This is a genomic window from Pseudoruegeria sp. HB172150 (genome assembly GCF_013184805.1).
Taxonomy (GTDB): Bacteria; Pseudomonadota; Alphaproteobacteria; order Rhodobacterales; family Rhodobacteraceae; genus Psychromarinibacter.
Window position 1 is genome coordinate 495,850 of sequence record NZ_JAATNG010000002.1, and the last position, 57,671, is coordinate 553,520.

Sequence of the window (57,671 nt, forward strand, 5' to 3'; positions counted from 1 at the left end):
CCGCCGTCTGGTCGGGCGGCTTGGGAAGATCCGTGCCAACACGAACAGGGCCCGGTTCAGGATTGCCGGTGAATCTCTGTCGGGAATCAAGGATATCAAGCTCGCCGGCCGCGAGACAGCATTCGTGAAACGCTACTCTCGGCCTTCGCGCCGCATGGCGATCACCCAGGTGCGGGCCAACGTCATCGGACAGACACCGCATTACATCATGCAGGTCGTTGCCTTTAGCGGTGTGATCGCAATCTGCCTAGTGTTGCTGGAGCCAGATGCGCTTGCGAGCGGCTCGTCGCTAAGCGCGATCCTGCCCACCCTCGGCGTATTCGCGTTCTCGGCACAGCGGTTGATCCCGGAATTGTCGAAGTTCTACCGCTCGCTGACCCGGCTGACATATGGAAATGCGGCTGTTGACGCCGTGCATCGTGACTTGAACATTGGGGCGGCCACGCCTCTTGATTACAAGCAGAAGGAATTGGTTCGGCTTGGTTTATCTCGCGCTCTGACGCTCGACAATGTCGGCTATAGCTATCCGAATGCGGAACGGCCGGGGCTTTCAGGCGTGTCGCTGGAAATTCGCGCCGGAGAGAAAATCGGCATCGTCGGAGGCACCGGCGCAGGCAAGACGACACTCGCCGACCTTATCCTGGGACTACTGCCACCGTCGAAGGGGCAAATCCGGTCCGACGGCACCGAGATCGTACCCGAGAATTTGCGGGCCTGGCAGCGCACGGTCGGCTATGTGCCGCAAGAAATATTCCTGACGGATTCGAGCATTGCCGAAAACATCGCTTTCGGTCTGCCGAAAGAGGAGGTCGAACAGGACCGGGTTCTGAAGGCAGCGCGGATCGCGCAGATCCATGAGTTCATCTTGAACGACCTACCCGACGGGTATGATAGTGCGGTTGGCGAGCGCGGTGTAAGGCTTTCGGGCGGACAGCGGCAGCGCATCGGCATAGCGCGCGCGCTGTACCACGACGCCGATCTGATCGTTTTCGATGAAGCGACCAGCGCGCTCGACAACCTGACCGAACGAGAGGTGATGAGCGCAATCCGGGCGCTACCCGGCGACAAGACGATCCTGATGATCGCGCACCGCCTGAGCACGGTGAAGGAATGCGATCGGATTGTCCTGATGAACCGTGGGCAGATCGAAGGGCTTGGCAGCTGGTCAGAACTTGCCAGTTCCAGCGATGAGTTTCGCCGTCTGATTGCCTCGACCGAGTTCGCCTGATGCTGGCATCGGCTTTCGGATTGGCGGTGCGTTGATGGCCGGCCACCAGTTGTTTCGTACAAAGGAGAGCGTCATTGCCTTCGGTTAGCGTCGTGATTCCGGCCTACCGCCCCGACGGTTTTGACGCGCTGAGGGCGTCGATGGCCGTGAATACCGATACGGACGCGGAATGGATCGTTGTCGATGACGGGTCCGGACCCGCATATGACCCGGTTTTCGAAGGACTTGCGGATACGGATGTGCGGGTGCTGCGCCTGCCGGAGAACCGGCGTCAGGGGGCTGCGCGCAATGCGGGGCTGGCGGAGGCTGGCGGGGCGTGGGTCAAGTTCCTCGACGCAGATGACCGCTTGGACCCCGAGCATCTCAGCGCGCTGTTGCGGGCTGCCCGGGGGGCCGCGTCCGGAGGCATTCCGTTCGCGCCGACGAAGCATGTCTTTGTCGACGGTCGTGCGAGTCCGAACGATACTTGGCGGGATATTGCAGCAGAGCCCGAAGCGCAGCTTGCGCGCCTGCTTGCACGGCCATTCCTGCACCATTGCGGGGTGCTGTTTCCGAAGGAGTTGCTGACCAAACTTGGCGGGTATGACGAAACACTTACAACGGACGAGGACGGCGATCTGCTGATCCGCATGCTACAGACCGGCACGCATTTCATAGCGGTGCCGGAGGTCAATTACCTCTACGTCCATGCAGAGCGGGGCGGTCGTGTGTCGTCCGACAACGATGTCAGGAAACTGGAGGCGCGGTTGCGGGTCTGCGACAAGGTCGAGGAAAGCTACGCGGCACAGGGGACGGAGATGCCGCCGGGTATTCGGCGCGCTCTGGCGCAGCGGTTGGACAAGATCGCGATGTCCTATTGGGCGGTGGACCGCGCGCAATCGAAGGCGGCGCTGAATCGCGCGTCGCGGTTGGATCCCGGGTATGTGCCTGATGCGCGGTGGCCTTTGCGAACTCTACGCCGCGTGGGCGGGCCTTCGGCGGCACTTGCGGCATCTGGGGTCTACCGACGTCTGCGCAACCGGCCCGCAGGAGGGACACAGGGATGAAGCTGCTGGCGATCAGCGAGCATTATTTCCCTCGGGTCGGCGGTACGGTGAATTACCTGCACGAGACGTTGTCTGCCCTGGTTCGGCAGGGCGTGGATGCGGAATTGTGGGTGCCAGGACCGGCCCCGGAAAACTGGTTGCCGGAAAATGTGGACGCGCCGGCGTATAGGGTCCGCTGGGTCGACGCCGGCTATCCGTCCGAAGGCGACCCCGGGCGGGAGCAGCGTTACCTGTTCTGCAAACGGGTGAATGACGAAGCTCACGCAGCGGCGCGTTCGCCGGATGCACCGAACCTGGTACATGTGATGTTCGGGCTGTTCGTCATGGAGGTGCTAGACACAGCCGGGCTGAGCGTCCCGACGGTCGCGACTGTCCATAACGTTCCCCCCATGGAATGCGCACTTCTGCCACCGGAAGCGCCGGCGCTGGCGCGGCTCAAAGAACTGGCACGCTTGCAGGCAGTGTCCTGGAAAAACAACGGCAGATTACGCCGACATCACTACGATCAGTACATTGTGCCTTCCCGGCAGGTTGCGTCATTGCTGTCAGGCGTGCTCCCGCGCGCACCGGTTCAGGTTGTGCCACATGGCCCCACCGGTGAATTGCTGAATTTGATGTCGCCGCCCGCGAAACGTCAGCCAGAACCCGGTGCGCCACTGCGTCTGCTGACAGTCGGTGGTTTCGCGCCCCATAAGCGCCAACACCTGATCCCCGAGGTAGCCGATCGGCTGAAAGCGGGCGGCCATCGCGTGGAATGGGATGTTGTCGGCCCGGCAGGGCGGATCGCCGGGTATTTCAGTTCCATCGAGACGGACATTCAAAGACGCGGGCTGGGCAGCAATGTTCGGTTGCACCGGGCACTGCCGTTCGGAGAGCTCGCAAAATTCTACGACCGGGCCAACCTCTACGTCCAGCCGTCGACTGAAGAAGGCTTTTGCATCACCGCGCTTGATGCGGCTGCCGCAGGCTTGCCGGTTGTTGCGTCTCCTGCCGGGGCACTTCCGGAGATCGCCGCGGCGGGCGGCGGCTTGCTTGTCGAGAGCGCGATCGCACCGCTAACAGATGCCATCGGTCGATTTGTTGCTGAGGAAAGGTGGCACAAGGCAGCGGGGCGTTCGGAACAGATACGCGATACATATTCCTGGAAATCGGCTGCCGCGACGCTTCTGGAACGGTATCATGCCCTAACGAAAGTAACGCGGCGCGTCGATGCCTGATCCTCTGCAGGTCCTGCTGCTGACATCGAAACTGTCGCCCGCCGCGGGCGGTCTGGCTGTCTCGGTGCCCGGCATGGCGCGCAGCGTCGACCGGTTCGACGACATCTCCGTCGATGTAATGGGTACGGTCGATCCGGATCGGCCCGAAGCTGCGATGGACTGGGGGCCACGGGTTCATCCTTTCCGTGTTTCCGGGCCGGCGGCGCTGCAATACGCACCGGGGATGGCTGGCGGGATCACTGCGCTGTCGCCGGACCTGATCGATGTACAGGGATTGTGGACCTATCCATCGCTGGCGAATTTGCGACACTACCGGCGGCAAGGGAAACCGTATCTGGTCACGCCACGGGGAATGCTGGACCCTTGGGCTCGGCGGAACTCACGGTGGAAAAAGGACCTTGCCGGCTGGTGCTTCGAAAATGCGCATCTGGAGGGGGCGCATTGCCTGCGGGCGACAGCCGATATGGAAGCGGAGCACTTCCGCGAACTCGGCCTGACGAACCCGGTCGCGATCATCCCCAACGGCCTCGACGTGCCGGCGCTGCTGCTGCGGCCGGAAAAGCCGCTTCGGCGGGTTCTTTTTCTGAGCCGGATACACCCGAAAAAAGGCATTGATTATCTGCTCACTGCTTGGGCCTCGCTTGAGGCCATGTTCCCCGGGTGGGAACTAGTGATTGCCGGGCTGGATGAAAATGGCCACGAGGCCGCGATGAAGCGGCACTCTGAAAAGCTGGGACTGGCGCGCGTGAAGTTTCCCGGCGCAGTCTATGGCGATGAGAAACAGGCACTCTACCGATCTGCGGACCTGTTCGTTCTGCCGACACATGCCGAGAATTTCGGCCTGGTGATCGCTGAGGCACTGCTGCAGGAAGTTCCGGTGATTACGACGAAAAATGCCCCATGGTCCGGGTTAGAAGAGCACGCCTGTGGCTGGTGGCTCCGGATGGATCAGTCGGATTTGACCGGCGCAATGGCGGCAGCCATGGCGCGCGAGTCAAAGGAGTTGCAGGACATGGGAGCAAGAGGCCGTAACTGGATTGCACGCGACTTCGGCTGGGACGTCATCTCCTCGCAACTGCGTGAATTGTATCATTGGGCTGCCGGTCAGGGTGCGCAGCCAGGCTGCGTCCATAGTCTGTAATTTCCAGCGTGTCAGGCCGGCTCGCCCTTGTCAGTCCCGTTGCGGCTCGCCCGGTGGTCCGCCGATCATATCGGTCAGTGAGACAGATTGTTTGCCCGATGTTGCATACGCGAGCACACGTTTCATCGTGTTTCAACTCGAACGCCTTGAAGTGATGGAAAAAATGCAACTGCCACACGCCCGGCAATTCGTAGCTGGTATGGCTTACCGTGAAGGGCGGTTCAGTTTATGATGAAAAGCAGTTAATGGGGCTGCGGCCCAGCAAGCGATCCGGGAGGCATCCGTTTTATGACGGTTACGGCAGGATCCGGATGAGACGAGAACGACGGTCCGAAGTCCCAGAATGGAAATCTCGCGCGTGAACTACAATCCCGACCAGTCCTCCCGTTACGAAGACCGAGGCGCCGGCGAAAACAAGGCGCAACAATTCAGGTCGGAACGTGTAGAGGAGAACGAACTCGATATTGGCCAGCTTCTTGGCGTGATCTGGCGCGGGAAGTGGTTCATTGCATTCTGTGCTGTCATCGCGCTTGGTATCGGTTGGTATTATGCTACGCGTGTGGTCGTACCGAAATATGCCGCTGAGAGCAGGTTGCTGCTGCAGGTGCGGGACCAGAATGTCGTTGATCTGGAGAGTGTTATCTCTGGTGTCGGCAAGGATCAGGCTTCTCTGAATACCGAAGTCGAGATTATGCAGTCACGCGGCCTGATCGAGCAGCTGGTTAGAGATCTGGAGCTAACGGAAGACCCTGAATTCAACAGGCTTCTTCGGGAACCATCACCCTATTCGTCAGAAGTGTTGTTGAACCGGTTACGGCAGCTTTTGGGTCGTCAGGTCGTGGTGCGCGGGGAGCCCGATGAACAGGTTGTCATGAACCTCACCCTACGGGCCGCACAGAACGCGATAGCGGTTACAGCCGAGCGCGGAACGTATCTATTTCGGATCCGGGTCACCACGGAAAACCGTGCCAAATCCAAATTGATGGCGAACCGGCTGGCCGAAATCTACCTGGATGATCAAATCAGGACTAAGTTCTCAGCCACTGAATATGCGGTGAACTGGCTTTCGCAGCGTGTGACCGAGCTTGAGGCGGAGCTCGAGGAAAAAGAGAACGCGATCCAGGACATCAATACCCAATCCAACATGATCAGCACGGCAGCGTTGGAGGCTCTAAATCTGCGGGTAAGGGAGTCGCGGGCCCGTCTGCAGGTTGTAGAGGCTCGCCAGGCAAGGACTCGCGAGCGGCTTGCCGCGCTGACATCGATGCAGGGAACGGAACTCTACGCCACAATGGCCGCCGAGTCCGATGATCCGCAGCTTGAGGAGCTTGCCAGCAGCGCAGAGAGCGGTGACAGCGGAGCACAGGCAGCTTTCGCCTCGCGCGTTGCCACCCTGATTTCGCGCGACCAGTCGGCGCTTGCTCAGCAGCAGCCGGAGCTTGACCGCCTTCAGTCGGCACATGACGAACTGGTGAACGAGATGGAGGCTCGGACGGCGGATCGTGCCAAGGCAGACAATCTGTTGCGAGAGGCGGAGACGACGCGCGTGCTCTACGAGACTTTCTTGGCGCGGCTCAAGGAAACGTCGATCCAGATCGGGTTGCAACAGGCGGACAGCCGGATCTTGTCCGACGCTTCTTCGGGTTTCCGGGTGGAGCCAAAGACGAACCGCATACTGACGATGGCCTTCCTGCTGGGAGCGACGTTCGCGGTGGCAATCCTGATGCTTCGCCATTTCATGCGCGACGGGTTCCGTACGGCTGACGAACTCGAGGCGGCCACTGGACTTACGGTTGTCGGCCAGGTCCCGAAGATGCCCATTCGACGGCGCAAAGGTTTGTTGGACTATCTTGTAAGGAACCCGACATCTGCGGCGTCTGAAGCAGTTCGCAATATCCGTACGTCAGTCCTGCTGTCTAACGTGGACAACCCACCGCGCGTGATCATGTCCACGTCTTCGGTTCCGGGCGAAGGCAAGACGACCCTTGCGATCGCCTTCTCGCATAACCTGTCCGGGCTTGGGAAGCGCGTGCTGCTGATCGAAGGCGACGTACGGCGCCGGACCTTCAAGAACTATTTCCGGCAACCCGGCGGTGGTGGCCTGTATCAGGTGATCGCCGGAACGTTGTCGCTGGACGAAGCGCTAATCCAGGATCCGGAACTCGGTTTCGATGTACTCATGGGGGATAATGCCTCAATCAACGCGGCGGATTTGTTCGCTTCCGAGCGGTTTCGTGAATTCATGAAATTCGTGCGCGAGCAGTACGATTTTGTGGTTATCGACACCCCGCCCGTTCTGGTCGTCCCCGATGCCCGCGTTCTCGGCCACTATGTCGATGCGATCATGTATGCTGTCCACTGGGACAGAACCCCGAAGTCGCAGGTTCAGGACGGTGTGCGCCAGCTTTCCTCGGTCGGTCTGACTGTTAACGGCCTGGTGTTGTCCCAACTCGATCCCAAACGGATGCGGAGATACGGCTACGGAGGTAAATATGGCGCGTATGCGGGTTACGGACGTCGGTACTACAACACGTGACATACGTGGGCGCATTATGGTCAAGTAGACAGCGAAGGGAGGCGAGCAGGGTCCTCGCTTTGTTGGCACAAAAGTCTGTTCGCGGGGCCTGAACAATGGCTACCGGCTACAGCATTTTCGACCCGCTGGTTGTTCTGATTAGCTTTGTGCTGACGCTTTACCTTCTGATCAAGGATCCGCAGCGTCTGCTTCTCTACATCCCACTGATGCTGTCGTTGTTCTTTTTCGTTCCCTTTGTCACGCTTCTTACCAACTGGCACACGGTTCCGATGCTGATCGCCGGTTGGTGGGTGTTCCAGAAAAAGACCAGGTTCCCTGCTTCGATATCGTTACCGATCGCGGTCATCTTCGTGTCTTTTGCGGCCCAGTTCCTGGTGTCGGTTGTCTACGGCGATGTCGGTACTCGGCTTATCTTGCGGGCGTCTCACTATGTCGGCGTATTCGCGCTTTTCCTGTTTGCGTATTACATGTCGCGCCGTCCCGGCGGATATCTGCTTCTTCTTCAGGGATTTGCACTCGCGGCAGCAGTACATTCCATCTACAGTTTCTACCAGATTATCGCATTTGACCTCGGGCTGCCGTTTCGCGGTTTGGTCCGTGATCAGTCCGGAACGGCCAGCGCAGCTGTCGAAAGCGGGTTGTTTTTAAGGGTCAACGGACTTTCCAGTGAACCGAAAAGGCTGGCGTACGTGTTGTTCGTTGGTGCGCTGGCATGTTTCGAACTGGTTCGGATTGACGTAGAGAAGCGACGAACCCTCTATCGCGCCTTCGGTTATCTATCTTTGATTGCTTCGATACTAACGTTCTCTGGGTCATACTACCTTGCCTTAGTCCTGTTTGGGATCACAATGGCACTGGTCAATATGTCGGTATTGAAGTCTTTCGCCGTTCTTTCATTCGCGTGTCTGCTTGTTGCAACGTTTTTAGGATCTGCAACCGAACGTTACCTAGATGCAATGCAGCAAGGCATCGACCGACGGTTTCAGGAGGTCGAGATCGGGCTGGACGGAGAGGTCGTCTATCGGCAGGAGTTCTTTGCGCAGGACTATGTTGCGAACCACCCGAGCGTCGTTGCCACAGGGTTGGGAATTGGCCGCTACAATGTGGCGCTTTTCAGGGAATATGGGCTCGGTGTCGGATATGGGCAGAACGGGCGAATTCTGCCACTGAACTCGAACTTTTTTGAACTGATATTCGATCTTGGCGGGCTGGCGACCATCAGCTTTTACGCTTGTATTCTGGTTCTCACCATACGTGCGAAAAAGGCAGGAGAGAGATTTCTGTTCATGGCCCTCGTTATGCTTGCTTATCAAAGTCTGACTATTCAAGTCCTCCATTTTCTAGTTCTAGTTATGGGAGCGGCGATGGCCAGGTTGAAGACTCCTGCTATTGTGGATAAAGTGAAACGGCCGGCTCAAGGTATGCCGACGGTGCTCAAGCATGAAGTCTGACCCTAGCTTTCTTGGTGTCAGAAGCGCCACTGTTGTCATCAGTGTCCCAGCGAAGCACGTGCTGGAAGGCAACGTGTCGGCTTGCGCCGACAGTCAATTGGAGCGGGTGCCGGCTTGAAGTACCGTCCGGAGATCGACGGCCTTCGCTCCGTTGCGGTGGTTCCCGTCATCTTGTTCCACGCCGGTTCGTCAGTCTTCTCCGGCGGCTTCATCGGTGTGGATGTGTTTTTCGTGATCAGTGGTTATCTGATCACCGAAATCATACTGCGTGAACTGGATCAGAAACGCTTCTCAATCCTGAAATTCTACGAGCGACGAGCGCGAAGGATCCTTCCAGCGCTGTTTGTAGTGATCTCAGCGTGCTTTCCTTTCGGCTGGTTTCTGATGTTGCCGGACCCATTCGAAAACTTTGCGCAGAGCGTCGTTGCGACGCTGATCTTTGCAAACAATGTTCTCTTAAATATGACCAGTGGTTATTGGGATACGGCGGCAGAATTCAAGCCGTTGCTGCACACCTGGAGTCTAGGTGTGGAAGAACAGTACTACATTGTAGTGCCGCTGCTCTTTTGGATCACCACAAAATACGCCAAGCGATTTGTTCCTCACGTTGCAATTTTTTTGGCATTTCTGAGTTTCGCCGTTTGCCAGTTCTGGATGCTTGTCCGGCCTGACCACGCCTTCTACATGATCGATGCACGTGCATGGGAATTACTGGTCGGCTCGCTGGTCGCCATTGCGTTTCGCAAAGGGATGACCCGGCCGAATGAGGCAGCAGCGCTACTAGGTCTCGCGGCCGTCCTCGGGTCGATTTTCTTGTTCGGACCGGAGACACCTTTTCCGGGGTATGCGGCTTTGCTACCGGTTGTAGGAAGCGCAGCAGTCATCGGCTTTGGTCAGCAGGGAACCTTGACTGCCAGGCTGCTGTCAAATCGGCTTCTGGTCTGGACTGGGTTGATTAGCTACAGCCTCTACCTGTGGCATCAACCAATGTTCGCCTTCATGCGGATAGCCAGTGTCGAAGAGCCGTCATTGGTAACGATGTACTCTCTGATACCCCTGTTGTTCCTGCTGTCATATCTGACTTGGCGATTTGTCGAGCGACCGGCGCGCAATCCGGCTCTGTTGCCCAGCAAACCGGCCTCGGTAGTTGGGGCTGCAGGAATTGCTGTCTTCATGATTGCAATCGGTGTGACCATTCACGTCAACCATGGCTTTCCCGGCAGGATTTTCGATATGAAAGAGAACCGGGCCAGCGACTACTACATTGCCTATAACAGCCGAGTGCACAGGTTTGAGGCCAACACGTTCGAGTCGAACGGGGCCTTGAACCTGGTCGTCGTCGGAAACAGCCAAGCGCGTGACTTCGTGAATATGATGACGGAAGCAGGTGAGCTTGAACGGTTCAACCTTGTGTACCGGCCGTACTTCGACGTTTGCGAACTCGGGCGCGAAGACAGTGAAACCTACGAACTTATCCGGTCGGCCGATGCAGCCATCTTTGTGACCTATCACCTAACCGACGTGTGCTGGGAGGAGATCGAGGGCTCCGGATTGCTTGATACAACAGCAGTCTTGTTCGTGGGCCTGAAGGATTTCGGCTACAATTTGAACGCGTTCGGAAGGGTTCCGGCATCGGAACGAGCGGACATTAGAGTTCGAGTCGACGAAGACGTCGTGCGAAGGAACAGAAGGATAAAGAGTATTTTGCCGGCTGGGTACTTTCTAGATATCCTCGGGAATGCGTCTGAGACAGGAGATGAACTGCCTGTGTTCGACTCTTCAGGGGCAATTCTGTCCGGGGACCGTGTCCACGTGACGAAGCCTGGGGCGGAATATTTCGGCTCCCTTCTTTTCGAGACAGAGGTCTGGAAGGAATTTCTGGGAGAATTGGAGATTGCCGCCAAAACACCTGACCGGTGAAAGGCTTGCAATAGTGCGCATGATCAATTGGACCAGCCGGCGCAGACGCAAGAGGAGTGCGGTGGCCGAAATTCCGGAATTGGACCCGAAAACGTCAACAATTCTTATGAGGGCTAAGTCCATTCTTCGACTTCGACTTCACATCTTGTCACCTTGCCCAGACTGCCTTCGCGGCCGTCCATCTCGATGTCGAAGGTCCAATAATACTGATCATTGACCACGGAGTCTGTCCAGACACCACCAGCCTCTGAAATTTGGCCAATTCCGTGAATCTGAAAATTTGAGATTGAGAGCGCCATCGCTCCCTCTCGATCGGCCGCGACCGTGTTGACGAGTGTAGCCTTGATGAATTCGTCGCTATAACTGAAGTACAAACGGTACTCCGTATCAAGAACACCGTCCGGCGTCGCATAGCGTACGCGGAGCTTGCCGTCTCGCGAACGCTGATCGACCGCGCCCGTGCCCATGTCTTCGATCCGTACCTTGATCCGATGCGGACGGTTGGCGTAGACATCATCTTCGTCGTAAACGCCGCATTTCATCCAGAGCTTGTCCTTCAGGCCTATACAAGGCGTCTGATAGGCGCTGAACGTGGGTACCTGCATCTGCCGGGTCGCAGTGCCTTCGCCAGCATAGATGGACCAGCCGGACGTATCGACCGGGTCGCCGGTCGCGACATCGGCGAGTTGGAACGTATCCGTTGTGATCCCTGCGACCTTCCAGACGGTGCCGTTGACTTCGGCCATACCGTCGACGCCGTTGATGTATACAAAGTCGCCGTCCTGAAAATTGTGCCCGGTGGACGTCACAACGCCCGGGTTGGATTGGGTTATGCCGGTGATCCCGGCCCGTAGTGCCCAGGCGCTGATGTGACCGCCGCCGGTGAAAGAGCCGAAGCCGGTGGTATCGATCGGCGCGCCAGTGTTTCTGTGGCGCAGCTCGAAAGTGTCCGTCGTAGGATTGCCAACCTGGTATCTTATTCCATCCAACTCGGTCATTCCGCCGATCCCGACGAGGTACAGGAACTGGCCATGGGCCAAGCCGTGGCTCGGTGCGGTGACAATTCCTTGCGCTGCCTGCGTGATGCCGATGACCGGCTGACCCATTGGAAATGAGCACCAACCGGTGTCCAAGGGCACGTGGATCGGCTTGCCAAGGCCCATGATGCTCTGGAAAGCGCGCGTTTTCGTGCGATCGACCGGCGCGGTGAGTCGCGTCAGTTCGTCAACGTGGATCCTGCAATCTGGATTGCTGAGCCCCTGCGCTTCAGCAATGTAGGGGACGGCGCAGTCCTCGATCCTGATGCGGCCTTCTTTGCCGGGCTTGATTGCAGCCTTGGTCGAACGGAACCGGCGGAGGGTTCGTGTGTAGTCGGTTGCCATCTGCTCGTACTCGTCGAGCAAGATGGGCAGGTTTGTTTGGCTGCCTTCTGTTTCCGCATCGGATGTCGATGAGCAGTTTTCTACGGTTTCCCCCAGCCCGCGCAGGTCAAGTCCCAGCAGTCCGCCGGTGACGCTATCGTGGACGTTTCGGAAGACGGGCCGGATCGTCGGGTGACACTGAATGATCCCATCCGTATCGATGCCGACACCGTTCTCGAACAACAAGTCCTGCGCCCAGTTGCTGGCGTCGAGGTGGCGCACTTGCTCTGCGACGAAGTTCCTGACTGTCACAAAGCGCGAGCCACTGGTTATCGAATTGTAGCGAACCTTGCTTATCCTGCAGTGGTCGTAGGTGAGATTGTCGCACTTCGACGTCACGAAGCCATCCGAAAAATCTGGCTGCCATCCGGCGACTGGTCCCTCTATGGTGCAGTGTTCGACCAGGCCGGAAAGGCCGCGGAATCTGACTGTCGTGGCCGGGTCGCATAGAAAATCCAAGTTTTGAAGGTGGACGTAGGCGGGCTTGTAACTCGATACCTCGGTTGGCGTCGTGCCAGGGTTCCCACCGAGATTGCCTTCGATCGAATCGAACCAGAAATCCAGCGGTTGATCGAGTTGCACCCTATTGCCATCGAAGGCGGCAATCCTGCGAATGCACTGCTTGCGATAGCTCCAGCCGGTCTCCACCCGAGTGTCGGGCGCATTCAGGTAGAGCATGTCGCCGACATTCATTCCCGTTACGTCCGCCAGTTCGATGAAAGTCGACCCACGTGGAGCATCTGTGGCAAGCACCGTCTCTGGTCCTTGAGGTCCTTCGAACTTGATGCCCTGGCCGGTGACATGCAGCGTTGTTCGACCGTCCGAGTACATCCTGAAGCGGCCATTAGCCGGCGCATAGATGTAGACGTTCTGGTTGCAGCGGATCCTCCCTTGCGGCAACCGAAGAGAGCAGCCGCGCGCAATGGCCGCCGCGCAGGCTGATTCAAATAGGGTGTGCATATCCGTTGTCCCGGTGACGTCGGGTTGCCATGCGCCGAAATCCATAACTCCTTCTCGCGGAAGGACGTAAAGCTTGGTGCCATTCACTGTTACATCGTGATCGGAGGCACCGAGGGCTGCGACCTTGTAGGCGAAGCCTTCTTCCCGGGTGCGTATTACGGTGTTCTCGGCAAAGGTGGTGGCGGACGTGAAGAGATCGGAGGCGGTGTTGAACAGCACATCGCTGTGCCAGCCAAGAAGACTTTCACTGCCCGCGTCGTTGCGGAAGACTTGGAGGCCCGGCAGGGTGGCGACAAAGAATACTTCCGTGTCGTTGGTCGCGGCCAGGCCGCTGGCGACGCTGTCATATGTATCGCTGCCCGCGACCTGCGCAGCCACCGCATCAATGTTGACGCTTTGACTGACGGTTATCAGGTCCGTCTTTGCCTTGGCGCTTGCGACGGAAGCGTCGTTGTCTTCGGAAAGGGTTTTTATCCAGCCTGTGAGGCCTGCAAGTGCCGTGTTTCCATCATCCGCGAAGGTGAATGCCGCGCCGCCGGCGGCCACGGTCGCGCCGGCCCGGAACACCTCGCCGCGTGCTACAGCTGCCTTGAACCGATCGGAATTCGTGTACTGGATACCGGTTTCGTAGAGCTTGACGCCACCGGCCGTCTCTGCGTGAGCGTCAACGGCCCCCTGATCGGCAATGCGGAAGTATGTCGCCGCCGTGCTTGCAAGGATGATGTCGCCCGGAACGACTTTTGCGCGGCCGGTTCCCGCAGCGTAGGAAAGGATTTTGTTCTCTTCAATTTCCTCGACCGTCCGAAATCCGTGCTTGATCCCCAGGGACACTGACGAGCCGATGGTGATGTTGTCCTGAGCGAACAGAGTCTCTTTGATGGGGGAAAGGATCACGACTTTGTAGTTGCCGTCGACCAGGTAACAAAGGTCGAACGCACCGTCGGAACTAGCCTTGAGGGGGTTTGACTGGGTGATGGTCAGCCCGCTGTCGCGATAAATCGGTGCCAACGTATCGCTGCCAGCAACATAGATAAACTTCCGCGCCCCCGGGACTGGATTGCCCGATCCATCCAATGCATGGTTGGCGCTTTCAAGATTGAAGAGACCCATTTCTCGAACTCCAATTCCAGTTACCGGCACGATGTGCAGTGGCAAACCATGTCCGAATGCAGCGTGGGTGTGGGCGCTGGCCGAACGTGCGGACTGCCTCTTCGACCCTTGGCTGGACGAGGCCGGGACAATGGTCGCCAATTTCTAACCCGTTGATAATACGACGCGCGTTGCCTTCCGCGGGCGGCAACGCGCCAATGGTTGTTAAAGCCCGTCGGCATTTCGATCTTGCCTGCCTGACGGGTCCGGGTCCATGAATTGAGAGGCAGGTCGAAAGCACTGTTGCGGCAAAGCCAGAATTGCAGGGTTATCAGGCTGGAAGGCTGCGGGAAGCTCTGCTAGAGGAGGATCCGAATGAAACTTCCGTCGCGGCATCGGACCTGTGGCAGAACATTGAGGCCCTGTGAAAATATCAGTCGTAACAGCGGTTTATAACAGGGTGGACACGATCGCGCAGGCGATCCAGAGCGTTCAGTCACAGACCTATTCCGACATCGAGCACATCATCCAGGACGGGGGCTCGAATGATGGCACTTTGGAGGTCGTCGAGCGCCTCATACCCGATCGCGACCTGATCCAGACCGGGCGGGACGGCGGTATATACGACGCAATCAACCGCGGCATTCAGCGGACGACGGGTGATGTCGTCGGGTTAATGCATTCCGACGATTTCTTTGCCTCGCACGCGATCCTCGAGCGCGTAGCAACTGCCTTTGCAAATCCATTGGTGCAGGGTGTTTACGGCGATCTAGACTATGTTTCGGCAGCAGATCCAAACCGGATCGTGCGGCACTGGCAGTCCGGGGACTACTCTCAGAAGCGTTTGCGGCGCGGCTGGATGCCGCCGCACCCGGCCTTGTACCTGCGAGCTGACGTCTACCGCCGATGGGGTCTTTACGATACCGCCTTCAAGATTTCGGCGGATTACGATGCTGTCTTGCGGTATCTGACGAAAGACGGGATGAGATTGGCATATGTGCCGGAGGTTTTCGTGAAGATGCGTGTTGGCGGCGAAAGCAATCGATCACTCGAAAGGATCATGCTGAAAAGCCGCGAGGACCTACGGGCGATTCGCAAAAACAGGGTAGGGGGCGTCGGAACACTGGCCATGAAGAACCTGAGCAAAATCCCCCAGTTCGTGACTGCAGGTTTCCGCTCGGTATGACGAAGACGGCGCTCATAACTGGCATCACCGGGCAGGACGGGTCGTATCTTGCAGAATTCCTGCTGAAGAAGGGCTATGAAGTTCACGGCATCAAGCGCCGGGCGTCGTCGTTCAACACCGAGCGGATCGACCACATTTACCAAGACCCGAACCAACCCGACCCTCGGCTGATCCTCCATTATGGCGACCTGTCCGATACGTCCAACCTGACGCGGATCGTCGCCGAAGTACGCCCTGACGAGGTGTACAATCTTGGCGCTCAAAGCCACGTCGCAGTAAGTTTCGAAGCACCGGAATACACGGCGGACGTGGACGGCATCGGCACATTGCGCCTACTTGAAGCGATACGTTTTCTGGGGCTCGAGAAGTCAGCACGTTTTTATCAGGCTTCGACGTCCGAGTTGTACGGGTTGGTCCAGGAGACGCCGCAGACGGAATCCACACCGTTCCACCCGCGTTCTCCGTACGCAGTGGCAAAGCTATACGCCTATTGGATAACCGTGAATTACCGCGAAGCCTACGGGATGTATGCCTGCAACGGGATCCTCTTCAACCATGAGAGTCCGCGGCGGGGCGAAACATTCGTCACGCGAAAGATCACCCGTGGCCTGGCGAACGTGGCGCAAGGGCTGGAGCCTTGCCTTTACATGGGCAACCTCGATGCTCTGCGGGACTGGGGCCACGCGAAGGACTATGTACGGATGCAATGGCTGATGCTGCAGCAGGACAGTCCGGAAGATTACGTGATCGCGACCGGTCAGCAGTACTCGGTGCGTGAATTCGTGCGCTGGTCAGCGTTGGAATTGGGACTGGATCTGGATTTCGAAGGCACCGGCGCTGAGGAAATTGGGCGGGTAGTCGGCAAGAAGGACAATCTGGCCCCGGCCGTTGAGGTGGGTGATGTGGTTCTAAGGATCAACCCGCGTTACTTCCGCCCGGCTGAGGTGGAGACGCTTCTGGGAGACGCGTCGAAAGCCCGGGATAAGCTGGGATGGACGCCAGAAATCACAACACGGGAAATGTGTGCCGAGATGATCGCGGCCGATCTGGAAACCGCACGGCGTCACGCATTCCTCAAGGAACACGGTATGGCGGTTCCGGTGTCCCTCGAGACCTGATGGTCGATCCGGAATAGGAGCGGTGTGCATGAAGGTCTTCGTCGCAGGGCATCGCGGCATGGTCGGCGGCGCGATCCTGCGCCGTCTGCAGGCGCGCCGGGAGGGTGGCGAAGCCGTCCAACTCGTCACGCGAACGCATTCCGAGCTGGATCTGAGCTGCCAGGCGGGGGTGCGAGAGTTCTTTCGGGCCGAAAGACCCGATGCGGTAATCCTGGCGGCGGCCAAAGTCGGCGGAATACTCGCCAACAACACCTATCCCGCGGATTTCATCTACGAGAACCTGATGATCGAGTGCAATGTGATCCATCAGGCGTTCGAGGCGGGTGTAACTCGTCTGCTCCAGCTCGGATCCAGTTGCATCTATCCGCGCGAGGCGCCGCAGCCTATGCGCGAGGACGCGCTTTTGACCGGTCCGCTAGAACCCACCAACGAGCCATATGCAATCGCCAAGATCGCCGGGATCAAGCTGTGTGAAAGCTACAACCGACAGTACGGCGTCGACTACCGTAGTGTCATGCCCACCAACCTTTACGGCCCAGGAGACAATTTTCATCCGGAGAACAGCCACGTGCTGCCAGCTCTGATCCGGCGGTTTCACGAGGCGAAGGAGAGCGGGCTGGAATCGGTGTTCATCTGGGGCAGCGGCACTCCGCGGCGTGAGTTCCTGCATGTTGATGACATGGCTGGGGCGGCACTGTTCGTTCACGATCTGCCACCCGATGTCTACCGCGCTAATACCGAACCGATGCTTAGCCACATCAACATTGGCTGCGGCAAGGATGTTTCGATCTGGAACCTGGCGGAACTGGTTGCAGAAATCGTCGGTTACGGCGGCCGGATCGAGCGTGACGACACGAAACCGGATGGTACGCCGCGCAAGCTGATGGACGTGTCGCGTCTGGTGTCATTGGGTTGGAAGCCAAGGATCGGTTTGCGAGATGGCATTGCGGCTACGTACGATTGGTACCTTGCCAATAACGGGCAGACGCGTGACTAAGATCGCTGGAAATGCCGATGCTCAGCGAATGGTCCGTACTTCCGACCGATCGAAGGTAACGAATGTGCAGCGAAGAGCGGAGATTTGTCGGTCCGATGTTCGAGTACGATGGCTCCGAAGCTCTCTCGCTCTGTCCGTATGTGAACATCTGGTTGTCGGCAGCCAATCTTGAGATGCGATTGAGTTTTTGATGAAACCGACCTTCATTTTAGGATTGGGCGCACCGAAGTCGGGTACAACTTGGCTTTATCGCTACATCAATGCGCTGCCCGTTTCCAATCTCGGTATCCGGAAGGAGTACCGCGTTCTGAACGCGAGAGTGTCCGTTGACCCCGCCAAGCGCCGCGTCGGACTTGGAAAGATTTTCGCGAACAGGCTGGGTCCAATCCCGATGCCCTGCTACGCGGAAATCATTCGTTTGCCGATGCTGCGGATCGATGGCTTCTATGAATGGTACTTTCGCCGACTGATCTCCGGGGCCATGTGGATGACCGCGGATATCTCGCCGGGATACATGACGATGACCGAGGACCAACTTGAAGCTGCTGCCGAACGCCTAAAGCGGGCCGGCTTTGACGTGAAGGTTGTCTTCCTTATGCGCGATCCTTTCGAGCGGTGCTGGAGCGGGGCGCGCATGCGTAAGCGAAACGGACTGGAACCATTTTCGTCTCAAACTGACGAGCAGAACCTCAAAGCAATCTTGGAAGACGAGAACGTGGTAGCGAGAACCCGGTATGAGTTGACGGTTGCCGCGGTGGATGCAGTTTTCTCTGAAGATGCTGTGTTCTACGGTTTTTACGAAACGCTGTTTTCTAAGCAGGAGATTCAGCGTTTGAGCGACTTTCTGGGCGTCAAGCCGGATTTCTCGATGCTGGACGCTCATTACAACAAATCGCCGAAAACTGAGAAGATCGGCGAGGATCTTGTCAGCCACGCTACCGACATATTCAGAGAGACATATGCTTTTTGTAACACCCGTTTTCCGGTAACGACAGAAATCTGGCACTAATCGAGTTTGAAGGCTGCGCCGATTACGCAGCAATTCTTGCGAATTGCCAACTCGATCTGTAACTAAATGACCATGCCGGCGAATTGTTCCGGCATCGAGAAGGCGGCGTCTCTGACGCATCCGGCGAAGCCGTAAGGGGCATATTTAGACTACTCATTGGTACCGCTCCTCAGAAACTCAGGACGCCGTCAACTCACTGTTCTCGAATACGGCCACGTAGTACCTCGTACCGAAATGTACCATCCGAAATCCGTGGGCGTAGAGAAAGTCCGTAACGGGAGCGAGGGTTGTTTCTTTGGACGCGCCGCGTTCAGGTCCCAGCGCTGCGGCTATATAATGGATCCGTTTTAGGGCATTTTCCGACCCAGCCAGAACTTCCGGTTCGGCACCTTCCGCTTCCAGCTTTAACAGTTTGATCGGCGCTTCGTTGGGAATGCCTTCGACAAACTCATTCAGAGTCGTGGCCTCGACTTCAAGAACCTGGTTGGCATTGCCCGGGTCGATGAGTGAGGAGTCTCCTGATTCGTTTCTGTCGAAGAAGCGCAGGACGCCTGGTTTGTCGGAGAGCGCCTTGTTCACTGGCGTCATCGCAGCAGTGCAGTTCGCGACGAGTGCCTTGAACTCGCGCGGGTCAGGCTCGAAGGAATACGTTCTGGCACCTTTAGAGGCACAGTAGATACTGAATTCTCCAATATTGGCGCCGCAATCGAGCACGATATCACCAGGTTCGATCGTCACTGCGCCTCCGATGTAGGTTTGTGCCAGACCGTTTTGGCGTTTGTCGATGCCTTCCGCCTGCATCTCGAGGCGCTCACGCCGAGCTACGTAGATTTGCTTTTCTCCGTCTTTGACGAGAAAAAGCGAATTGTCCTCATTGAATTCGATCGAGACCGGGTTCGATTGCCCCCTGCGCAGGAACAGGTTCGCTATCCTGGAATAATTCCTGGCGAAGATTTTGTTGTCGTCCGACTTTAGGAACAGTCCCGATGTTCTGCGGGCCAGAGATCCTATATACATCCGAAAAGTGTATTTCGCGGATATCATCACGCCCTCGATCCGTTTTTTGCGAAGCCTGCGTCAGCAGTTGCTCTTCAGGGCATCTGACCATAACCTCTTCGGCCGTTCCACACGAAAACTCGAATGTCCAAGCCATTCGTCCCAAGTGGCGAAATGGCGCCGCGTTGAGGTTGCCTGTGGAAAAGCCTACAGTTCTCGGCGCAGTCCTAGGACCGCTGTACGGTAAGCTGCGGAGATTTCGTCCCGCCTAAGATGACGCCCTTCGGAGACCAGTTTTCGACCGCCGGACCAGACCGCGTCGACAAATTCACGCCCGCCAGCAAAAATGAAGGTGTCGAGGGCCGTGTCTCCATCCAGCCCTTCCAAATCCGGATGGGTTTGGTCCAGCGATAGTAAGTCGGCCCAGCCGTCCAACTCGATCCGCCCGTTGCCGCGGTTCGCGGCCCGAGCTCCACCGGCGCTCGCGTCTTCCAATAGGCGTCGTCCGGTTGACCGACTTTTCGTGGCAAGCGCGGCGCGGGTGTGATCTCGGAGCCGCTGGCTTGTGTCGAGTTGGCGCAGTTCTTCAGCCAATGAGATCCTGATGTTGCTATCAGATCCGATTGCGAATGCGCCGCCTGCTTCAGTCCAGCGTACTCCGTCGAAGATTCCGTCGCCGAGGCTCGCCTCTGTTAACGGGCAGAGCCCCGCGACAGCTCTTGTCGCCGCTAGGCGCGTCGTTTCCTGTGGTGTCATCTGGGTGCAGTGAATCAGACACCAGCGCCGGTCCAGTGGGATGTTATCAAGCGCCCATTCCACCGGGCGAACGCCATAAGCGGTCTCGATCTCTTCGACTTCGGCAACTTGCTCTGCCAAGTGCATGTGCACTGGTCCGTCTGGCGCCATTGAGGCGATTAGTGCGATATCGGCGGGCTTGACGGCCCGCAGGGAATGCAGCGCCGCACCAAGTGTTGAATCGTGGGGCAGGGCGGCAATCGAAGCCGCTGCGTCCTCCATGAGCCGCGAAAACCTTTCCGGGTCATTCCCGAACCGGTTCTGGCCCGGATCAAGCGGGCGACCGTCGCAACCGCCGTACTGGTAGTGGACGGGCAATAGTGTGAGCCCGATTCCACTTTGGTCCGCGGCAGCCGCGATCCTTTCACTCATTTCTCCGAGATGAATGTAGGGCGTGCCGTCGTGGCCATGATGCAGGTAGTGGAACTCGACGCTGGCACCGAAGCCGGCCTCTAGCATCTCCATCTGGACATATGCCGTGATCGCCTGCACCTGCTCAGGTGTTAGCTGTTCCAGAAACCGGTACATAAGGACCCGCCACGTCCAGAAGCTGTCCTTCCCAGAGGGGCCGCGGCGCTCTGTCAGACCTGCCATTGCGCGCTGAAAGGCATGGCTGTGGCAGTTCGCGGGAGCAGGCAACAGCAGCTCAACGTGGTCCCCGTCTGCAGGAACTCCAGCTTGGATATCGGCGATCCGCCCCTCCCGAACTTCTAGCCGCACATCCCGCATCCAGTCAGATCCAACCAGCGCCTGCTTTGCCCAGATCACCTGCATCGCCAATAACTCCGATTGACAGATAATATGTGCATACATAATCATATTTCGTATGAACCATTCAAGGCCGGTAATTTCATGCTTTTGACCAATGCACGCATTGCGACTTTTGCAACTTCAGATCGTTATGGCCTTATCGAGGAAGGGGCGGTCGCGCTCGAGGAAGGTAGCATCGCTTGGGTCGGCCCACTGGAAGAGCTGCCGAAGAGGTACCGTTCCAACAATGCAGAAGACCTGGGCGGACGGCTTGTCACGCCAGGGCTCATTGATTGTCACTCGCATATCGTTTTTGGCGGTCACCGGGCGGCTGAGTTCGAATTGCGGCTGGAAGGCGCGAGTTACGAAGAGATCGCTCGGGCGGGTGGCGGCATCGGCTCCACAGTAGGGGCGACACGCGTAGCGACGGACGCGGATCTGCTGGCGGGTGCGCTGACCCGTGCCGATGCGCTGATCGCGGAAGGTGTCACGACTTTGGAGATCAAATCTGGCTATGGGCTAGATACCGAAACAGAGCTGCGCATGTTGCGTGTGGCCCGTGAGGTCGGACGGATTCGGAATCTGACTGTCAAAACCAGTTTCCTTGGCGCGCACGCTGTACCGCTGGAGTATTCGGGGCGCGCAGATGCCTATATCGACGAGGCGGTGATTCCTACGCTCAGAGCCGGGCACGAGGAGGGGCTGCTCGACGCTGTTGATGGTTTCTGTGAAGGCATCGCATTTGACCCGGCTCAGATGGCACGGGTGTTCGATGCGGCGACGTCCCTCGGCCTGCCGGTCAAACTGCATGCCGAGCAACTGTCGCATCTCGGAGGCACGAAACTGGCCGCCGAATATGGTGCCCTTTCCGCGGACCATGTGGAGTATGCCACCGAAAATGACGTCATCGCACTGGCCCGCGCCGGAAGCGCCGCTGTTCTGCTGCCTGGCGCGTACTACACCCTGCGCGAAACGCAGATGCCGCCAATTGCCGCGTTCAGGTCCCACAATGTGCCAATGGCTGTCGCCACGGACTGCAACCCAGGGTCCTCGCCACTAGCTTCGCTACTATTGGCTATGAACATGGCGTGCACGCTGTTTCGATTGACACCTGAGGAAGCATTGGCCGGCGCGACCGTCAACGCCGCGCGGGCATTGGGCCTGACAAATCGAGGCATGTTGCGGTCAGGTGCATGTGCGGACCTTGCTGTATGGGACGTAGAGACCCCTGCAGAGCTTGCCTATCGCATCGGCTTCAATCCGCTTCACCGGCGCATCTGTGGGGGAGAAGGCTGATGGCAGACCTCATTCCTGGTGATACGTCGCTGGCGCAACTCGAAAGCATCTGGCGGGATAGTGATACGGTGCGGCTCGATCCTGCGGCGCGGGACGGGGTCGAAACGGCGGCTGCCATGGTGCGCGATGCGGCGGCGGGGGAAGCGGCGGTCTACGGCGTCAATACCGGCTTTGGGAAACTCGCCAGCGTCAAGATCGCGCCCGGAGATACAGCGCGGCTGCAGAGAAACCTGGTTCTCAGCCATTGCTGCGGCGTTGGCGATCCGCTCGACCCGGCGACCACACGGCTAATGATGGCACTGAAGCTCCTTTCGCTTGGGCGTGGTGCAAGCGGTGTTGCCTGGGAAACCGTGGCGATGATTGAGGCGATGTTGGAACGGGACGTTTTGCCGGTAGTACCCGAGCAAGGGTCAGTCGGGGCATCGGGCGACCTGGCACCACTGGCGCATCTTGCGGCCGCGATGATCGGCGAAGGCGAAGCTTACCTCGATGGTGAAAGGTTGCCTGCGCGTGACGCGATGAAGCGTGCCGGGCTGACGCCGATCGAACTTGGGCCGAAGGAAGGGTTAGCACTCATCAACGGCACGCAGTTTTCGACCTCGTCGGCGCTGGTAGGCCTGTGGCGGGCGTGGGACAACCTCCGCGCAGCCGTGGTGACGGGCGCGTTATCGACCGACGCGATCATGGGTTCCACTGCGCCGTTGCTGCCGGGGATCCACGCGCTGAGGGGGCATGCCGGGCAGATCGAGTTCGCCCGGGCACAGCGCGCGTTGATGGCAGGGTCAGAGATCCGCGAAAGCCACCGCGAAGACGATTCAAGAGTGCAAGACCCGTATTGCATTCGCTGCCAGCCGCAGGTCGTAGGCGCCGCGATGGACCTGTTGCGTTTTGCTGGACGAACACTGGAGATCGAAGCGAATGCAGTGACCGACAATCCGCTGGTCATTGTTGAGCAAGGGCGCATTGTCTCGGGCGGGAATTTTCATGCAGAGCCTGTTGCATTTGCAGCCGATCAAATCGCTCTGGCTGTGGCAGAAATCGGGTCCATCGCACAGCGCCGTGTCGCGATGATGGTGGATCCGACGCTCAGTTTCGACTTGCCGCCATTCCTTACACCGGACCCGGGTCTGAATTCCGGCCTAATGATCGCGGAAGTGACGAGTGCCGCGTTAATGAGCGAAAACAAGCATCTCGCCAACCCGTGCTCCACGGATTCCACGCCCACTTCCGCCAATCAGGAAGACCATGTCAGCATGGCGGCTCACGCAGCGCGGCGGCTGGGCCGGATGAATAGAAATCTGTCCGGCATCTTGGGGATCGAGGCTATTTGCGCCTCACAAGGCATAGCATTCCGTAGGCCGCTAAAGACCAGTATGCCGTTGCAGAGTGTACTCGAACGACTGCAGGAAGCCGTACCGCAGGTTGCCGAGGACCGGTTCTTGGCACCTGACCTCGAGCGGGCGGCGGAACTCATCCGGAACGGAGGCCTTGTTCAAGGACTGGAGTTGCCCACACTGGAGAAGCGCGCATGAATCCGGTTGAGGTTGTGCAAGGCGACGGCCCGGTTGTTCTCGGCCTACCCCATACGGGCACTTGGCTGCCAGACGAAGTATTGGCCAAACTGAACGAGCGTGGCAAAGCGCTTTCGGACACCGATTGGCACATTCATCGCCTCTATGACGGGCTATTGCCTGGGGCCACGACCGTGCGCGCGACATTCCACCGGTATGTGATTGATGTAAATCGCGACCCGTCCGGTGTCAGCCTGTACCCCGATCAGAACACGACTGATCTTGTTCCGCTAACCGATTTCGACGGTGAAGGGATCTGGATCGTCCCGCCCGATGCTGACGAGATCGAAGCACGCCGGTCTGCATTCCATGCTGTCTATCATGATGCTCTCGCAGCGGAACTGGAGCGCGTGAAGGCGCGCCACGGGGTGGCGATCCTATACGATTGCCACTCGATCCGTTCGCATATTCCATTCCTGTTCGACGGTAAGCTGCCGGATTTCAACATTGGAACCGACTATGGAAAAACTTGCGATCCCGCGATTGAGAGTGCAGTGGTTAAAATCTGTTCGCAAGCAACGCCTTATACAACGACCCTCAACGGCCGGTTCAAGGGCGGCTGGACCACACGTCACTATGGAAAAACTTCGAACGGATGTCATGCGATCCAGATGGAACTAGCTCAGTCGACTCACCTGACCGAAGAAGCTCAGCCCTGGACCTATGATGTGTCCAAAGCAACGATCTTGCGCAATCACCTGAAAGAAATACTCGACGCTTTGGTTGCTTTAGCTGGAAGCCTGGGAGGAAAACCATGACTAATCCCCGCCACAACCTTCGGGACGTCTATCCGCCGACTGGTACCGAGATTACCGCTAAAAGCTGGCTGACCGAAGCGCCTATGCGGATGCTGATGAATAACCTGCACCCGGACGTTGCCGAGAACCCACATGAACTAGTGGTCTATGGCGGGATCGGGCGGGCGGCGCGGACTTGGGAGGATTTCGACCGAATCGTTGCGACGCTGAAGTCGCTAGGAGAAGACGAGACGCTACTCGTTCAGTCTGGCAAGCCGGTGGGGGTTTTCCGTACACATGCGGATGCGCCGCGTGTTCTGATCGCGAATTCCAACATCGTGCCGCATTGGGCAAACTGGGATCACTTCAACGAACTCGACCGGAAGGGGCTGGCCATGTATGGCCAAATGACCGCCGGATCTTGGATTTACATTGGATCTCAAGGTATTGTCCAGGGAACTTATGAAACCTTTGTAGAGGCAGGGCGGCAGCATTACGAAGGCGACCTTACAGGCAAATGGATCCTGACTGGCGGTCTCGGCGGCATGGGCGGCGCACAACCCTTGGCAGCAGTTATGGCGGGAGCCTGCTGCCTGGCGGTCGAATGTGACGAGACGCGGATAGATTTCCGTATGCGTACCAAGTACGTGGATACCAAAGCTCATACATTGGACGAGGCGCTGGATCTGATCCGGCAATGGACTAAAGCCGGTGAGGCGAAATCGGTTGGGTTGCTGGGGAATGCGGCGGAAATCTTTCGGGTACTGGCCGAACGTATGAAGGTTGGCGGAGAACGCCCTGATATCGTGACGGATCAGACCTCTGCGCATGATCCGGTGCATGGCTACCTGCCGCTTGGCTGGACGGTCGCCGAATGGCGGGCAAGGCAGGAAACTGCGCCGAAGGAGGTCGAGGCGGCGGCGCGGGCCTCGATGAAGCAACACGTTGCGGCGATGGTGGACTTCTGGAATTCGGGTGTGCCGACGCTTGATTATGGCAACAACATCCGGCAGGTCGCGCTTGAGGAAGGGCTGGAGAATGCGTTCGTCTTTCCGGGCTTCGTGCCGGCCTACGTACGGCCGCTGTTCTGCCGAGGCGTCGGACCGTTCCGCTGGTGCGCTTTGTCGGGCGATCCTGAAGACATCTATAAGACCGACGCCAAGGTGAAGGAGTTGATCGACGATCCGCACCTTCACGCCTGGCTCGACATGGCGCGAAAGCGGATCAGTTTCCAGGGGCTGCCGGCGCGGATCTGTTGGGTCGGGCTTGGACAGAGGCACAGGCTGGGGCTGGCGTTCAACGAAATGGTCCGGACAGGTGAGCTGAAGGCGCCGGTGGTGATCGGGCGGGATCACTTGGACTCGGGGTCGGTGGCGAGTCCGAACCGTGAAACGGAGGCGATGAAAGACGGGTCCGACGCGGTATCGGATTGGCCGCTGCTGAATGCCCTGCTGAACTGCGCCAGCGGGGCGACCTGGGTCAGCCTGCACCATGGCGGTGGAGTGGGTATGGGCTTTAGCCAGCATGCCGGGATGGTGATCGTTTGCGACGGCACAGAGGAGGCAGGTCGGCGGCTGGAGCGGGTACTTTGGAACGACCCGGCGAGCGGTGTTATGCGGCACGCAGATGCGGGCTACGAAGAGGCTCTGGATTGTGCCAGGGAGCACGGGTTGAGATTGCCGGGGATCCTTGGATCGTAGGAGCCCCCGATGAATCAGGACGTCAATTCGTGGCGCGGCGTACAAGCGGAGTTGCTCCGTCGCATCAACGAGCGTGAATGGGTGCCGGGCAGCCTGCTGCCCACGGAGGCCGAACTGGCCGGCGAGTTTGGATGTGCTCGGACGACCGTTAACCGGGCGATGCGCGAACTTGCCGAAGCTGGATTGCTTGACCGCAAACGACGGGCTGGAACGCGGGTCGCTCTGCATCCGACCAGCAGGGTTGTTCTGGATATCCCGATCATTCGGCAGGAGGTCGAGCAGCGCGGAGCCCGGTGGCACCATGCGCTCCTGGAACAAAGAACGGAACCGGCGCCGACGTCGGTGACGAGCCGTATGGACCTATCGGCGGGCACGAAGATGCTACATGTCCGGTCGTTGCACTTTGCGGACAACCATCCATTCCTGCTGGAGGACCGATGGTTGAACCTGGCGGCGCTGGCAGATGCGGAAACTGTGGATTTCGGAAAAGTGACCTCGAATGAGTGGCTGATTCAGAACGTACCCTACACGACGGGCGACATTTCTTTTTCCGCGATAAGTACCGACGCCGACACCGCGTCTCTTTTGGAGGCGCAGGAAGGCGAGGCCGTATTCGTTGTAGACCGTCTAACTTGGAACGAAAGAGAGCCGATCACGTCGGTCCGCCTGACCTATGCGCCTGGGTACCGATTGAACACGCGAGTCTGATCGACGCAAATCTCCCTGTAATCTCCCTGTTTCCTGCAAGATTCGGCTGTGATCCTGTGGCACTTTTTCCTGAATAGAGCCAGTCGGACATGGTGACCGCATTGGGGCTGTCTTGGTAGCACGAATTGTGCAGCCTTGCGTGGGATTTCCACAAGAACACTGTCCTCGCCGTCCGGTCGAGTTTCGTGCTCTTGAGGTTTATCCGCTGCTCAGGCGCTCGTGAAAGCAAGTCACCGAGGGTAGAGCCGTGTCTGTGCGTCTACGCGCGGCCTAGCCCAAGTGGCGGCGTGTACGGAGGGTGCGGGCCGGAAGACCGCCGGTATCAGATACCGGCGCATTCCGGTCCGGCCCGACATCAAGGACAGCAGCCCTCTGAAGCTCAACGTCCGGTCCGTTGGTTCGTTAAGTAAAGGGGCTGACCGCTCAATCGCTACCGGAACTCAGCGCGAGCAACTTCCTTTCTATCCGCCAGGCAAACTGCGGCCGAAGAGGTAACCGGGCGTTTAAGCATGTTTTCGGACGAAGCGTGCTCAGAAGCGAGCTGGAGTTCGGGAAGGGTCTCGTAGGTAACGAGCGTGTCGGCAACAAAGCGGAAGCCGCGACCGTGGTAGGTGCGGATCACCGTCTGCTCTTTTCCGTTATCCGCAAGCGCTTTTCGAGCCGATTTTATTCGGCTGCTTAGGGTGGCGTCCGAAACTAGCCGGCCGTCCCAGATGGTTTCAAAAAGCTCGTCGCGAGTTACAACGCGGTCTCGATTCTGCATAAGAAAAAGGATGAGGTCAAAAACCTGTGGCTCGACCGGCTGCTTGACGCCGTCGCGATACAGGTCACGGCATGCGACATCCACATAGCTTTGCTGGAACCAGATTATTTGACGGCGTCTTGGCATGTGAAACTCCTCGGATGTCCTGGGCCCCAGGACCACCTATTGCGTTATGTCGAACGGATGCGGGCAAGTCCGCGATGGCAGGGAACTAGCCAATTGACGCGACGGAAGCTTCTCTGAGTTGTCCCGACACTGTAAGAAACTGTGTCAGGTTTTCGGTGCTCGACGTTGCGGACTTGCTCACTTTCCGCTTCGCTGGTGTGGACCGGTTTTCCTCGAATCGAGCGTCTCCAGTGCTCACGCCTGCACAACTTCTCCTAGTAGTTTCCAGATTGCCTCCAAGCTTTGGCAGCGGTGGATCTCTAAAATTGTGCCTGCGGCGTCCGGTCTCTTGGCGATAGCCACCACTCACAGCTCATCCGGAACATGTGGAACGGATGTTCTTCTGCCATTCGACCGGGCGCCAGCGGTCGTGGGGCCCCGCAGTAGAAATAGCGGGCTGAAATGTCCGCTATGTCGAAGCTTTGGGGGTGGAATATACATTTTCTTACACCTCTGCGACAGTTCGGGGGAGTCTCAAGCAGGGATTTTCGGGTAGATTTAGCGCGGGTTGGGTGCCGGCAGAAGTCTATCTTCGCATGTCTAGAGATCTCATGATTGTTCGTGGGAGCCAGTCAGGGGTGTGCCAAAATGGCTAGCTGCGGATACTTCACGAGGTCGACATTTCACTTGTCGGAATCTTGGTTGTGTTAGTGAGGGATTTTGTATGACAGAAGACAAGGAAGCGAATTGTAACGCGGATCTGTCCGACATGAACCGGATACTACTGGTCGACGATGAGGACTCGATCCGTGAGCCGCTTGCGGCGTACCTTACTGCGAACGGATATCAAGTCGAGCAGGCGGCTGATGCGACGGAAGCGCGTAGCACGCTGGATCGGCAGGCATGCGATCTTGTCGTGCTGGACATCATGATGCCGGGCGAAGATGGGCTGAGCCTTTGCCGCTCAATCCGCGAGACCCACAAGGTGCCCACGATTTTGCTGTCGGCACGGGGCGAGGAGGTTGAAAGGATCATCGGGCTGGAGATTGGCGCCGACGACTACGTGACCAAGCCGTTCAACCCGCGCGAGTTAATGGCGCGGATTCGGGCGGTGCTGCGACGCAGTCTGGAAAAAGCAGGCGCCGGTTGGACTGAAGAGCGGGGGAACGAACTTTCATTCGGTGGCTGGGTCCTAAAGCTCAACGAGCAGGTATTGATGGATCGCGAAGGCGTGGCGGTAGCGCTGTCGACCGGGGAATTCACATTGATGCATACCCTGCTGTTAAGGCCGAGGACCATTTTGAGCAGAGAACAACTGCTGGATGAGACCCGCGGTCGTTCGGCAGACGTATTCGACCGGAGCATTGACAACATGATCAGCCGGCTTCGGCAAAAGATCGAGGAGGATCCGAAGAACCCGCAGATCATTAAGACGGTCTGGGGCGCAGGGTACATGCTTGCCGAAGACGTGCGGGGGCAATGAGGCCGGCATGGTCTCGCATACGCGAGGTTAGCCTGCGGGCGCGCCTGTTGACGATCTTCGTGATGGGCCTGTGGTCGGCGCAGATTCTGTTCGTGCTGCTCGATTCTGCATTCAAAGAGGCGCGATATCACCGCCTGATGAAAGAGCGCGCCATAGAAACGATGGCTGAGCAAGCCGAGGCCATCGTTGCATTCCCTGGAGCTACCCTTCCGGTACGCCGCAGCATACCGGTTACGCTCCGTTCCAGGGTCTGGGCTTCTGAGAAGAGTGCATTCGAGTCACTAGTTGTTCCTAGAGACCCGCAACTTGAGAATTGGTTTCGATCGGTGCTGATGGACAAGGGCATCGTCGTGGACGAATTGCATGCCGCTTATGCCACGGATGTCGAGACGCCGGCGTCGGTTGAAGCGCGCGCAAGGTTTGCCGGTCCACGCGAATTGCCTACCTATACGTATATTGCTTTACAGGTCAGTGGTGCCACCGGTTGGATCAACGGTCAAATTGCCTCCTACGCGCGACCCGATCCGGTAACGATGCATGACATACTGCTGAATCTGCTTATCTTTGCGATGGTTGGCGGGGCTGGCGTAGCCCTGATTACAAAGCAGATCACGAGCGCACTCGTCGATCTGAAACAAGCCGCGGAGAATTTCGGTCGGCCGAACGCAGAGCCAGTCGATCCCGAACGTGGCCCGGTCGAATTTCGTGAGGCGATTGTCGCGCTCAACGAGGCGGGGGAGCGGATTGCCGAGCTTCTGGATCAGAAAAACGTTATGCTCGGCGCGATCAGCCACGAACTGCGCACGCCTCTGACATCACTTCGGTTGCGGCTTGAAGGATTGCAGGATGACGAGGAGCGTCATCGCGCCATCACCACCGCCGAGGAAATGGCACGCATTCTGGATGAAATCCTCGAACTCGCTAGGGAAGGAAATAGCCAGACCGCCGGCGCCCGCTACGACCTGAGCGCGATGCTGGTCGACGTGGTCGCAGATGAACAGGAACGTGGGCGCGACGTTTCGCTGACCTGCCACGAGCGTCTGGTGGCGAAGATCCGGCCTGCCTCCATGCGAAGGCTGCTACACAATATCATCGGAAATGCTGCTGTTTATGCCGGATCGGCGCGTGTCAGCGCCTGGCGGATAGGTGAAGTGATCCACATCGTCGTTGAAGATGACGGTCCAGGCATGACGGAACAGGACCTGCAGACAATGTTCACACCGTTTCAGCGCGGCGAGGCTTCGCGAAACCGCAGCCTGGGCGGGGCAGGCCTGGGATTGGCGATTGCCCGGGCCATTGCACGTGCACATGGAGGCGACATCAGTATTTCCAATCGAGACCCGCACGGTCTGCGCGCTGAGATCTCGCTGCCGGGGTGAATTTCTGGTCTGATGCCTCTCGGCGCCTAGTTGTAGGATTCGATTTTTTCCGCCGACAGCGCATAGCCGATTTCTGCGAGCTGGGTGCCCGTAGCGGCGGTGCCAAACATCCCGGTGACATAGACCGGTTCGTAAAGGCCTTTACTTTCAAATGGACTTTCAGTTGTAACGAAGACGAGCTGGTTCGCGGGCGGTGGCGGCACGTGAATACAGGCACCTACGAAAGGTGCCAGAATGAATGCGGTTATCCCGGTAGCATCGAAGTCGAGCGGAACGACAAAACCCGGCAGCCGCACGATCTTCCCATTGTAGGCATTGGTGACGGCAGCAGCTTCTTCCTGTTCGAAGCCAGTTGTCAGTTCGCCGTGCTGTACCACGCCCAACTTGCGGAGCGCATCGAGTTTCACGCCGCCATCACCATCGGGGATCAGATCGGCCCATTCTAGCTCGACCACATCGCCGGCCGCGCGGGCAAGCGAAGGTAGTACGGGCAGCAAAGCAATCTGGCCTAGGAGCGAGCGGCGGTTGGGGTGCATCAGTCGAACCTTTAAATTCGGAATCCCAATACGGATCACTGTTCCGGCAAGCTCATTGTTTGCGCCAAGGTGACATACTGGTTCACGGCGAACAGGTCGGCGATATCAGCGAATTTGTGCCCTCGCGCGGCTTCGGCCATCGCTTCCGACTGGCTCCAGTCGCTCTGGAAACCGAACTGTCGGGCGACAGCGGGAGCGAGTTCAGGTGCCTCGAGAAGGACATCCGTGGTGATCTGGCGGATTGCCTGGCTGGTTTCCGGCGCTCCGGCTCTCGCCAGAATAGCAAATGATTCCAGGATTTTCTCTCGGGTACTGAAAGGGATCGTATCACTGCGCAGGTAATCGTTGGCAATCTCCTCGGCCGCGACTGACCCATTCAGTTCCACCAGCGCAGAGGAATATGCGCCAAGATACGGCAGGTCCGTATCAACGTTGTTGTGCAGGCCGGATTCCAATACCTCGGTCAGTTCGATTCGCCCCGCGAGTCCGGCTAGCAGGATTCGGATCGGGAGCAGTTCAGGATCACCCGTTGCGATATCCTCGCCGCTTGGCAGATGCTCAAGATTGAGTTCGCGCAGCACGCTATAGTCGGCTCGGTCCAGTTCCTTCAGGGCCAAGGTGCGCACCTCCTGCGACGAATGGTCGAGCAAACTGGCGAAGAGCTGGAAACGTTCCTGCTCGTCACCGAAGCTCCAATTCGGAAGCTGTGGCACGATCTGTTCGATGACTGCCTGATAGGAGGGATCCAGATACGCCGCATTGTACCATGCGGCGTCAGTTCCAGGCTGGGAAGCATCCTCGTAACCTGAGACCTTAACAAGGAGGACACTGTCTTGTGGATTTTCAGCAAGCTTGTCCATGATGGCATTGTCTACCGGTAACTCGATAGTGTCAGTCCGCGTTGGTCCGGCGAGAGTGTCGGTAACGCGGTATCGGGTGGTGTCGCTAGCGTCGGCGCGGGCTAGGACGATGGCTTCACTACCCAACAGGACATCTACCAGAGTCGGGTCGGGTGAATAGGTGTGGAATGCGCAAGGCCAAGCTGGCGGTGCAGCAAAGTTCAGCACCAGTGCGGTTGCGCAGGCTAGGCGCAAATGCCGATTGGATTGCACGGTTGGCATTCCTGTCAGATCCTCACCATCATTCCATCAGTCAGCGACATGCGGTAGGCACGCCAGGCCGGCGCAAGGCTGATAAGCCCCCCAGCCACCACCACGACTGCCATAACCGTCAACTCGCGGAGCGTCGGAGGCTCTGGCGGCAGATATATTCCGAAGGCCGAGTCGATGTAAGGGCGCGCAATTCCCATCCCCGAATAAAGCAACGCCATGCCGATCAGCACACCTGCCAACGCCATTAATGCGGCCTCTGTGGTCAACAGCGCTATGATTATCCAGGGTCGTGCCCCGACCGCACGTAGGATCGCCATCTCGCGGCGGCGTTCATTGAGGCCTGAAAAGATCATTGCGGCCATGCCGAGCAGAGCGGTTGCCACCACCATCGCGGATACGCCGATCAGAGCTCTTTCGGCGACGCCGATGATATCCCAAAGCTCCTGCAGAGCGACGCCGGGGATGATCGCAAGTAACGGTTCCTCGGGATACTCGTTGATCCAACGTTGCAAGCCGAAGATCTGCAGGCGAGATTTCACCCCGATCATTGCCGCAGTTACGGCGCCGGGCGTCAGTTCCATGCCGCGCACCTCGTCGGCGCTGACTGTTTGACCGGGTATGCGTGCCCCGTTCTTCCAGTCAATATGGATCGCTTCAATGGCCTCCAGACTTACAAAGACAGTGCGGTCAACCGGTGTGCCGGTCCTGGCGAGAATCCCTGCAACACGGAATGGCTTATCGTCATGCTCGGTAAAGGACGCAAGTCCGTGGGCAACGATGATCTCCTGCCCGATCTCGTATCCGAGTTGCTCGGCGACCTCGGCACCAACAGCTGCGTCGAACAGGTCTTCGAAATGTTCGCCCTGAACGAGAGTCAAGTTGCGCCCGCCGCGATACTTGTAACGGTCGAAGAATTCAGTCGAGGTTCCCATGACCCGGAATCCGCGATGGCTGTCGCCCAGCGAGATCGGCACGATCCAGTCTATTTCTGGTTGGGCGGCGATATCTTGGTAGCTCTCCCAAGTGACGTTGTTTGTCGCATTCCCTACTCGGAAAACGGAGTAGAGCAGCAATTGCACACCGCCCGAGCGCGCGCCGATAATCAGGTCCGTATCGGAAATCGTGTCAGCGAAGCTGTCCTTCGCACCGGTCCGCACCTTTTCAACCCCGAGAAACAAGGCGACCGACAGTGCAACGGCAAAAACTGTTAGACCAACGGTCAAACGGCGGCTTAACAGCGATTGCCACGCTAGGCGCAACAGCATCGTCTATTACTTTCTGTCTCCGGCGCGCCGCCTCGGGATCGGGGCGGCGCGCAGGTCAATTCAGCTCCAGAAGTGGTGCGTCACCCGTGATTTCGGCGGCGGCGGCATCTGTGTCGGTCACGTACTGGATCTCGATTTCCCGAGCATTGGGATAGGAGCTGAAGAAAGGAAAGTCTATTGCCGTCAGTGCGGTCGGGTCGGTGCAGCGTAGCTTGTATGTCGCGTGGAACTCTGTGTGTTCGCCATGCTCGCCCTCGTGGTCATGATCCTCGCCTCCGGCATGTTCGTCATGCTCCTCGGGGTCATGTTCCTCACCTTTGGCATGTTCCTCGTGCTCGCCGTGTTCTTCACCTTCCTCGTGCGCATGTTCTTCCTGGAATGCGTGGTCGTGGATATGAGACATAACTTCGACCAGATAGCATCCGGCGTCTTCCGGCAACTTGAACAGGGAGTCAGGCTGTGCCAGCGACAGAACGGCGACGCCGACCGCGGCTTGATCTTCGGAGCTTTCGGCTTCGTGTTCGAACCCGACGATATCGACGCCGGGCGAATGAATGTCGATCGCAACGGTGTCGCCCTCGATGGCTACCTCTAGCTTGCTGACACCATGTTCGTGAGCGCCAAGCTCACGATGCTCCTGTGCCAAGGCCGGTGCGGCGATGAGGGCCGCGGCCGTTGCAAGACCAAGTCTTTTCATGGTTTTTCCTTTTTCCGGACATTTAGGCCGCATTATGCGGTTACGAGATAACGTTACAATGACAAACCTCTGCCAAAGTGAAGTCAACAGTCGGGGCACAAGTGGCCGCCCTGCATCTCATTGAAAGGGCAGCAAATTCCGATTGCATCGGTACGGCGATCACCCGCGCCGTTCGGATCAGGCCCGTAGTCTGCGCTCAGCTACAGCAATGCGCGACAAGTCTTCCACTCGATCGAATCGCGCAGCCAGCCGCTCGTCATGACTTACCATCAGTAGAGTCGCGCCAGCTGCTTCTGCTTGATCCATGAGCAGATCCAGAAACGCGGATTGCGATCCGGCGTCCAGTGCAGAGGTCGGCTCGTCGGCCACGATTAACGCCGGTGCTCCGATCAGGGCGCGTGCGGCAGCAACACGTTGCTGCTGGCCGATGCTCAACTCAGCCGCGCGAGCACTGCTAATGAGTTCCGTTTCTAATCCGAGTGCGCCCGTCAAGCGCAGAGCTTCCGCCTTGGGATCTTCGAGACGGCGGCGACGTTCGCCGGCAAAGGACAGCGGTAGCAGGATATTTTCCAGGGGCGTCGCGTATGGAAGTAGATTGAACATCTGAAAGATCACGCCGATGTGGTCTGCGCGGAACCTGTCCCGTTCGGGGCCGGACAGGTTCGAGAGCGCCGTTCCGTCTACTTCGACCGTGCCTTTGTTGGGTACGGTGATACCGCAGATCAGGCTGAGCAATGTGGATTTCCCCGAACCGCTTGCGCCCAGCAGGAACAATTTTTCCCCCCGCGGGATTGAAAAATCCGGCACGCTCAGGGAGAATTCTGTGCGGCCCGGCCACGCAAATTCCAGGGAGCGCAGCCGGACCGCGATATCGGATGAGACCTCAGCCATGGCCGGCATCGTGGGCTCTCCGATAACTCTTTGCAATCGACTTGGCGCCTTTCCGGTGTGCGGACTGCGGAATGGCCGCGAGCCGTCGCACCGAACGAGCTAGGAAACCTGCGATGCGAGCAGCCGCCATCCGTAGAATCCTTAGGCACGAGTCGTGCATGTAATGATATTACATACCATTCGCCGACGCCGCCCACGTTGTCAAGCACAGCGCCTGCCCGCCTTCTATGCATAGCACCGTTTTCAGTATTCCTTCGTTTCAAGGGAGGCGTCGCGAAACTCTTCAGCCTTTTAAAACGGCCGTGGCGCGGGACTGGGTATCGTCGGGAGTGCCTGTGGCGTCTATTCGTTCCCACGTAACCTGGCCAATGTCGCGTGCGATCTGGCGACCGACCACGGACGCATCAGCATCGGAAGCATCCCCCATTCGGTCAGCTATGCGCGCAAGGAGGACTTCGCTCGGTGCGTCGAGCCAGAGGCCAGTGAATGGAACTCCGGCTTGACGCCCCAGTTCCTCCACGGCCGCGCGTAGGTCCGGTGAAAGCCAGGTGGCGTCAAGCAGAACCGAGTGGCCGGCCCCGAGCAGGGTGCCAGCCCGGCGAAGCAGCACATCGTAGACCGTTTGAGTCTTTGATCCAGAGTAGGCGTCGTTGGACAGGTGCGCCAGCGGGTCGACCCCAGCTAGTCGTTTTCGTTCCAGATCGGTGCGCAGGTGTATGGCGCCGGACTGTGCGCCGATGGTCGCGGCGAGTTTGCGGGATAGGATAGTTTTTCCGCTGCCGGACAGCCCGCCCACTGCCACAATGCGCGGCGCCGGAGGCGAGAGAGCAACGATAGCTTCGTCAAGATATGCGCATGCATCTTCGCCACTCTGACCGGGATGATCTGTGGCGCGGTCTGTCTGGACATCGACCATGGCGCGTATCGCTGCGCGTACGGCAATGAATAAGGGTAGGGCGGCGACGCCAGCATCCTCCTTGCCGTCCTGCACAAAGAGCCAGGTGCTGAGGGTTTGGTTGGCGGCCAGGTTATGGCCACGATACTTCAGATCCATCAGCAGGAAGGCAAGGTCATAAAGCACGTCGCAGGTGCCGAGCACCTCGTCGAATTCAAGCGCATCAAAGGGCACGGGCTTTCCGTCGATAAGGACGAAGTTGCGCAGATGCAGGTCACCGTGACAGCGGCGTACGTGGCCGTCGGAGCCACGTTGGGTCAGCAATGGACCTGTTTTCTCGAGTTCAGCGCGCGAGAGGTCGTGGAAGTGTGTGATTTCTTCTTTCCCAAGCTCCCCGTGCATCTGCCCGAATGCCAGATCCAGTTCGTCCAAGATCGCGCCGATCAGCTTGGCACCATCTTCCAAACGCGTCGGCGCAGCTGCATGAAAGACAGCGACAGCGCGGCCGAGTTCCTCAGCCATGTTTGCATCCAAATCGCCGCGCGCCGCCACTTCAAGCAGTTCGTTTTCTTTCGGGAAGCGGTGCATCCGAAGCACCCATTCGACGACTGGACCGCTACCGTTGATGGCAAGGCCACTATGTTCGCGTGTAATCGAAACAACGTCGCAGTAGATCGATGGAGCGACGGGCTGGTTCAACTCAAGTTCTCGTTGCAGCATCTTCTCCCGCAAGTCCAGTGTCGAAAGGTCCATGTACTCGTACTTGGTTGCGCGTTTGATCTTGAGCGCAGTGCCTCCGGCAAGGAATACGTGCGCGCCATGGGTCTCGACATGTTCCGGTTCGATCCCATCATGGGTTCCCGGGTGCATCAGGAAGCGGATTACATCGGTTTGGTCGTCGCCCATGCGGTCTCCGTCGGCCGGTGAATCCCCAGACATCAAGTATGTGTGTCGACTATCATTGGCAAAACCTGTTTCAGGGCAATTACGTCGATGATATGGCGGGTAAATCTTGCGATCCGCGGCGCTTGGACGGTGCCTGGGTAATCATCCCGCCATCTAAAGCTGCACCTATGAGTTGGCGTTGCGTACCTTGCGAAACGCCTCGGAAATTGCTTGTTGATTTGGCTCCGGCTGGTCGGCTACAGCGGCCGCCAAACAGCGAAAATCTCGCCGTGCCGCGTGAAGCTGGTCGATGAGCGAAAGCACCACCGGTAACATGTCGACACCGATCGACATTTCCTTTTTCAGATCGCAGACCAGCTGAATGCGCGCGATGTCGAGTTCGTCGTAGACGGGTCCGTTTTCGCCTTGTCGCGGTCGAACCCAGCCCTCGCGAACCCAGCCGCGAAGTTCGCGCACAGTCAGTCTTTGTAGTTGTGCAACGACTTCGCGCTCTTCGTATCTCATGCCGTCCTCCGCTGCTTCGTTCGCGGGTCGTGGTTCACGTGCTCACGCCATTCGCGTGCTAGATCGCGCATCTGCTCGTCGATTTTTTCGGGCAGGACGATCCTGATCCGAACGAATTGATCGCCTGCCTTGCCGTCCTTCGGGTGAATCCCCTTTCCTTTGAGCCTAAGGCGGTGGCCGGAAGACACGCCAGAGGGGATGGTCATCGACACATTACCGGAGATCGTTGAAACTTCGGCGCGACCGCCGAGGACCGCCTCGTCGAATGATACCGGCAGCTCGACCTCGATGTTGTTGCCGTCTCGGGAGAATTGGGGATGCGGTCGGACGTGGACCGTAACGAGCGCGTCGCCAGGTTTTCCGCCGCCGATTCCTGGCTTACCTCTGCCTCGGAGCCGCAAAGTCTGACCCTCACGCAAGCCAGCGGGGATAGTTACCTCCAGAGCGTCGCCGCGGGTGAAGGCGAGCTTTTGCTTTGCACCAAGCGCCGCGTCGAGAAAGTCGATCTCAAGGTCGAAATGCAAGTCTCCGCCGTCCACCGAAAACGTTCCAGACTGTGTGCGGCGACCAGAGCCCCGACCGAAGATGTCGCCGAAGATATCGGAGAAGTCTTCGAAATCCTCGGAGCGGGCGTTGTAGGAATAGCGGCCCTGCGGGTCGGAGCCGGCATAATCTCGGTAGTACTGCCTTTGCGGCTGTTCGTGGCCCGCTGCGTCGATCTCTCCTGCGTCGAAGCGGCGGCGCTTATCCGGGTCGCGAAGAAGGTCATACGCGCCAGACAGCGCCTGGAATGCGGCCTCTTTGCTTTTGTCGCCGGGGTGCAAGTCAGGGTGCAGTTCCTTGGCCTGCTTCTTATAGGCTTTCCGGATCTCGTTGTCTGATGCCGTTCTTTGGACGCCAAGGATTTCATAAGGATCGTCGCTCACGTATCAATCTCCGACTGGGACGTGCGAATGGTTACAACATCATTTAAGAGTGCGTATCGTCAGCGCCAAGTCTGGCGGTATCCGTGAAGGCGCCCGGTTTAAAGGTGGTATCCGTCTGTCGGCGGCGTGCAGGCGTTTAGAAGAAGGCGTGCAGGCGTAAAGAAGAAATGGTACGCCTCAGACCCCGGAGATGATTGACCCGCCGCGATTGATTGTATCGCCGGCAATCATCGCTTCCAGCCGAACAACCGCGCCTGTCTCGACTACGAGGTTGCCGCCGACCATACCTTTCAGGGTCAACTCCACATCTTGGGCGACCGTCGCGTTTCCACCGACCAAAACGTCGAACTCTCCGCTCTCGGCGAAGGTATGATCCCCCATGATAAACGAACCGTTTCGTTGCATGCATCCCCTCCTGCCATTCACCCGTACAAACCTATTCTGTCTAACGGAGTCGTAAAGGGGAACCGGCAGTATTCCGAACGGCAGTACCGCTCGGAAACGGTGTTTCAGGACACAATTGGCTAGTCCAGATTGTGCGGGGTCGGGGAAGGGATTGATGCGGCCCTCGAAATCGGTCACGGACGAAACCGGATCATAACCATATCGGGCGTGCAGAGCCTTTGCCCCGTTTCGCTCAGTACATTAGCTTCGCTTGACCACTGGAAGGGAACCGCTTTGATTGGGCCCGCGATTGGAAAGCCAGAATGAGTACACCTAAGGTGACATTGGAACGGCCACTGGCCAAGCCGCCGCTGCCGACTCTCATCTGGCGCCATGTTGAGCTGCGTGTTCGCAAAGCGACCAGTTCGATGCGCGCGCTGCCAGATTTTGTGATCGCAGGTGCCCAGAAATGCGGAACCAGTTCAATGCACCAGTATTTCCTGCAGCATCCGTGCCTGTTACCGGCTTCAATCAAGGAGGTACACTTTTTTGACGGTGGGCTTGATCCGAACTGGGACAAATATGCTGAAGGCGAGACGCTCTACCGAAGCTATTTTCCTCTTCGGTCTAGAGTAAACCGCAAAAACGCGCTGTGTTTCGAGGCGTCACCGGACTATATATTTAATCCGGTTGCCGCTGAGCGCATGGCGCAGATTATCCCGAATGCAAAAATTGTCGTTCTGCTGCGCGACCCGGTGGAGCGCGCGATCTCGCATTATTTCCACGAGCGTCGCAGGGGACGCGAAACGGAGTGCATCGAGATTGCCTTCGCCCGCGAGAATGAGCGCCTTGCCGTACCGATGGAGCAGAGAGCCTATAAAGATACGGTGTTCATCAATCAGTCCTACAAGTTGCGGGGCCGTTACGCCGAGCAACTTGAACTATTGTACCGGCACTTTCCCGTTGAGAACGTTCTCGTAATCGAGTCCGAAGCATTTTTCGAGGAACCGATGACGTCACTCGAACAGGTACTGGCTTTCGTCGGGATGGAAAGCTTCCCGGTGACGATTGACGTCAAGCCGACGGGCAAAGGTGCAAACCGAACCGAAGTTCCAAATAGCATTCGGGACCATCTTTCAGATTATTTTTCAGAGCCGAATGAAGCGCTCGCAGATCTGCTTGGGCGTCGGTTTCGATGGATGTGATTGAAGCGCCAAGCCTGGTTCCCGGCCGGGTTTCCCTTATCGTGCCATGTTACAATGTCGAGCGATATTTGGGTGATTTCTTAGATTCGGTGGTGCAGCAAACCTACAAGCATCTGGAAATCATCCTGGTCAACGACGGCGCCAATGAAGCGACGACGACTCTGTTGCGAGACGCTGTTCCGAGACTCGAGTCGGAGAGTTACATCGTCAAGCTGATCGAGCAGGCGAACAAAGGTCTTGGTGGCGCTGTCGATACAGGGCTCAAGCATTTCTCCGGCGAATTCCTAATGTGGCCCGACCCCGACGACTGGTTGCTTCCGAATTCCGTTGAGCGACGGGTTGCTTTGCTGCGAAAGAACCCGGAGGCTGGATTGCTCCGTACCAACGCACAGCTCTTTATCGAACTCAGCCAGAAATTTGAAGGGTACTTCATGCCGTGTGATTCCGAGCCGCACTGGCAGGACGGTTTCTTCGAAGACCTCTTCTTTATGCGGAATTACCATGCTCCGGTTTGCCATACGCTCCGGAGCAGAGACTTCCTGACGGCAAACGCGCGGCGTGAGATCTTCCACACCTCGGTATCCTCCCAGAACTTCCAAATGTTAGCGCCGGTTGTCGAGAAATTTCCTGTCCTCCAGGTGCCTGAGGTACTTGCAGTGTATCGCGTACGCGCGGATTCCCGCTCCCGGGCCCCATCCAAAAGCCCCGACAAGCTAGTAGCTCGTTTTGACCAGATCATAGAATTGATTTCGAACACGCTACCGAGACTGGAAACCTATCAAGAGAGAGCTGCAGAACAGGTTGTTAACTACCATTGGCGGAACAACATGCTACCGACCACTTTCCGCGGCGGAATGGAAAAAAAATCTATGGATGTGATTGAGCGGAGCTCATTGAGCGTTAATCGTAAGGCGATTGCATCCGCTCTCGTTCGAATTCGCTGCAACGGGGCACTATCCGGATTCGACCGGCAGACGGGCCGAGTTATTTCCCGCGCGCTTGCACGGCTGTTTGATGCAATAGTGAGGATGCCAGAGCAAGAAGTCCGCTGGGGTGCGGGGCCGTTGTGGTCCGGTGCGCAGCTCACTCCCCCTGTAAGTGCCCGTAGGCAGTCACCAGATCCACGAAATTAATTTTCTCTCTCAATATGCAATAGCTCAGAAGGCAGAAGAGATGCGCACACTGAAAACCCTTGCCCGCTCTCTGCTGGGAAGTAGGTATCAGAACTACCTCGTCTTCCGTTACCGGCGTAAGTTGAAGAAACAATATGCTTACGATTTTTCTCGCTACTCAGAAGCGGCGTACAACTCTTGGTCCGATGCATCGCGGGAGACTTTGGAAGCACAGGTCGTCCTCGAATATCATAGAATTGAGAAAGGGCTCGCACTTCCAAACCCAAAACCATTGTTCGGATTAGACGTAGTGCGTGGCTTGATTGAGTCTGTCACTCATTTCGAAACCTGCTTCGGCTCAACATTGGCAACTGAACGGGCGCGCGCTGCCATCGCGTCCTATGTGGATTTCAATGGAAATGAACCGGAATTAGACTTCATTCCTGCTTCGTTCCGAGTTTTGAAGGAGCCACGCGCTACAATCGAAATCTCGAGAAAAGAGCTTGAGCAATCTACAAAAATCGGATTCGAAGAATTTGCGCGAAGCAGACATAGCATTCGCAACTTCAGTGGAGCTCCTATTGACGTCGAACAGATACTCGAGGCGGTCTCAATTGCGCAGACGGCACCGTCTGTCTGCAACCGCCAATCGGGCCGCGTGCATGTAATGGTTGGCCGTGAACAGATCGATAAGGCGTTGAGCTTCCAGAATGGAAACCGAGGATTTGGTCACCTTGCCGGCGCGGTTCTGATAGTAACTTCCGACATGAGGACCTTTGCGCATTCTTACGAACGCAATCAATGTTGGGTCGATGGCGGTTTGTTCGCCATGATGCTGAACCTCGGCTTGCACGCACAAGGCTTCGGCACATGCATGTTAAACTGGAGTGCGGATGCTGATCGGGACCAGAGTATGCGCAGCGCATTTGACATTCCAGACCATGAGTGTGTGATCACGATGATGGCTGTTGGGCATGTCCCGACGAGCTATCAAGTCGCCCGGTCAGCGCGTCCGGGCGTGGAGGCTGTCGCGACCGTTCACCAGGAATGTACCGAATGTTGACAGACAGATTTACCGCGCATTTTCAGTTTGAAGCTGGCGGACTGTGATATGGAACCAAAGACGATCCCGACCACTTCCCCGATTCTGTCCAGTTCAGATCAATTCTTGTTTGTCGGCAACGGCCCTTACCGCAATCGTGGTTGCGAGGCTATCGTTCGGGGCACGATGAAAATCCTGTCGGGGGTTTGGGGTGAAGCGGTCACTGCGCGAGCGGGTGTCATGGCGGCCCCATTAACTGTTGAAGATCAGCAGGCCGGAGAAATCGACCGGCGAGTGACGAATTTTCCGGTTTCTCATGTTGGTAGTCGGCTGAGCAAGAAATGGTGGATGGCACAGGCCAACAAGCGGCTGGGGACCGGCTTCCACCATCACTCCGAAGATCTGGCCGGCCACTACGAGGGTGTCAAGGCTGCGATGCAGTTGGGCGGCGACAATTACTCGCTCGATTACGGGCGCCCCTGGGATTACATCGCGCTGGATCGTTACCTGCAAAAGCGAGGAGTGCCGGTTTTTATCTGGGGTGCTTCGGTGGGGCCGTTCGAGGCGGACCCTGAATTTGCACCGACAATGTATGGGCATCTGAAAACGCTGGATGGAATTTTCGTACGCGAGACCGAGACGCTGGCCTATCTTGAAAGGCACGGAGTTTCGGACAATGTGCAGCTCGTTGCCGACCCGGCTTTCGTGATGACGAAGTTCGCACCCGCCGACCCTACGGTTCGTTCGCTAGTCTGTGAGGAGACGATTGGCATCAACATCAGCCCGCTGGTTGCGCGCTTTTCTGCCGATGGCGGCACTGTTGACGAATGGCGCGAGAAAGCAGCCAAAATGATCATTGCCTGTGGGAAACGGACCGGCCGGCCGATCCTCCTGATTCCGCATGTTGCCTCGCCGAAACCCGACGAAGACGATTATGCGTTTTTGCAGTCGCTACAGGCCAAGGTCGGTGACTTGGCCGGTGTATCTGTCGGGATCGCACCGGCACTGGGTGCAGCTGAACTCAAATGGATAATCGGGCACTGCGCGGTATTTGCCGGCGCGCGAACCCATTCGACAATTGCGGCGTTGTCGAGCCATGTACCGACTCTGAGCCTTAGCTACTCGGTCAAATCCATCGGCATTAACAAAGACATCTTCGGGCACCAGGAGTTCTGCCATTCCGTCAAAACAATTACGCCGGATCAGTTCGCGGAGGTGATCGCACAGATGATCGACGATGCTGCTGCGATCCGCGCGTATCTGGATGAGAAGATCCCCGGAATACAGGCAAGGGCACGCTCGGCCGGAACATTTTTGCGGAGCAAGCTGGAGGACCGTTGATTTGGACACTACGGGCAAATCGCTTCCATTGCTTGGCATGCGGACGGTGCTGATCCTGCGGAGCAGGGAGGCACGCGCATATGCTGCAGACCTAAAGGGGGCGAAGGCTAGCGACGGTAAGAAAAATGTCCTGATCTTCGGTCAGGGGCGTGCTGGAACGACCCTGTTCGAGCAACTGATGTGCTCGACTGGGCAGTTCGTTGGGTATCACGAAGTTCTCAACACCGTCACACGCGAGGTTCTCTGGCCAATTCGCTTCGTGCGTGGCCTTGGCCGGTGGGTTCCCGGGGAAAACGTCATTCTGCACGTTAAGCCGGAACATTTGGGTGGCGCGCGACGGCGGCCGGTAGACGAGCGGGCGTTTCTCGAGGCAATGCACGACGACGGATGGACTATCGTCCATATCCGGAGAGCAGACATCATCCGCCAGATGCTCTCAAAATACATTGCTAAAGCGCGTGGCGCTTATCACAAGACAGACGAGCAGGAAGAGAGGATCAACCTGCAAATCCCGCCACAGGAATTTTTGGAGCAGTACGAGCGGCGCACCGGTCTGTTGCAGAAAGAAGACAACATTCTGGAAGGGCTGCAACACCTGAAGATCAGTTATGAAAGTGATCTTGAATCGCCGGAACGTCATCAGAGGACCATAGACGAGATACTTGACCAACTGGGATTGGAGCGGCGGCCGGTATCTACGGCGCTGAAGAAAATCACCACCGCACCTGCGAAGGACTATCTGTCGAATCTGAATGAGTTGCGCGAAGCCCTGACCGCGCGGGGCGTGGAGTGGACGTTGTGATTTGGCGGTCGGTGCACCTGTGGGAGTGGAGTTGACGTGAACACGGATGTTAGCGTCGTTATCCCTTGTTACAACAAGATGCGCTACGTTGCGGCCGCTATCGAGAGCGCGCTTGCGCAGGAGTATCCTGTCGAGGTGATCGTCGTCGACGACGGTTCCACCGATGGCAGTCTCGACGAGATCAAGCGCTTTGACGGTCGGATCCGCTGGGTCACTGGGCCGAATCGCGGCGGCAGCGCGGCAAGGAATATTGGGATTGGGATGTCGGACAGCACCTGGATCCAGTTTCTCGATGCGGACGATATATTGCCGACAGGCAAGATTATGGCTCAGGTCGCCGCGATGAAGGGGGCGCCAGCCAACGCGTTGGCGTTCTGCGGATGGTCCCTTTTGCATGACGACGGCAAGGTTGAACCACCGGACTCGCGCCAGTTCTGGCACGAATATCCCGATGGTATCTCCTTACTGATCGAGATGTGGTACGACGGCGGTTTCTTTCCGCCGCATGTCTGGCTTGTTCCGCGCAGCCTGATCGAATTGGCCGGGACCTGGGACGAAACGCTGACTGGCGACGATGACGGAGAGTTCATTGGGAGAATGCTGGCTGCCTCGTCCGAACTGCGGTTTTGCTGTGATATCAACGTCATGTATCGTGATCCCCCGGAAGGGTCAGTCAGTCGCGACAAGTCATTGAAGTCGGCACGCAGTTTCTGGCGTGCGTTTGAGAGCGTATCCGGCCACCTTCTCGCACAGCGAACCGACGAGCCTACGCGCAAAGCGTGCCTGGCTCGGGTGCGCAAAACGGCTTATGCGTGGCGTGAAGTCCCCGAAGTCGTGGAAAAAGCAGCCGCTTGGGAAAAGTCCAGCGGCCTCTTCGATTTCAGCCCGACACTGCCTACGAAGACGCGCTATCTTGTGGGATTCTTCGGTCTCAAACGCGGGTTGAGGCTACGACGCCTATTGTCCGGCTGAGTTTAGACAGGCGGATGCCCGGCCTCTCTGAAGGGCCACCAGACTGTGTCAGTCGTACTGCCCCTAAGTAGTTTGGCGGAAGAGAATGGGAGTCGAACCCACCTAGGACTGGCTGACAGTCCCACCCGGATTTGAAGTCCGGACGCCCCACCGGGGACGCTTCTCTTCCGCAAGGCGTTGGGACGGATCGATGCCGTCTGCCCCAGTTCCAAAATCGGCGATTCGATGTGGTACCACGCACCGCAGGTCGTCCCGGCGTACCGTCAAGCCGATCCGGTCGAAATATTCCAGGATCTCTATCGAAACTTTCCGACCGTTTTCTAAACGGTTCCTGAGCGCCGCAGCTGGGAACCAGCCGTTCTCGGCGGCTGCCGCAATGTCGCCGACAATTGCCGCGATATCCAGCAGCGCTTCCCGCGCGAAAAATCGGTCTCGCGCAAGTTCGATCACGGCGTTCTGTTGCGCCATGGATTTGAGCACACGGCGGACATCAATCTCTCTTGCGCCAAGCTCGGCCGCGCATTCCTCGACCTTTGGCGGCCGGAACCGATTGCTGCCTGAAAGTAGCGGCCGGATGCGCAGCCATAGGTGGTGGTCGATTCTGTCGAGTGCGAGTTTGTGGTCCGGCAGGCAGATCGCCCCGCCTCGGGAGGAGAACGTTCCGTCGGCCACCATTTGGCGGATGATGGCGGCACCATGCGTTACGCCGTGGTTCTTCTCTAGAGCTTTCGCCAGCGATGCCAGTCCGCAGCCCAGGATTTGCGGATTCATCCGGTGAAATACTTCTAGTGCCGAGCGCACAGAAACAATTAGCCGATCCCACACCGGTTCCGCCAGTACCAGGTCGTGGTCAGTCTGCGTTACATGAACATGGGACACCTGTTTCAGAAGCCGCTCCAGCTGCGGCTGACTCATCGCCCGGTCGCGGGCAAATGCGGCGATGTCCACGGTGAAAGGTTCGGTTGCAAGCAATCCTTCAAGGCATACGACAGGATCGGCCCGGCTCAGCGCACCCAATTGGGCGAGTCGTTTCGGACTGCGCCTGCGGCGGCGCGGACCTCGCAGGTCGATCACATGCCCGCCGCCCAAGGTTCGCGCGCCGCCCGCTTCCCGGACGATAAACCGGTCGCCGACGCTGGTAGCGATTTCCTTGTCCAGAACAAGCTGAACTCGGCCGGTTTCTCCTGGACGGATGTCATCTGCCTGGAGCAGCGCAAGGCGCGCGACGGTCTCCGAAGCGCCATGATGCAGACGCACAGGCGTCCAGTGCGCCAGCGGGCGGGACTCGTCGCATAGAGTGTTCAGGATTGCGTCGATGGTGTTCGTGGGGGAATGGGCACCCTCGTCCAAGATGAAATCGCCGCGCGAGATGGCATCGACCTCAATAGCATCGCCTACGAGATTGAGAGCACAGCGATCGCCCACGCGTCCCGTTTCGGCGGGGCGGTTCTGCGTATGCATGCCGCGCACCCGCGCCTTCATACCCGCAGGGCTGACCAGGACATTATCGCCGACACTCACGTGGCCCGAGATCACGGCGCCGGTAACGACAGTTCCTGTGCCTCTCAGTGTGAAACATCGGTCGACCGCGAGCCGGAACAACCCGTCCGAGGAACGAGGTTCAAAAGATTTTTCCTGAAGCACTAGTTCTGCGTGTAGCTCAGCAATGCCTTCTGACGTAACGGTAGAGACCTCAAAAACCGGAGCCGATGCAAGCGGCGTGCCTTTCAGAAGCTCTGAAACCTGCGACTTTACCTCCGAGCGTCGGTCCCGGTCTGTGAGATCGCACTTTGTCAGCGCAACCGCGCCTCTCGTCAGCCCAAGCAGCATGACGATGTCGAGGTGCTCACGCGTTTGCGGCATTATTCCGTCATCGGCAGCCACAACCAGCAGCACGGAATCGATGCCTGTTGCTCCGGCAAGCATGTTGCGGATGAACCGCTCGTGTCCGGGTACATCCACGAAGCCTAGCACACTGCCATTTTCGAGGCCGAGATAGGCAAACCCTAGGTCGATGGTGATGCCGCGCGCCTTCTCTTCCTTAAGCCTGTCCGCGTCGACGTCGGTAAGTGCCTGAACCAGAGCCGTCTTGCCGTGATCGATATGGCCTGCCGTACCGATTATCATTTCGGCACCTGTGGCGATCTCCACGCTGCCAGATTGGCCAGAAAGTCGGCTTCAGACTTGAGGCAGCGCAGGTCCAGCAGTACTGTCTGCCTGGCGATGCGGCCGATCACTGGTTTTGGCAGTTGCCTCAAGCTTTCAGCCAACAGTTCCGGTGCACGGCCACCTTCGGTAAGTGGCTTGATGGCCAGCGCCGCGCTGGGCAAGGTTTCCACGGGCATTGCGCCGGAGCCGATCTGGCTGCGGCAATCGGCAATGGTGACGCGGTACTCGGAACCTAGAGTCTCCCCGACCAAGGGGGCGAGGCGTTGGGCGGCAGCGCGAATTTCGTCCTCACTTCGGGCGAGAAAGCGATAGGTCGGCAATGTCTCGGCAAGGCACTCGGTCTTGCGGTAGAGTCTCAGAGTAGCCTCGATTGCGGCTATGCGGATCTTGTCGGCGCGCAGAGCGCGTTTCATCGGGTTCGCGTTGAGCTGGGCGATAAGGTCCTTTCGGCCGACTATGAACCCGGCCTGCGGTCCGCCAAGTAGCTTGTCACCGGAAAAGGTAACAACGTCCGCACCTGCGTCAACAGCCTGCCGCACAGTGGCTTCCGGCGCCACGCCGTAAGGAGCCAGGTCGATCAGAGTGCCGGATCCCAGGTCATCGACCATTGGCACGCCCATCTCGCGTGCGATCGCTGCAACCTCACTGGTCGGGACTTCTGCGGTAAAGCCTTCGATGCGATAGTTAGAGGTGTGGACCTTCATCACAACGCCGGTTTCGCTGTCGATTGCGTTCAAATAGTCGCTCTTGTGGGTCCGGTTCGTGGTTCCCACCTCGACAAGCTGCGTACCTGCGCTGGCCATGATCTCGGGCATGCGAAAGGCGCCGCCGATCTCGATAAGCTCTCCGCGCGATACGATGGCCTTACGGCCGAAAGCCAGCGTGTTGAGCGTTAGCAGCACGGCGGACGCGTTGTTGTTAACTACAGTTGCGTCTTCGGCGCCAGTCAGTTCGCAGAGCAGATCGCGCAGGATGTTGTCGCGTTCACCGCGACCACCGCTGTCGATGTCGAATTCGAGTGCAACGGCGTTTCGCATTGCCTCGATGGCGGCGTCGATTGCGCAATCGGCCAGCTGCGCACGGCCGAGATTGGTGTGGAGCACGGTCCCGGTCAGGTTAAAGACAGATGTCAGACGCGGTTTATGCGCAAGTTCCAATGCGGCGCTAGCGGTGGCGGATATGTCCGCGACAGTGGCGATCGCAGCCCGTTCCAATCGCGCGGCGTTTAGAGCATCCCGAATGGCGTCCGCTGTTACTGTATGGCCATATCGTTCGCGCAGAGCCTGGCCGACGGGCGATTGCAGCACTTTGTCTACCGAAGGCAGGCGCCTCGCATCTGCAGGTATCTTCGTCTTGCTTTCCGCTGATCCCATCCGACTACCGAGCGCCTAGGTTTCGCGCCATTTTCCGCTGGTGAGGTACATATCCAACGCCGAAGCCGCGGCTGTTGCGTCGCCCATCGCGGCTGCGGCCCGGTGCGGCGAAGCCTGGCGCACGTTTCCTACGGCGCAGATGCCCCGGGCGCTGCTGCGCATGAACAAATCCACGTTGATGCGGCCGGTCTCGTCAAGCTTTACGCTGTCGCCGGCGAATTCCGTGTTGGGGACGAGACCGATGAAGGTGAATATCGCATCCGCCGCGATGTCGTCCTCATTGCCCGACACCAAGTTCTTGATCTTCACGCGGGTGACGACGTTGTCACCAATGACTTCGACCGGTTCGCTGGAAAAGCGGCACTCGATTTTCGGATGATCGAGGATTGAATTCTTGTAGGCGGCCTGTCCCGACAGCGCCTCGCCGCGGACCACCATGATCACCTTTTCCAGCTGCTCCGCCAAAACCAGCGCTTCCTGCATCGCGGAGTCACCGCCGCCCGCTACGACGGCCACTTTGCCGCGCAGCAAGGGAGCGTCACAGCTTGCACAATCGCTGACGCCTTTGCCCTCCAGTCTCTCGACACCGGGCACGTCCAGTTTCGCCAGCGAGGTTCCTGAGGCGATGACAACACTCCGCGCGGCAATCGCGCTTTCATCTGATGTGACCAGCCAGCAGTCGTCACTGGGAGCTATCCCTTTTGCCGGGTGATCCGTGAATATCACTCCGAACTGCTCGGCCTGCTCCTGCGTGATCGGGCAAAGGTCGTATCCTGCAATGCCGTCCTCGTGGCCCGGAATGCCGTCAATCTGGTTTATCTTTACAAGCTCGCCCCCTGGCACACCGTCTGCAAGAAGGATGGCACTGTATCCCAGCCGTCCGATGGAGAGTGCTGCGCTGAGCCCGGCAATCCCGCCGCCGATGATTGCAACGTCGTGTTCGGCGCTCATGCAAGAGCCTCTCTTATGATCGTGTTTTCAGAATACTGGATGGTTGGACTGATGCCGGGAAACGCTGGTGCGGCCTGCTCACTCCGAACCCGCCGAACTGGCGTGAAATCGACATGGCGCATGGCACAACTCCTCCCATTCGACCAAGTAACCGCCAGAACACAGAAACACAGAGCGGCACGATTTGGTATTCGGGGAGTCGGAAAAAATGCCTTCGCGAAACGAGCAAGCTGGGTGACGCGAAGGTTTCTATTACGTGCGTATTACCGCTGATATCGGAAAAGCTGTGCCGCCTGAGCTATCAGCGCCAGTCGTCCACCAGTACCGTTGGGCCGTCCTTGCTAAGGGTACCGGCTCCGGGGCCGCGGTAACGGCCGCTAATCATCTTGAAGGCCCCCTGGGTTTCTCCGCCGAGCACGACGATGTTGATGTCCTCTGGCCGAAACATATTAACCATGTCGTCCGGCGCTGCCTTCCACCGGCTGGCATAGGGCTCGATCCCCGCCACTGCGTGTGGTTTGATCAGGCTGGTTATCCACTGGTCGTCCCAGTAGTTCCGCGCCGGAATCTTGGCATTCTCGGCGCACCATTCGATTAGCGACTGCTTGGTGAAGCCCATGTCGTCGAATGCACGGGCGACCAGCGGGTCCATGACTATCAGCGGTGGGCTGAAATGATCGGTGGCAGTCAGGCAGCGAATGAACTTTTCTTGCCATGTATCCCGCGGTCCGAAACCTGATTGAGTGTACCAGCCGCCGAAGAAAACGCTGACGGTGCTGTCAGTGGGCTTATACCCGTTGTCGACGTGGAACGGCGCCCACGGGCTGCGCTCCTCAGCTTCCGGGAAGCAGGCAGTGTAGTTCCAGTTGCTCCCGACCGAGCCCATGTAGGTGTCGCCGGGTACCGATCCTCCCTGAACGTTCTGTGAGGTTAGACAGAAGGCGCGCCCGATAGTGGAGTTCGCGTGGTTATAGGGCCCGAGCGCGCCGATCCCGCTGTTCATGCCAAGCTCTTCCCGGATCGGGCCGTTGACGACGGAAATCGTCGCCCAACTCGTGGTGCTGCTCGAGCGGGCGGAAACGCCACTCGCCGCGAGTGCCAGGATCACGGGCAGGTATTCCGGTCGTGCGCCGGCCATCACCGCATTTATCGCGACCTTCTCGACATCGAATGCCCAGGACTCGCGGAAGGCGGCTGGCCGCATGTGGCCGACGATTTTGTCGTGGCTGACAGAGGTTCCACTGAGCATCGCCTCGACTCGCGCCTCGGTGGGCAAAATGATCGGCAACTGATCAGTCCAGCGGTTCTCATGGAACAGGAACTGGAGGTCATCTTCTGTATCGGGTTCCAGATAGCGCGGCATGTCTCGCTCGAAGCTGGCATCCTTCATGTCCTCGTCGGTCAACGGCGCGGTCAGACCCTGGATCACACCCTGCATGAACGGGCGCTTCTCTACCGGGTCGGTGCCCTCGATGTAGGCCCGCAACTCAGAAGGCGAAAGCCCCACGATCGGATGCGGCACGAAGCAATTGCGCAAAGTTGGCAATCCCCCGGCGCGCGCCGTGGCTTTGGCAAGCCGCGCGAAGGTATGCGTCGAAACTGGGATCGTAGGGATCCCGGCTTCTTCCAGTGCTAATGCGAAGCCCACGACCGTGGGACAGCAGGTGCTTCAGAGGCCGACGCCCATGATGGCGGCATCGCCATCCCCGACCACCCTGGCTCGCATTTCAGGATCATCGACCCAGCTTTCGCGAGGTTTGATGATACGCGTTTCAACGCTCGGCAGATTTTCGGCAAACCAGATTTTGAGCTGCTCCATGAATGCGTCGGCATTGTCGAACAGCGCGTCGATCAGGTACAGTACCTTTCCGTCGAGAGTCGGTTGACGGTTGGCCAGTCGCTTCCCCACCACTTTCGGGGGGTAGCCCCTTGGGTCCAGCACCTTGAGTTTCTCTGCCATCTGCGTCTTCTCCTCTTCAATACGAGCAGTGTCCCTGTCCGGGGAGCACTCCTCGACCGCCGGAACGGACCTCCGGAACGGCAGCAGAATAGCTGCTCATCTAGTATAGCTACGCGAATGCGACGCCTGTCAACCAAGGTGATGACGGCGGAGATCTTGGTAACGATCTGTATTCAAAATAATTTTCCGATTCTGGAAATCACTTGATCCAATTTGGATAAGGCAAAAGCCATTGATTTTGGAACTGCGACGGAACTCCTGCGGTGATCCGTATAACGTTCCGGAGAGATCGGATAACCGAGCAGAAAAGAAACTGGTTCATGAAAAACGCGCTTCGCATCGTGGCCGTGCTGTTATTGGCCGGGACGGCATTCTGGGGGTGGACCCTGTACTCAAACGATCGCGGCCAAATTGCGCCCGTTACGGCTGCGGTGTCTCGCGGAACGGTGGAGGAGACAGTGCTAGCTTCGGGTGTGATCGAAGCTAAGCAACTAGTAAGCGTCGGTGCGCGTGTGTCCGGTCAGATCGAGACGCTTGCCGTTACCCTTGGTCAGGACGTCGACAAAGGCGACTTAATTGCCCAGATCGATTCACTGGACCAGCAAAACGAGGTGCTACAGGCCGAAGCCGATCTGGCGAATATTGAAGCCCAGATCGCAGCAAAAAAGGCCAGCCTTCGAAAGGCCGAGCTGATCCTTGATCGTCAGGAGGGATTGGTCGAAAAGGGGATTGTCACCGAGGAGGATCTGGAGAGCGCAACTTCGGATACGCTGGTGTACCGGGCCGAAGTCAAGGCGCTTAAGGCCCAGCAGTCACGTGCGGAGGTTACTGTATCGTCGGCCAAGATTGCGCTTGAAAGGACTGCAATCACTGCGCCGATTAGTGGCACGGTCGTGGCGATCGTGGTGGATGAGGGCCAAACCGTCAATGCCGCCAATGACGCCCCCACGATCGTGAAACTCGCAAATCTGGACAATATGATCGTGAAAGCCGAAATCTCAGAGGCGGATGTGGTGCACGTGCGTCCGGGTCAGGAAGTTGCCTTCACGATACTTGGCGAGCCGGACACAGAGTACACAGCAGTGGTGCTCGATATTGAGCCCGCGCCATCAGAGATTGAGACAAGCGATACGATTTCGACGGATGAAGCTATCTATTACAATGGCCTGCTCGAAGTAGAAAACGCTGACCACAAGCTTCGTATAGGAATGACGGCTCAAGTGTCGATTGTGTTAGACCGAGCCGAAAATGTACTGACCATTCCCGCCTCGGCGATCAAGAAAACATCCGATGGCTACACTGTGGATGTGTTTGAGGCAGGAACCGGAACCACACGGGCTCAGCCGGTCGAAGTGGGTCTGAACGACAAGGTGACAGCAGAGATTCTGTCCGGTTTGACAGAGGGCGACCGGGTCGTAAGCGGTACGGCCGTTGCTGCCGAAACAGTTACGGGCAGCGACAACCGCATGCCACCGCCGATGGGGCTTTGACATGACGGAGCCGCTGATTTCTCTGCATGGCATCTCGCGAAGCTTTCAGGCTGGCGAGGATACGATCACGGTTCTTCGGGATGTCGACATCGACATTTGGCCTGGTGAACTGGTGGCGATCGTCGGAGCGTCCGGTTCAGGCAAGTCCACGCTGATGAACATTCTGGGATGCCTCGACCGCCCGACCTCGGGTGTCTACCGCTTTGGCGGGCAGGATGTTGGCGGGTTGGAAGCTGATGCGCTTGCCCGACTGCGCCGCGAGCACTTCGGTTTCATCTTCCAACGCTATCAATTGCTGGCGGATCTGAATGCCGTCGGTAATGTTGAGGTGCCTGCGATTTATGCCGGAGAAAGCCGCCAGTCGCGGAGGGACCGCGCGGAGGAGTTGCTGACGAAGCTTGGGCTGGGTGACCGACTGAACCACCGGCCAGGCGAGTTATCCGGCGGACAGCAGCAGCGGGTTTCTGTGGCCCGTGCGCTTATGAACGGTGGTGAAGTTATCCTTGCAGACGAGCCGACCGGTGCACTGGATAGTAAGAGTAGCGCGGAACTGATCGACCTGATGCTGGATCTCAACGGTCGGGGCCACACTATGGTCATTGTGACCCATGACCCGGAGGTCGCAAAGCACGCAAGGCGCGTGATCGAGATCCGGGATGGAAAGGTAATTTCGGATCTGCGGACGCACGACGACAGGGACAGAACCGATGCTATGGGAATGCGGGTGCCGCGCCCCGCCGGCCCTGGAGCCGCGTTGCGCCGGTTGAAGGAAGCAATGGCCATGTCAATCCTGGCATTGCTGGCACACCGTGTTCGCAGCGTGTTGACCATGCTCGGGATCATCATAGGCATCGCGTCTGTCGTTCTGGTCGTCGCCTTGGGCACCGGAACACAGGAGAAGGTTCTGGAGAACATCAGTTCGCTCGGGACCAACACGATCTCGATCCGTTCCGGTAGCGGCTTCGGTTCGAGGGACGCGCACAGGACAGAGACTTTGGTGCCGCCAGATGCCAGCGCGCTCGAATTGCAGAGCTACGCCGAAAGTGTGTCTCCCGCAGTCAGCAACACCGCGTCTGTCGTTTTTCGTAATGTAGAAGCCTCGGCATCGATTAATGGTGTGAGCGGAGGCTACTTCGAGGTGCATGCCTACGAGACCGTTGCGGGCAATGTGTTCGATGCCAATGACGTGACGGATCGTGGTCAAGTGGCTGTGATCGACGAGGATGCTCGGGACACCTTTTTTTCGGATGGCTCCGATCCGCTGGGCCAGGTGCTACTGGTTGATCACGTGCCGGTCCGGGTGATTGGTGTTGTCCGATCGACCGGCGCCAGTTTCGGCCCGTCTTCGCTGAACGTCTGGGTGCCTTACACGACCGCCATGGCGCGGATTTCCGGCCAGGATCATCTGGACAGCATTTCGGTGCGAGTTGCAGATGACTACGATATGGGCCTGGCGCAGCAGGAGATTTCCGTGCTCATGCTGCAACGACACGGGACACGGGACTTCTTCCTTTCTAACAGTGACACGATCAGAGAGACGATCACTTCGACGACGCAGACCCTGACCATTCTTGTAGCCATGATCGCGGTGATCTCACTCATCGTCGGAGGCATTGGTGTTATGAATATCATGCTGGTATCCGTCACCGAGCGGACCAAAGAGATCGGTGTGCGTATCGCGATAGGGGCCAGGCGGTCCGACATTGTAAGTCAGTTTCTGATTGAGGCGATTCTAGTCTGTCTCGTAGGAGGCATTGTCGGGGTTGTCTGCGCTATGGTGGGAGGCCAACTGGTCTCCGTCTTTATCGAAGACGTGCGATTGAGCTTTTCCACAATTGCCATCGTCTTAGCTTTCATATCGTCGACTGCGATTGGTGTTACATTTGGCTTTCTGCCGGCACGTTCCGCGGCTCGGTTGGATCCTGTAGTGGCCCTCAGCCGAGAGTAGACGCTTCCGCGAAATTTTGTTTTCTCTGCCCAAACGATCCCTCCCGAGTCAAGGTGCAGCTGTCCTTGCCGGTGCGCGTCGTTTCAGGTTGGTCTGCCGTGTACTTTCGGTCTGCGGCTCTCTCGTCGCGCTTCCACGGCGGGCAGGATGGACGATATGACAATATTCCAAACAATAGGGCGCACGGGCTTTGACTCGTCTGCCCGCACTTGTTGGTTTGCATATGATCCGAGCGCAGGGTTGTTTGTTGATGTTCATTGATGAATCGCCGTCCGAGCGCGGCTCGCATCGAAGGTAGTCCAGGCGGCTGCGGAGACGACCAGGACGGCGCCGATCCAGAACCCTCTCGTTGGAATCTCTTCGAAAACTAGGTAGCCGACGCTGACGGACAGAACCAGGCTGAGATAGCCGAGGATCGACAGGAAACCGGCCTCGCCATGGTGATGCGCACGGAGGAAGCAGGCTTGCGCCGACTGTGCGAAGACTCCGATAAGGAGGAGTGGCGCGAGGTGGCCAGGCTGCACCGGCACCCAGTTCCACAGCGCGAGCGGGGCGGTGAAGGCAGCCAGACCTGCGGTGTAGTAGGTCATCATGACGATCTGCGGCGTGCCGCGTAGGCGCCGAGTAGCGATCACAGCGCCGGATCCGGATAGGATGACCACGCCAAGTGCGGCGAGGCCCGACGTCCACGCAACCTCAGTCGGGTTAACGGCAATCAGCACGCCGACAAGCGCCACGGCCGCTGCGACCCAGCGGGCTGTGCCGATGGTTTCGCGCAGTAGCAGTGCGGCCATGACCATGGTGACGATTGGACGTGTGAAATTGACAGCGGTGAACAGCGCCAATGGTAGCCGCGCGATTGCGAAGAAACTGGCCGTCAGCGTAATGACGGACAAAGTGACGCGTAGCAGGTGTAAGAGCATATCCTTGCGCGGGCGAAAGCTGGCGCGGTGGCGCCAGATCAATGGGGCCAACAGCACTAGTCCTACGGCGGCGCGCAGGAAAACAACTTGTGCGGCAGCGTAGTCGGCGCCGAGGGCTTTCACGATCGACAGCGCCCAGATGTTGAGCGACATGTCCGCGATCAGCCAGGCGCCCCCCTTGATGTTGTCGCGCGGATCGTCCGCGTTCATTTCCTCGGAGCCACGAAATTCGCCATAAGCCGGAAGGCGCCGGGTACGAGGTTTTCCATCTGGATGTGGACGATCAGGGCACAATGGACATGGCGGCCCTTGCCGATGTCGGCGACCAGTAACGCTCCCTTATGTGGCGCCTCGTTGGGATCCGCCAATTCGAGAAGCGGCGTGTACGCGTCATCCCAGCTTTTGGCGAAATACAGGCCGCGCTCTTTCACCCAACCATCCCAGTCGGTGGGGCCGATTGGATTTGGACCGGAAAGGACGGGATGGTCGGTGAGTTGCGTCACTGCGGCTGTCTCGTCAGTAACACGCCATCGCAAGCTAGGTTGGCCGACCTCCAGTCGCCGGGGCGGCACGGTGTCCGGGTCCCAGTTGTCCCAGGGCCGATGATACAATGTCACCAGCGTTCCGCCGGACCCGACCCATTCATTGATCCGGGGCATGAGTTGAACCAGCCCTTCCCGAAAGCGAAGGGCGAAAATGCCGATGACAATCGTATCCAGTTCGGCGAGTCGCGGGCCGTCGAGATCCTCTGGTGACAGCTCGGTCACATTTGCGCCAAGTGCGGCGAGCCAATAGCCGATACGGTCATTGCCGCTGCCGATGTATCCGATCCGAGCGTCCGGAACTGATACGTCGAGTACACGGACCTTCAATGCGGCGGGCCGGCTACGGGCAGTGGGGTCGATATGATCGTAGGAGATGCGGCGCACCATTGAAGCCGGACTCCTGCCGAGCTTTACTGGCAGAGTGTACAACCCCGGATGTACGGACTCTGGAGCGGTAATGGAGTGACCGGTATCCGTTTCGGTGGTGGACCAGCCAGCCGGTAAATCGAACTCTGGTGACGCACCGGCGGGGTGAACGTCTGAAACCCGCAAAGACAAGGTTCGACCCGGTGCATTTAGGTTCAGGATCTGAGTCTCCGGGGTCAGCGAGGCTGTTGTGGCAGGCAGGGCAACCGGCGGTAGTTCCAGCGGCAGACGAGCCTGTGTGTCGCCGAGGTTCAAGATCAGCGCAGGGGCCGGCGGCGACAGCGGATCATAAATGGCGCGGTACGGGTCTGTGGGGGCGGCGTCGGAGGCGAGGCTGAGCTGCGTGTCGGTGGCAAACCAGCCTTGCGGCAGATCGAGCTGCGCCTTCGCCGCAGGTGCGTCACCTTTCATGAGCTCGACTGTCAGAGGCGTGCTCTCGCCTGGTCGCACCCATTGAGCGCCGGTACGGGCGCGCGCCTCGGCACCAACGGCCAGCCGTAAAACGTGTCCGAGCTGATCTTCTTTGGCTGTCAGACGGTGGAGAATGTCCGGTGCTGCCTCTGGCGGGCAGACATCGCGCGCGTCGCGGATCGCAGCGAGCGCGCTTTTTGCGGCGTCTGCTATCGCGGCACAGTCAGGAAAAGCGGCGCGTATCTCGGTGATGGCTTTGGCAGCGGCGGCAAGATGTATGTTC

General features: G+C 58.2%; 44 protein-coding genes, 1 tRNA gene and 1 pseudogene (2 of these 46 only partly in view). 26 read left to right on the forward strand and 20 right to left on the reverse strand.

Going from position 1 to position 57,671, the window contains the following annotated elements; all coding sequences use genetic code 11:
• The 7 genes from HCO70_RS14200 to HCO70_RS14230 form a co-directional block, all read left to right on the forward strand.
• On the forward strand, positions 1 to 1,228 hold the 3' portion of the coding sequence (locus tag HCO70_RS14200) for an ABC transporter ATP-binding protein (RefSeq protein ID WP_216665435.1). Its footprint begins 599 nt before the window's first position; 1,228 of the gene's 1,827 nt are visible here — the last part of the coding sequence; the start codon falls outside the window, past its left edge; it ends in the stop codon at positions 1,226 to 1,228.
• Positions 1,229 to 1,302: 74 nt separating this feature from the next.
• A complete protein-coding gene (locus tag HCO70_RS14205; protein ID WP_172297215.1) occupies positions 1,303 to 2,274 on the forward strand; it encodes a glycosyltransferase family 2 protein in 972 nt (323 codons plus the stop codon).
• Positions 2,271 to 3,491, forward strand: a complete 1,221-nt coding sequence (locus HCO70_RS14210; RefSeq protein WP_172297217.1) for a glycosyltransferase family 4 protein — start codon at positions 2,271 to 2,273, stop codon at positions 3,489 to 3,491. Before HCO70_RS14205 ends, HCO70_RS14210 begins: the two co-directional genes overlap by 4 nt.
• Positions 3,484 to 4,632: a glycosyltransferase gene (locus HCO70_RS14215; RefSeq protein ID WP_172297219.1), complete on the forward strand. Its 1,149-nt coding sequence runs from the start codon at positions 3,484 to 3,486 to the stop codon at positions 4,630 to 4,632. The genes HCO70_RS14210 and HCO70_RS14215 overlap by 8 nt, the downstream gene beginning before the upstream one ends.
• Before the next feature lie 343 nt (positions 4,633 to 4,975).
• Positions 4,976 to 7,168, forward strand: a complete 2,193-nt coding sequence (locus tag HCO70_RS14220) for a polysaccharide biosynthesis tyrosine autokinase (protein WP_172297221.1) — start codon at positions 4,976 to 4,978, stop codon at positions 7,166 to 7,168.
• 95 nt (positions 7,169 to 7,263) lie between these two features.
• Positions 7,264 to 8,619 carry a hypothetical protein gene (locus tag HCO70_RS14225; RefSeq protein ID WP_172297223.1) on the forward strand — a complete coding sequence of 452 codons (1,356 nt, stop codon included), beginning with the start codon at positions 7,264 to 7,266 and terminating at the stop codon, positions 8,617 to 8,619.
• Positions 8,620 to 8,733: 114 nt separating this feature from the next.
• A complete protein-coding gene (locus HCO70_RS14230) occupies positions 8,734 to 10,539 on the forward strand; it encodes an acyltransferase (RefSeq protein WP_172297225.1) in 1,806 nt (601 codons plus the stop codon).
• A 113-nt stretch (positions 10,540 to 10,652) separates the two neighbouring features.
• On the opposite strand, the gene HCO70_RS14235 is transcribed toward HCO70_RS14230, so the two are convergent.
• Complete coding sequence (locus HCO70_RS14235) at positions 10,653 to 14,030, reverse strand: ubiquitin-activating E1 FCCH domain-containing protein (RefSeq protein WP_172297227.1); 3,378 nt, start codon at positions 14,028 to 14,030, stop codon at positions 10,653 to 10,655.
• Between the two features lie 403 nt (positions 14,031 to 14,433).
• On the opposite strand from HCO70_RS14235, the gene HCO70_RS14240 reads away from it, so the two are divergent.
• The 4 genes from HCO70_RS14240 (at position 14,434) to HCO70_RS14255 (ending at position 18,319) form a co-directional block, all read left to right on the forward strand.
• The gene (locus tag HCO70_RS14240; RefSeq protein WP_172297229.1) at positions 14,434 to 15,195 is read left to right on the forward strand and encodes a glycosyltransferase; all 762 of its coding nucleotides are present in this window, start codon (positions 14,434 to 14,436) and stop codon (positions 15,193 to 15,195) included.
• Positions 15,192 to 16,313, forward strand: a complete 1,122-nt coding sequence (gene gmd / locus HCO70_RS14245; protein WP_172297231.1) for a GDP-mannose 4,6-dehydratase — start codon at positions 15,192 to 15,194, stop codon at positions 16,311 to 16,313. The genes HCO70_RS14240 and gmd overlap by 4 nt, the downstream gene beginning before the upstream one ends.
• Positions 16,314 to 16,341: 28 nt before the next feature.
• On the forward strand, positions 16,342 to 17,310 hold the full coding sequence (locus HCO70_RS14250; protein WP_172297233.1) for a GDP-L-fucose synthase: 969 nt from the start codon (positions 16,342 to 16,344) through the stop codon (positions 17,308 to 17,310).
• Between the two features lie 190 nt (positions 17,311 to 17,500).
• Positions 17,501 to 18,319, forward strand: a complete 819-nt coding sequence (locus tag HCO70_RS14255) for a sulfotransferase (RefSeq protein WP_172297235.1) — start codon at positions 17,501 to 17,503, stop codon at positions 18,317 to 18,319.
• 177 nt (positions 18,320 to 18,496) lie between these two features.
• Here the strand turns inward: HCO70_RS14255 and HCO70_RS14260 are convergent, their stop codons facing one another.
• Together HCO70_RS14260 and HCO70_RS14265 are read right to left on the reverse strand one after the other, a co-directional pair.
• The gene (locus HCO70_RS14260; RefSeq protein ID WP_253913312.1) at positions 18,497 to 19,363 is read right to left on the reverse strand and encodes an FkbM family methyltransferase; all 867 of its coding nucleotides are present in this window, start codon (positions 19,361 to 19,363) and stop codon (positions 18,497 to 18,499) included.
• Positions 19,364 to 19,522: 159 nt separating this feature from the next.
• Positions 19,523 to 20,884 carry a formimidoylglutamate deiminase gene (locus HCO70_RS14265; RefSeq protein ID WP_172297239.1) on the reverse strand — a complete coding sequence of 454 codons (1,362 nt, stop codon included), beginning with the start codon at positions 20,882 to 20,884 and terminating at the stop codon, positions 19,523 to 19,525.
• A 78-nt stretch (positions 20,885 to 20,962) separates the two neighbouring features.
• Here HCO70_RS14265 and hutI point away from each other — a divergent pair, with 78 nt between their 5' ends.
• Genes hutI through HCO70_RS14290 form a run of 5 tightly spaced genes read left to right on the forward strand, consistent with a single transcriptional unit; the run spans position 20,963 to position 26,872 of the window.
• Positions 20,963 to 22,156 carry an imidazolonepropionase gene (gene hutI, locus HCO70_RS14270; RefSeq protein WP_172297449.1) on the forward strand — a complete coding sequence of 398 codons (1,194 nt, stop codon included), beginning with the start codon at positions 20,963 to 20,965 and terminating at the stop codon, positions 22,154 to 22,156.
• The gene (gene hutH, locus HCO70_RS14275; protein ID WP_216665436.1) at positions 22,156 to 23,688 is read left to right on the forward strand and encodes a histidine ammonia-lyase; all 1,533 of its coding nucleotides are present in this window, start codon (positions 22,156 to 22,158) and stop codon (positions 23,686 to 23,688) included. Before hutI ends, hutH begins: the two co-directional genes overlap by 1 nt.
• The gene (gene hutG / locus HCO70_RS14280; protein WP_172297241.1) at positions 23,685 to 24,485 is read left to right on the forward strand and encodes an N-formylglutamate deformylase; all 801 of its coding nucleotides are present in this window, start codon (positions 23,685 to 23,687) and stop codon (positions 24,483 to 24,485) included. Before hutH ends, hutG begins: the two co-directional genes overlap by 4 nt.
• On the forward strand, positions 24,482 to 26,164 hold the full coding sequence (gene hutU / locus HCO70_RS14285) for a urocanate hydratase (protein WP_172297243.1): 1,683 nt from the start codon (positions 24,482 to 24,484) through the stop codon (positions 26,162 to 26,164). Before hutG ends, hutU begins: the two co-directional genes overlap by 4 nt.
• Before the next feature lie 9 nt (positions 26,165 to 26,173).
• The gene (locus tag HCO70_RS14290; RefSeq protein ID WP_172297245.1) at positions 26,174 to 26,872 is read left to right on the forward strand and encodes a GntR family transcriptional regulator; all 699 of its coding nucleotides are present in this window, start codon (positions 26,174 to 26,176) and stop codon (positions 26,870 to 26,872) included.
• A 430-nt stretch (positions 26,873 to 27,302) separates the two neighbouring features.
• Here HCO70_RS14290 and HCO70_RS14295 read toward each other — a convergent pair whose 3' ends face one another.
• On the reverse strand, positions 27,303 to 27,761 hold the full coding sequence (locus tag HCO70_RS14295) for a winged helix-turn-helix domain-containing protein (protein ID WP_172297247.1): 459 nt from the start codon (positions 27,759 to 27,761) through the stop codon (positions 27,303 to 27,305).
• A gap of 703 nt (positions 27,762 to 28,464) precedes the next feature.
• On the opposite strand from HCO70_RS14295, the gene HCO70_RS14300 reads away from it, so the two are divergent.
• Positions 28,465 to 29,223, forward strand: a complete 759-nt coding sequence (locus tag HCO70_RS14300; protein ID WP_253913283.1) for a response regulator — start codon at positions 28,465 to 28,467, stop codon at positions 29,221 to 29,223.
• 47 nt (positions 29,224 to 29,270) lie between these two features.
• Positions 29,271 to 30,602: a sensor histidine kinase KdpD gene (locus tag HCO70_RS14305; protein ID WP_172297249.1), complete on the forward strand. Its 1,332-nt coding sequence runs from the start codon at positions 29,271 to 29,273 to the stop codon at positions 30,600 to 30,602.
• A gap of 26 nt (positions 30,603 to 30,628) precedes the next feature.
• On the opposite strand, the gene HCO70_RS14310 is transcribed toward HCO70_RS14305, so the two are convergent.
• From HCO70_RS14310 to HCO70_RS14350, 9 genes are all read right to left on the reverse strand, one after another.
• On the reverse strand, positions 30,629 to 31,177 hold the full coding sequence (locus HCO70_RS14310) for a DUF3299 domain-containing protein (protein ID WP_371742226.1): 549 nt from the start codon (positions 31,175 to 31,177) through the stop codon (positions 30,629 to 30,631).
• On the reverse strand, positions 31,174 to 31,998 hold the full coding sequence (locus HCO70_RS14315; protein ID WP_172297253.1) for a hypothetical protein: 825 nt from the start codon (positions 31,996 to 31,998) through the stop codon (positions 31,174 to 31,176). Before HCO70_RS14315 ends, HCO70_RS14310 begins: the two co-directional genes overlap by 4 nt.
• A gap of 266 nt (positions 31,999 to 32,264) precedes the next feature.
• Entirely contained in the window at positions 32,265 to 33,515 is a 1,251-nt protein-coding gene (locus HCO70_RS14320; protein ID WP_172297255.1) for an ABC transporter permease, read from the reverse strand.
• Positions 33,516 to 33,570: 55 nt separating this feature from the next.
• On the reverse strand, positions 33,571 to 34,212 hold the full coding sequence (locus tag HCO70_RS14325) for a DUF2796 domain-containing protein (protein ID WP_172297257.1): 642 nt from the start codon (positions 34,210 to 34,212) through the stop codon (positions 33,571 to 33,573).
• 177 nt (positions 34,213 to 34,389) lie between these two features.
• Positions 34,390 to 35,103 carry an ABC transporter ATP-binding protein gene (locus HCO70_RS14330; protein WP_172297455.1) on the reverse strand — a complete coding sequence of 238 codons (714 nt, stop codon included), beginning with the start codon at positions 35,101 to 35,103 and terminating at the stop codon, positions 34,390 to 34,392.
• 283 nt (positions 35,104 to 35,386) lie between these two features.
• Entirely contained in the window at positions 35,387 to 36,904 is a 1,518-nt protein-coding gene (locus HCO70_RS14335; protein ID WP_172297259.1) for a bifunctional aminoglycoside phosphotransferase/ATP-binding protein, read from the reverse strand.
• Between the two features lie 165 nt (positions 36,905 to 37,069).
• Complete coding sequence (locus tag HCO70_RS14340) at positions 37,070 to 37,408, reverse strand: MerR family transcriptional regulator (RefSeq protein ID WP_172297261.1); 339 nt, start codon at positions 37,406 to 37,408, stop codon at positions 37,070 to 37,072.
• A complete protein-coding gene (locus tag HCO70_RS14345; RefSeq protein WP_172297263.1) occupies positions 37,405 to 38,334 on the reverse strand; it encodes a DnaJ C-terminal domain-containing protein in 930 nt (309 codons plus the stop codon). Before HCO70_RS14345 ends, HCO70_RS14340 begins: the two co-directional genes overlap by 4 nt.
• Positions 38,335 to 38,511: 177 nt before the next feature.
• Entirely contained in the window at positions 38,512 to 38,739 is a 228-nt protein-coding gene (locus HCO70_RS14350) for a hypothetical protein (RefSeq protein WP_172297265.1), read from the reverse strand.
• 302 nt (positions 38,740 to 39,041) lie between these two features.
• Between HCO70_RS14350 and HCO70_RS14355 the strand changes: the two genes are divergently transcribed.
• From HCO70_RS14355 to HCO70_RS14380, 6 genes are read left to right on the forward strand one after another with little or no spacing between them, the layout of a single operon-like run.
• Positions 39,042 to 39,923 carry a sulfotransferase gene (locus tag HCO70_RS14355; RefSeq protein ID WP_172297267.1) on the forward strand — a complete coding sequence of 294 codons (882 nt, stop codon included), beginning with the start codon at positions 39,042 to 39,044 and terminating at the stop codon, positions 39,921 to 39,923.
• Positions 39,914 to 41,056, forward strand: a complete 1,143-nt coding sequence (locus HCO70_RS14360; RefSeq protein WP_172297269.1) for a glycosyltransferase family A protein — start codon at positions 39,914 to 39,916, stop codon at positions 41,054 to 41,056. The genes HCO70_RS14355 and HCO70_RS14360 overlap by 10 nt, the downstream gene beginning before the upstream one ends.
• A gap of 40 nt (positions 41,057 to 41,096) precedes the next feature.
• Complete coding sequence (locus HCO70_RS14365; RefSeq protein WP_172297271.1) at positions 41,097 to 42,098, forward strand: nitroreductase family protein; 1,002 nt, start codon at positions 41,097 to 41,099, stop codon at positions 42,096 to 42,098.
• A 48-nt stretch (positions 42,099 to 42,146) separates the two neighbouring features.
• Positions 42,147 to 43,418, forward strand: coding sequence for a polysaccharide pyruvyl transferase family protein (locus HCO70_RS14370; RefSeq protein ID WP_172297273.1), 1,272 nt, complete (start codon positions 42,147 to 42,149; stop codon positions 43,416 to 43,418).
• Between the two features lie 37 nt (positions 43,419 to 43,455).
• The gene (locus HCO70_RS14375; protein ID WP_216665437.1) at positions 43,456 to 44,220 is read left to right on the forward strand and encodes a sulfotransferase; all 765 of its coding nucleotides are present in this window, start codon (positions 43,456 to 43,458) and stop codon (positions 44,218 to 44,220) included.
• A gap of 36 nt (positions 44,221 to 44,256) precedes the next feature.
• Positions 44,257 to 45,192, forward strand: a complete 936-nt coding sequence (locus HCO70_RS14380; RefSeq protein WP_172297277.1) for a glycosyltransferase family A protein — start codon at positions 44,257 to 44,259, stop codon at positions 45,190 to 45,192.
• Positions 45,193 to 45,265: 73 nt separating this feature from the next.
• Here HCO70_RS14380 and HCO70_RS14385 read toward each other — a convergent pair.
• The 5 genes and pseudogenes from HCO70_RS14385 to HCO70_RS14405 all read right to left on the reverse strand — a co-directional run bounded on the left by HCO70_RS14385 (position 45,266) and on the right by HCO70_RS14405 (position 51,645).
• Positions 45,266 to 45,361 (reverse strand) — tRNA-Sec (locus tag HCO70_RS14385).
• Between the two features lie 83 nt (positions 45,362 to 45,444).
• Positions 45,445 to 47,319, reverse strand: a pseudogene (gene selB / locus HCO70_RS14390) (selenocysteine-specific translation elongation factor); the annotation flags it as partial.
• Positions 47,316 to 48,734 carry an L-seryl-tRNA(Sec) selenium transferase gene (gene selA / locus HCO70_RS14395; protein ID WP_172297279.1) on the reverse strand — a complete coding sequence of 473 codons (1,419 nt, stop codon included), beginning with the start codon at positions 48,732 to 48,734 and terminating at the stop codon, positions 47,316 to 47,318. The pseudogene selB and the gene selA, both read right to left, overlap by 4 nt.
• Positions 48,735 to 48,749: 15 nt before the next feature.
• Positions 48,750 to 49,685, reverse strand: coding sequence for an NAD(P)/FAD-dependent oxidoreductase (locus HCO70_RS14400; RefSeq protein ID WP_172297281.1), 936 nt, complete (start codon positions 49,683 to 49,685; stop codon positions 48,750 to 48,752).
• A gap of 301 nt (positions 49,686 to 49,986) precedes the next feature.
• On the reverse strand, positions 49,987 to 51,645 hold the full coding sequence (locus HCO70_RS14405) for a UGSC family (seleno)protein (RefSeq protein WP_305849441.1): 1,659 nt from the start codon (positions 51,643 to 51,645) through the stop codon (positions 49,987 to 49,989).
• A gap of 320 nt (positions 51,646 to 51,965) precedes the next feature.
• Between HCO70_RS14405 and HCO70_RS14415 the strand changes: the two genes are divergently transcribed.
• Complete coding sequence (locus tag HCO70_RS14415) at positions 51,966 to 53,135, forward strand: efflux RND transporter periplasmic adaptor subunit (RefSeq protein WP_172297287.1); 1,170 nt, start codon at positions 51,966 to 51,968, stop codon at positions 53,133 to 53,135.
• 1 nt (position 53,136) lies between these two features.
• Complete coding sequence (locus HCO70_RS14420) at positions 53,137 to 55,083, forward strand: MacB family efflux pump subunit (protein WP_253913284.1); 1,947 nt, start codon at positions 53,137 to 53,139, stop codon at positions 55,081 to 55,083.
• Positions 55,084 to 55,337: 254 nt separating this feature from the next.
• On the opposite strand, the gene HCO70_RS14425 is transcribed toward HCO70_RS14420, so the two are convergent.
• Together HCO70_RS14425 and HCO70_RS14430 are read right to left on the reverse strand one after the other, a co-directional pair.
• On the reverse strand, positions 55,338 to 56,216 hold the full coding sequence (locus tag HCO70_RS14425; RefSeq protein WP_172297289.1) for a DMT family transporter: 879 nt from the start codon (positions 56,214 to 56,216) through the stop codon (positions 55,338 to 55,340).
• A protein-coding gene (locus HCO70_RS14430) for a PIG-L family deacetylase (protein ID WP_172297291.1) crosses the window boundary here: on the reverse strand, positions 56,213 to 57,671 show its 3' portion. Its footprint extends 875 nt past the window's final position; 1,459 of the gene's 2,334 nt are visible here — the last part of the coding sequence; its start codon lies beyond the right edge, outside the window — the gene reads right to left on this strand; the stop codon is at positions 56,213 to 56,215. Before HCO70_RS14430 ends, HCO70_RS14425 begins: the two co-directional genes overlap by 4 nt.

Bases quoted from the DNA above. Each gene is read 5' to 3' on its own strand.
- HCO70_RS14370 (WP_172297273.1), top strand. From the start codon at position 42,147: ATGGAACCAAAGACGATCCCGACCACTTCCCCGATTCTGTCCAGTTCA.
- gmd (WP_172297231.1), top strand. From the start codon at position 15,192: ATGACGAAGACGGCGCTCATAACTGGCATCACCGGGCAGGACGGGTCG.
- selA (WP_172297279.1), bottom strand. From the start codon at position 48,734: ATGGGATCAGCGGAAAGCAAGACGAAGATACCTGCAGATGCGAGGCGC.
- HCO70_RS14210 (WP_172297217.1), top strand. From the start codon at position 2,271: ATGAAGCTGCTGGCGATCAGCGAGCATTATTTCCCTCGGGTCGGCGGT.
- HCO70_RS14375 (WP_216665437.1), top strand. From the start codon at position 43,456: ATGCGGACGGTGCTGATCCTGCGGAGCAGGGAGGCACGCGCATATGCT.
- HCO70_RS14425 (WP_172297289.1), bottom strand. From the start codon at position 56,216: ATGAACGCGGACGATCCGCGCGACAACATCAAGGGGGGCGCCTGGCTG.
- HCO70_RS14365 (WP_172297271.1), top strand. From the start codon at position 41,097: ATGCGCACACTGAAAACCCTTGCCCGCTCTCTGCTGGGAAGTAGGTAT.
- HCO70_RS14290 (WP_172297245.1), top strand. From the start codon at position 26,174: ATGAATCAGGACGTCAATTCGTGGCGCGGCGTACAAGCGGAGTTGCTC.
- HCO70_RS14355 (WP_172297267.1), top strand. From the start codon at position 39,042: ATGAGTACACCTAAGGTGACATTGGAACGGCCACTGGCCAAGCCGCCG.
- HCO70_RS14255 (WP_172297235.1), top strand. From the start codon at position 17,501: ATGAAACCGACCTTCATTTTAGGATTGGGCGCACCGAAGTCGGGTACA.
- HCO70_RS14360 (WP_172297269.1), top strand. From the start codon at position 39,914: ATGGATGTGATTGAAGCGCCAAGCCTGGTTCCCGGCCGGGTTTCCCTT.
- HCO70_RS14330 (WP_172297455.1), bottom strand. From the start codon at position 35,103: ATGGCTGAGGTCTCATCCGATATCGCGGTCCGGCTGCGCTCCCTGGAA.
- HCO70_RS14335 (WP_172297259.1), bottom strand. From the start codon at position 36,904: ATGGGCGACGACCAAACCGATGTAATCCGCTTCCTGATGCACCCGGGA.
- HCO70_RS14220 (WP_172297221.1), top strand. From the start codon at position 4,976: ATGGAAATCTCGCGCGTGAACTACAATCCCGACCAGTCCTCCCGTTAC.
- HCO70_RS14300 (WP_253913283.1), top strand. From the start codon at position 28,465: ATGACAGAAGACAAGGAAGCGAATTGTAACGCGGATCTGTCCGACATG.
- HCO70_RS14350 (WP_172297265.1), bottom strand. From the start codon at position 38,739: ATGCAACGAAACGGTTCGTTTATCATGGGGGATCATACCTTCGCCGAG.
- hutU (WP_172297243.1), top strand. From the start codon at position 24,482: ATGACTAATCCCCGCCACAACCTTCGGGACGTCTATCCGCCGACTGGT.
- HCO70_RS14325 (WP_172297257.1), bottom strand. From the start codon at position 34,212: ATGAAAAGACTTGGTCTTGCAACGGCCGCGGCCCTCATCGCCGCACCG.
- HCO70_RS14265 (WP_172297239.1), bottom strand. From the start codon at position 20,884: ATGCAGGTGATCTGGGCAAAGCAGGCGCTGGTTGGATCTGACTGGATG.
- HCO70_RS14235 (WP_172297227.1), bottom strand. From the start codon at position 14,030: ATGGGTCTCTTCAATCTTGAAAGCGCCAACCATGCATTGGATGGATCG.
- HCO70_RS14250 (WP_172297233.1), top strand. From the start codon at position 16,342: ATGAAGGTCTTCGTCGCAGGGCATCGCGGCATGGTCGGCGGCGCGATC.
- HCO70_RS14340 (WP_172297261.1), bottom strand. From the start codon at position 37,408: ATGAGATACGAAGAGCGCGAAGTCGTTGCACAACTACAAAGACTGACT.
- HCO70_RS14415 (WP_172297287.1), top strand. From the start codon at position 51,966: ATGAAAAACGCGCTTCGCATCGTGGCCGTGCTGTTATTGGCCGGGACG.
- hutG (WP_172297241.1), top strand. From the start codon at position 23,685: ATGAATCCGGTTGAGGTTGTGCAAGGCGACGGCCCGGTTGTTCTCGGC.
- HCO70_RS14225 (WP_172297223.1), top strand. From the start codon at position 7,264: ATGGCTACCGGCTACAGCATTTTCGACCCGCTGGTTGTTCTGATTAGC.
- HCO70_RS14260 (WP_253913312.1), bottom strand. From the start codon at position 19,363: ATGATATCCGCGAAATACACTTTTCGGATGTATATAGGATCTCTGGCC.
- HCO70_RS14215 (WP_172297219.1), top strand. From the start codon at position 3,484: ATGCCTGATCCTCTGCAGGTCCTGCTGCTGACATCGAAACTGTCGCCC.
- HCO70_RS14315 (WP_172297253.1), bottom strand. From the start codon at position 31,998: ATGGACAAGCTTGCTGAAAATCCACAAGACAGTGTCCTCCTTGTTAAG.
- HCO70_RS14400 (WP_172297281.1), bottom strand. From the start codon at position 49,685: ATGAGCGCCGAACACGACGTTGCAATCATCGGCGGCGGGATTGCCGGG.
- HCO70_RS14420 (WP_253913284.1), top strand. From the start codon at position 53,137: ATGACGGAGCCGCTGATTTCTCTGCATGGCATCTCGCGAAGCTTTCAG.
- HCO70_RS14320 (WP_172297255.1), bottom strand. From the start codon at position 33,515: ATGCTGTTGCGCCTAGCGTGGCAATCGCTGTTAAGCCGCCGTTTGACC.
- hutI (WP_172297449.1), top strand. From the start codon at position 20,963: ATGCTTTTGACCAATGCACGCATTGCGACTTTTGCAACTTCAGATCGT.
- hutH (WP_216665436.1), top strand. From the start codon at position 22,156: ATGGCAGACCTCATTCCTGGTGATACGTCGCTGGCGCAACTCGAAAGC.
- HCO70_RS14295 (WP_172297247.1), bottom strand. From the start codon at position 27,761: ATGCCAAGACGCCGTCAAATAATCTGGTTCCAGCAAAGCTATGTGGAT.